Source organism: Stenotrophomonas sp. STEN046 (genome assembly GCF_056759755.1).
The window spans coordinates 1-56,387 of the sequence record NZ_JBRRDR010000019.1; the positions used below are offsets into that span (position 1 = coordinate 1).

Below are 56,387 nucleotides of genomic sequence, written 5' to 3' on the forward strand. Positions count from 1 at the left end.
GTGCAGGCCAGCCAGGCGCAGGTGCTGGCCGGTGGCAGCCTGCAGGTACAGGCGCGGTTGCTGGAAGACGGTGCCAGTGCGGCGGCGTTGCGTACACGCCGTGGCCCCCGGGCCATGCCAAGCAGGCCCTGAATCCGTCCCACAGGAATCAGCATCCCGCCACCGGCACTGGCCTTGGCCCCATGCGGCCCCATCCACACAGCATCTTGTGATGGAAACCCGCCTGATGATCCCGTTGTCGATTCTCGACCTCGCCCCGGTCTGCGAGGGCAGCGATACCACTGCCGCCTTCGCCAACATGCTCGAACTGGCCCAGCACGCCGATGCGCTGGGCTACCGCCGCTACTGGCTGGCCGAGCACCACAACATGCCCGGCATCGCCAGCGCGGCCACCGCTGTGCTGATCGGCCATGTGGCCGGTGGCACCCAGCGCATCCGCGTCGGCGCCGGCGGCATCATGCTGCCCAACCATGCGCCGCTGCAGGTCGCCGAGCAGTTCGGCACCCTGGCATCGCTGTACCCGGATCGCATCGATCTTGGGCTGGGACGCGCGCCCGGTACCGATCAGCCGACCGCCCGCGCGCTGCGGCGCTACTTCGACAGTGCCGACCAGTTCCCGCAGGACGTGCGTGAACTGCTGCACTACTTCGAGCCGGTGCAGCCGGGCCAGGCCGTGCAGGCGGTGCCCGGCGGTGGCTTGCGCGTGCCGACCTGGATTCTCGGTTCCAGCCTGTTTGGTGCACGCATGGCCGCGTCGATGGGCCTGCCCTATGCGTTCGCCTCGCACTTTGCGCCCGATGCCATGGACGAAGCACTGGCGGTGTACCGCCGCGAATTCCGGCCCTCGGCCACGCTCAAGCAACCGCACGCAATGCTGGCGCTGAACGTGGTGGCCAGTGACAGCGAGGCCGAGTCACGGCGGCTGTTCACCACCCAGCAGCAGAGCTTCGTCAACCTGCGCAGGGGGCGGCCGGGCAAGATTCCCGCGCCGATCGACGATATTGAAGCGTTCTGGGAGCCGCATGAAAAGCTGGGCGTGGAACGGGCGCTGGCCTGTACCGTGCTGGGTGATCCGCAGCAGGTGGCCGAGGGCATTGCCGCCTTTGTCGATCGCCACGCGCCGGACGAGCTGTTGCTCACCGCCAACCTGTACGACCACCGCGCGCGCCTGCGTTCGTTTGAACTGACCATGCAGGCCTGGCACGCCCGCCACGCGGGCTGAACAATTGCATCACGGCCCATAGCAGCCGGCTGGCGTCTGATGGGGGCTCCCCACTCTGGAGTCCCCACATGACCGATCCCCGTGCAGAGCACATCGCTCGATTGGCTGAGCTGATCAAGGATGTCGAGGTGGCGATGTTCACCACCACCGGCGTCGACGGCCGTCTGTACAGCCGTCCACTGGGCACCCAGCAGGTCGCCTTCGATGGTGACCTGTGGTTCGCCACCGCAGCCGATAGTCCGAAAGTGGCCGAGATCGCGCTCGACCCGCGGGTCAACGTGGCCTATGCCTCGCCATCGAAAAATACCTATGTGTCGGTGGCCGGGGTGGCCGATATCGTCGATGACCGCTCCAAGGTCGAGGAGCTGTGGTCACCGGCAATGAAGCTGTTCTTCCCCGGCGGCCCAGACGATCCCAACCTGCGCCTGATCCATGTGCGTGCCGAGACTGCCGAGTACTGGGACGGTCCCGGCACCTTGCTGGGCTCGGCGCTGAGTTTCGTGTTGTCGGCGGTGCAGGACGAGCCGGCACCGTTGGGCGACAACGGTTTCATCGATCTGCGTTGATTGCGGTAACCCGCCGGGCATGGCCCGGCGCTACCGGGCGGGGCTCAGGGGTAGCGCCCCGCCCGGCGAGCGCAGCGGCAGGCGCTCAGAACCAGCGCTGGAACAGGTCCACCGTATAGCCCACCAATTGCCCGGAACTGAAGCCGAAGAAGGCGATTGCCACCAGCGCGGCAATCCAGTTGAACAGCATCAGTGCGCCATCGCGCTCCAGCAGCGCCAATGCGAACAACAGCAGCTGGAAGCCGAACAGGTAGTTGGTGAAGGGAATGGGCAGCGACAGCAGCAGGCCCAGCAGCACCAGCAGCAGGCCACTGAAGGCGTGTGCCGGCGCGGGTGTCAGCAGCTGTGGCATGCGCGGCTTCAGCATGCGGTCGAGGCGGCGCAGCGCGCCATCGATGCGGTCCAGGAAGCGGTGCATGGTGCCGCGCCGGGGGCCGCGGCGGGCAATGAAACCGGGCAGCCAGGGCCGGCGCATGCAGAACAGCATCTGCAGCCCGATCAGGATCACCAGTGGGCCGCTGACCGCTCCGCCCAGGCCGGGTATCGGAATGAATGCCGGCAGGATCGCCACGAACAGGAACACGCCGAAGGCGCTCTGCTGCAGATCCTGCAGGATCTGTCCCAGCTTCATGTGCTGGGCGGGGTCACCGAAGGCGAACATCGCCAGCAGGGTGCGGATGCCCTCGTTGCGATACTCCGGCGCCGCGCCGGTTCCGGACTCAGGCGGTGAGCTCATCGGCCTGCTCGTCGGACAGCGTGCGCAGCAGCAGCTTGTCCACACGCGCCCCGTCCAGGTCGACCACCTCGAAGCGCCAGCCGGCCCAGTCGAAGTATTCACCGGCATGCGGGATGCGCCCGAAGAAGTGGATGCACATGCCCGCCAGCGTGTAGTAATCGCCTTCCTCGGCGTCGGGCAGGTCGTTGGTGCCGATCAGCTCGCGCAGGTCTTCGATCGGCAACGAACCGTCGACCAGCAGCGAACCGTCTTCGCGGGTCACCACCAGCGCGTCTTCGTCGGCATTTTCGGTGGCCTGCAGGCGGCCAACCACCGCACCCATCAGATCGCTGATGGTCACCAGGCCCTGGATCTCGCCGTACTCGTCCACCACCAGCGCCATCGACTGCTGTTCTTCGCGGAAAATCTCCAGCAGCTTCATCGCGTGCGTGGATTCGGAGACGTACAGCGGCTCGCGCAGCGTCTGGAACAGCGCGTTGTCACCGCGCGCCATGCGCGTGGCCAGCGACTTCAGTTCCAGTACGCCGACCACGTCCATGTCGTTGTCGCGGTACACCGGGTACCGCGAGAACTCGTGCTCGGCCATGATCTCCAGGTTCTTGTCCAGACCGCCCAGGGTGTCCAGCCAGGCGATCCGGTTGCGCGGGGTCATCAGGCTGTCGGCGGTGCGGTCGCCCAGGCGCATGACCCGGTTCATCATGTCGCGCTCGTGGCTGTCGATCACGCCGGCCTCGTGGCTCTCGGCCACCAGCATGCGGATTTCCTCTTCGGTGACCGAAGCCACCTCGTCCTTGCCCAGGCCGAACAGGCGCAGCACCAGCTGGGTGGTCTTGGACAGCAGCCAGACGAAGGGGAAGGCCAAGGTGGCCAGCCAGCTCATGGGCAGCGCGACCAGGCCGGCAATATCCTCCGAACGGGTCAGGGCCAGACGCTTGGGCACCAGTTCGCCGAAGATCAGCGTGACGAAGGTGATGAACGTCACCGCCAGCGCCTTGCCCAGGCCGCCGGCGTAGGCGAAGCCGGGCATCAGGCCCTGGATCCAGCCGCCGATGGCTTCGCCAAGTGCTTCACCGCCAAGGAAGCCGGTCAGCACGCCGATCACCGTGATGCCGATCTGCACGGTCGACAGGAAGGCTTCGGGCTTCTCCGACAGCTCAAGCGCCTTGGCGGCGCGCTTGGACGTCCCGGCCAGCTGCTTCAGGCGGCTCTTGCGCGAGGTCATGACCGACATCTCGGACATGGCGAAGAAGCCGTTCAGCAGAACCAGCGCGAAGACAATCAGGATCATTTCAAACACGGGCATCGTCCCCGGTTGGTGGCAGGGAGGGCGGGTGCTTGCGATGGCGGCTGGCGCTCAGGAACGGGGTCCGGCGCGGCGCTGGGGGATAAGGGTCGTCGTCCATAGGGTGCGCCCGGGGGCGCGCTGGCATCTTAGCAAAGGGGCGTGGCACGGTGGCAACTGCCTGTTCAGTTTTGGCGGTTGCAGCCCCCGAAACGGCGTGGGGATACCCGTGATGGTCATCTAGCCGTCATAATTCGTCCTGGTGCCGTCCTTCCCGCGACGGCTGACAGGTTTCTCAATGTTCTCTCTGCAGACCATTTTCGGTTCCGGCAAACAGTTCTACACCCTGCTTGATGAGGCTGCCGTCGCGGCCTCCGATGCCGCCAAGGCACTGCATTCGATGCTGCGCGATGCCGATCGCCAGCCGGCGCTGGACGCCTTCAAGCTTGCCCGCCTGCGCGAACGCGCCGCCTCGGACAAGATCAGCCAGGCGCTGGTGGACAGCTTCATGACCCCGATCGAGCGCGAAGACATCGAAGCGCTGGGCTCGGCGCTGTACAAGATTCCCAAGCAGATCGAGAAGTTCGCCGATCGCTATTCGCTGGCCACGACCCACCTGGAGCACATCGACTTCGCGCCGCGCGCGGCGATGCTGGAGCAGGCCGCCAGCGTGGTGGTGGAAATGGTGGCCGACCTGCGCCACATGAATCTGGACCGGATGACCGCGCTCAACGAGCGCCTGCGTTCGCTGGAGAACGAGGCGGATCGCCTGATGCTGGAGTTGTACCGCGACATCTACTCCGGTCGCCTGGACAACCTGCAGATGTTCCTGCTCAAGGAATTCTTCGAGATCCTGGAAAAAGCCATCGACCGCTGCCGCGAAGCCGGTGTGGTGGCGTACCAGATCGTTCTGAAAAACAGCTGACGGACCGGTACCGATGCTCACCCTCGTCCTGGTGGTGATCCTTGCCGCACTCGTCTTCGAGTTCATCAACGGCTTCCACGACACCGCCAACTCCATCGCTACCGTGGTGGCAACCAAAGTGCTGTCGCCCGGTTGGGCGGTGATGCTTGCCGCCTTCATGAACCTGCTCGGTGCCCTGACCGGTACCGCAGTCGCACTGACCATCGCCTCGGGCCTGCTCAACACCAACGTGGTCGATGTGACCCCGCAGGTGATCCTGTGCGCGCTGCTGGGCGGCATCATCTGGAACCTGATCACCTGGTGGAAGGGCCTGCCGTCCTCCTCCTCGCACGCACTGATCGGTGGCCTTTGCGGCGCCGGCCTGGCGGCGGCCCACAACAACTGGGACGCGCTGATCTGGTCGGAACGGCTGGGCAGCTGGGCGCAGAACAAGGGCCTGCTGTGGAAGGTGTTCGTGCCGATGATCACCTCGCCGATCGCCGGCTTCCTGCTCGGTATCGTGGTGATGCTGCTGCTGTGGGCGCTGATTGCCGGCCTGGCAAAAATCGGGGGTGTGATCGGCCGCCTGGCCCGCCCGCGCATCGTCAACGCGTTCTTCGGCAAGGCCCAGATCGCCTCGGCGGCCTACATGGGCTTTGCCCATGGCCACAACGATGCACAGAAGACCATGGGCATCATCGCCATGACCCTGATCGGCGCCGAGGCGACCGGCGCATTGAACGATCTGCCGTCCTGGCTGGCCTTCATGCACCCGGACGCACATGCCGGTGATGGCATCGCCATGTGGATCGTGCTGACCTGTGCCGTGGTGATGGCTGCCGGTACTGCGTCGGGCGGCTGGAAGATCATCAAGACCCTGGGTCACAAGATGGTCAAGCTGCACCCGATCCACGGTTTTGCCGCCGAGACCAGCTCGGCCACCGTGCTGACCGTGGCCGCCCACTTCGGCATGCCGGTCTCGACCACCCACAGCATCTCCACCGCGATCATGGGCGTGGGCTTTGCCAAGAACCCGCGTTCGCTGCGCCTGGGCGTGATCGAGCGCATCGTCTGGGCCTGGATCCTGACCATCCCCGCCGCCGGCGGTTGTGCGTACCTGATCCTGAAGCTGTTCGAGCTGTTCGGCTGGGCCTGAGTACGGCCTTCAACGCAGCAGACAAAAAGCCCGCCGGATTCCGGCGGGCTTTTTTCATGGGCAGATCGTTTTTCCATATCCATCGTGTCGACCAAGGTCGACACCTACCAGAGCAGAAACAAGGGCAGGGCCCGTTGCCAAGCAACGGCATCCGGCCCCGTGCCGACCAACGGTCGGCACCCACCAACAGCGCCCGGACACTGTCAGCGGCGGGGTGGGGTGGGTATGCAGGACCGTTGGCGCCATGGATGGCGCCATCGAGCCCCCATGGATGGGTTTACGGCGTGTCCTGCATACCCACCCCACCTCGCCAGCCCACGGAAACCCGGCTTTTGACGTTGCCGTTGCAGTGGCAGTTGCCGTCAGCGGGTGCCGGGCCGCAGGCCCGGCCGAGCCCCCTCAATTACGTTGGAACAACGCCTGCACATCCTTCCGGAACGCCGCCTGGCTGTCCGCGCGGCTGTAGAACATGTGCCCGCCCGGATAGCTGCGCACCTGCACACGATCCGGATTGCTGCCCATCGTCGGCATCTGGTCCACGGTCAGGATCGAACCCATGAACGGACACGACAGGTCATTCCAGCCGTGCACGATCAGCACCTGCAGGTGCGGATCGATCGCCACCGCCTGGCGCAGCTGGGTCACCGCACCTTCGCGCAGATCGCCATTGCGGTCCCACAGGCGGTTCACCTCGTAGTTCAGCGCCTGGTAGCGTGCATCCACCTTCCAGCCCACCTCGCGGGTCACAAAGTCCACCATCGCCGTGGTGGTCGGCGCGATGATGCTGTCCAGCAGCGGATCGTTGGCGCGTTGTTCCGGATCGTTCGGGAACGGATCGAAGGCGGTCACGTTGGAATCGTAGCGGCTGCCCAGCGTGCCCTTGTCGCGGAACACTTCGCGCAGGTAGGCCTGGGTCTCCAGGCGGCCGCCGGCGCGACGCACGAACTGCGGGTCCAGTCCGGTCAGCTCTGCCACCCGGCGCAGCATTGCTTCGGTCGCCTGCGGATCGCTGCGCCCCTTCATCAGCGCGGTTGCGTAGTCGCCACGGGTGTACTCCACCACCTCACGCATCGCCGCATCGGTCAGCTTGCCCTGGCGCTCCAGGTGCGCGGCGGCAATCGAGGGCAGCGTCTGCATCCACGCCATCGGCGAGACATCGGCGTTGTCTTCCAGGGTCGGGCTCAGGTACGGTGACACCAGCACCAGGCCGTTCATCGCCACGCCCAGGCGGGTCTGCAGGAAATGGGTGATGCGCGGGCCGCGGTAACCGCCATAGCTTTCGCCGGTCAGGTACTTGCGCGAGGCCATGCGCTGGTTGCGCAGCAGCCAGTCGTAGATCGAGCGCGAGAGGTACTCGATGTCGGCACTGGGGTTGTACAGCGCCTTCTTGGCTTCGTCGTCGCCGATACGCGCGCGGCTGAAGCCGGTCCCGACCGGGTCGATGAACACCATGTCGGTGAAATCCAGCCAGGTACCGGGGTTGTCGTGCAACCGCGCAGGTGCCGAGGCACTGTCGCCTTCCGAACCGAAGGTCACCACCTTCGGGCCGATGGCGCCCAGGTTGAGGTACACCGAGGATGCGCCGGGGCCGCCGTTGAGGGCGAAGGTCACCGGTCGATCCTTGCCCGGCATGGTGTAGGCGGTGAACACCACATCGGCGATCACCTTGCCCTGGGCATCACGCACGGGCAGCGTGCCGACGGTGGCGGTGTAGTCCAGGGTGCGGCCGGCCAGGCGCATGCTCTGGCGAGCCGATGCATCGGCCGGCAGTGGAGTGGCTTCGGTCTTTTCTTCTTTTGTTTCGGCTTTGCCGTCTGTGCCCGGGGCGGCGAGTACGCAGGCAGGGGCGACCAGCAGGCCGACGCAGAGCGCGGCAGAATGCAGCAGGAACTTCATGGCACCAGTACGGCAGCGGGAAGGGACCCCGATGCTAGAACGGGGTGCTGCGCGCCGTATGTGTCCAAAGGCATGGCCCGGCATTGCGGCCTGATCGGGTCAAGTGGGCCGGTCGGTGCGTGCGCTGTCGCCACTCAGCAGCCCGTATACCGCCGAGTCCGCCAGTTCGCCCTTGATGCGCCAGCGCTGGCGCAACAGGCCCTCGCGAAGGAAACCAAGGCGTTCAAGCACATGCGCGGAGGCAAGGTTGCGCGGATCGATCTCCGCCTCTACGCGGTGCAGTTGCAGGGTGTCGAACAGGTAGGCCAGCAGCCGCTGCAGGGCCTCGTGCATGTAGCCGTGCCCCTGCATGCCGGGTGCCAGCAGGTAGCCGATTTCCGCGCGTGCGGCATCGCGATCCAGGGCGAACACCACGCAGATGCCCAGCAGCGGGCCGTCCCGGGATTCGCGCAGCGCCAGTTTCAGCTGCGCGCCAGTGAGCTGTGCGGCCAGGTCGTCATCGATCTGCGCGCGTGCCTCGGCAGGGCGCGTCCATGCCGGGTGATTCCACCACTGCATCACGTCCGGGTCGGACTGCAGGGCAAACAGGGCCGCCGCATCGTCGCGGCGAATGGGGCTCAGCACCAGGCGTGCGCTGTGCAGCGGCAGGCCGGGAAACAGCAGCGAGTTGGCGGGCAATTCGGTCGTCCACGCAGATGAGCGCGCATTATGGACCCGCAGGGTTTGCCGATGGGGGCGTAATGGCCCCGCAGGCGCATGAAACGGCCGGCACGACCGGATAACGAGGTCAGAACCGTTTCCCGGTGGGCAACGGCTCCGACCCCGGTCGGGGATCAGGCTTCCAGCGAAGCGAGGTCGCCCTTGCTTTCCAGCCAGCCCTTGCGATCACCCGCACGCTTCTTGGCCAGCAGCATGTCCATCAGCGAGCTGGTCTGCTCGCGGTCATCCACGGTCAACTGCACCAGCCGGCGCGTGTCGGGATGGATGGTGGATTCACGCAGCTGCGGCGGATTCATTTCGCCCAGGCCCTTGAAGCGGGTCACGTTGATGGCGCCCTTGATCTTCTCGCGCTCGATCTTGTCCAGCATCGAGCGCTTTTCCTCTTCGTCCAGGGCGTAGAACACCTGCTTGCCCACATCGATACGGAACAGCGGCGGCATCGCCACGAACACGTGGCCGGCATCGACCAGCGCCGGGAAGTGCTTGAGGAACAGGGCGGTCAGCAGGGTCGCGATATGCAGTCCATCGGAGTCCGCATCGGCCAGGATCACCACCTTGCCATAGCGCAGGCCGCTGATGTCTTCCTTGCCCGGGTCGCAACCGATGGCAACGGCCAGGTTGTGCACTTCTTCCGAGGCAAGCACGCTGTTGGAGGACACTTCCCAGGTGTTGAGGATCTTGCCGCGCAGCGGCAGGATCGCCTGGAAATCCTTGTCGCGGGCCTGCTTGGCGCTGCCACCTGCGGAGTCACCCTCCACCAGGAACAGCTCGGTACGGGAAAGGTCCTGGCTGATGCAATCGGCCAGCTTGCCCGGCAGCGCAGGGCCCTGGGTGACCTTCTTGCGGACGACCAGCTTTTCGGTCTTCAGGCGGGCACTGGCGCGCTCGATGGCGATCTGCGCGATCTTCTCGCCCAGTTCGACGTTCTGGTTCAACAGCAGGCTGAACGCATCGTGCGCGGCGCCTTCGACGAAACCGGCGGCCTGGCGCGAGGACAGGCGTTCCTTGGTCTGGCCGCTGAACTGCGGGTCGGTCATCTTCAGCGACAGCACGAACGACACGCGGTCCCACACGTCTTCCGGGGCCAGCTTGACGCCGCGCGGCAGCAGATTGCGGAAGTCGCAGAATTCGCGCAGCGCTTCGGTCAGGCCAGTGCGCAGGCCGTTGGCATGGGTGCCGTGCTGTGCGGTCGGGATCAGGTTGACGTAGCTTTCCTGCACCAGCTCGCCTTCCGGCAGCCAGGCGACAGCCCAGTCGACGATCTCGGTGTCCTTCTTCAGGTTGCCCACGAACAGATCGGCCGGCAGCGACTCCCGATCACCCAGCTCCAGCTTCAGGTAATCGCGCAGGCCGTCTTCGTAGTACCAGGTGTCGACGTCGCCGGTGGCCTCGTCGGTCAGCTTGACGGTCAGGCCCGGGCACAGCACCGCCTTGGCACGCAGCAGGTGCTTGAGCGCACGCACGGCGAACTTGGGCGTGTCGAAATACTTGGGGTCGGGCCAGAAGCGCAGGCGGGTGCCGGTGTTCTTCTTGCCAACGGTGCCGACCACTTCCAGCGGCGAGGCGCGGTCGCCATTGCGGAAGGTGATGCGGTGCTCGGCACCTTCGCGCTTGATGTGGATTTCCACCAGCGTCGACAGCGCGTTGACCACGCTGACACCCACGCCATGCAGGCCGCCGGAGAAGGTGTAGTTGTTGTTGTTGAACTTGCCGCCGGCATGCAGGCGGGTCAGGATCAGCTCGACGCCCGGGATCTTCTCTTCCGGATGGATGTCCACCGGCATGCCGCGGCCGTCATCGCTGACCTCCACGCTGCCGTCCTTGAACAGGGTGATCTCGATCGAACGGGCGTGGCCGGCGAGGGCCTCGTCCACCGAGTTGTCGATCACTTCCTGCGCCAGGTGGTTCGGGCGTGCGGTGTCGGTATACATGCCGGGGCGGCGCTTGACCGGGTCAAGGCCGGACAGGACTTCAATATCGGCGGCGTTATAGCGGGCGTTCATCTGTCTTCGAAAGCTTGGAGCGACGCGCAAGTGTGCGGTCTGGCCGGTGATTTTGCACGCCTGCGGTTCAGCCTCGGCGGGCGCAAGGGGGTAAAATGACAGTCGCTGGAATCTGAACGCCGGCGCCCCTAGTTGGACCAACAGGTCCAAGCCATACCGCGAGGAGGACTCCATGAAGAAGTTGCTGACCATTGCGATCCTGGCCGCTGCCGCCGTTGCAGTGCCGCTGGTGCTGGCGCAGAACGCCGGCCAGCCGGCCCCGCAGCAGGGTGACCAGGCCGACAAGGCGCAGTCCGAGGCCGACGCCAAGGCCAAGCGCCGTGCCCAGGCCAACGCTGAAATGAAGGCCAAGGGCCAGCCGGTGCCGCAGCAGGAAGAAGAGGAAGAGGCCAGGAAGAAGAAGTAATGCTTCTGCTCCAGGCGCCTTTGCCGTAAAGGCTCTGCCCCTGAACGCCCCGCATTGCGGGGCGTTTTCTTTTGAATGGGTCGCACAAGCCCCTTGGGTTGGCGGCCATCTATCTGTAAACTATGGCTTTCCGGGAGTAAGTGCGTGTCCACCCTTTGCGAATGGGCTGGAACGGCCATGCGTGGCCTCCAGCAAAGCGGGTCGCAGGTGACGGTCGAAATGACCGGCACGGCCGCCCCGACCTCGCACGAGGGTTCCTGCCAGGCGATTGCCGCCGGCTGGACCGCCGCCTCCCTCGCTGCCGCAGCGAACCGGAAAACCCCCTTTCTGCTCCACGCCCGCCCCTCGGGCAGGCGTGGCGCTGCCGTTTTCCATTTCCAGACAGGATGCTTGCAGCCATGACTCCCTTGATTTTCGTAACCGGCGGCGTGGTGTCCTCGCTCGGTAAAGGTATTGCCGCTGCGTCACTGGCCGCGATCCTCGAAGCCCGTGGCCTGAAGGTCACGATGATGAAGCTCGACCCGTACATCAACGTCGACCCGGGCACGATGAGCCCGTTCCAACACGGTGAGGTCTATGTCACCGACGACGGCGCCGAGACCGATCTCGACCTGGGCCACTACGAACGCTTCGTGCGTACCCGCCTGAGCCGCAAGAACTCGGTCACCACCGGCCGCATCTACGAGGAAGTCATCCGCAAGGAGCGTCGCGGCGACTACCTGGGTGCCACCGTGCAGGTCATCCCGCACATCACCGACGAAATCCGCCGCTGCATGGATGAGGCCACCGAGGGCTTCGATGTGGCGCTGGTGGAGATCGGTGGCACCGTTGGCGATATCGAGTCGCTGCCGTTCCTGGAAGCCATCCGCCAGGTGCGCACCGAGCGCGGCCCGGAAAAGGCGCTGTTCATGCACCTGACGCTGGTGCCGTACATCGCGGCCGCGGGCGAACTGAAGACCAAGCCGACCCAGCACTCGGTGAAGGAGCTGCGCTCGATCGGCATCCAGCCGGACGTGCTGCTATGCCGTTCCGAGCAGCCGGTGCCCGATTCGGAGCGCCGCAAGATTGCCCAGTTCACCAACGTCTCCGAGCGCGCGGTGATCAGCGTGCCCGACGTCGACGTGCTCTATCGCATTCCGTTCGGCCTGCACGCGCAGGGCCTGGACGACATCGTCGTCAATCAGTTCAAGCTGGGCGACAAGGCCGGTCCGGCCGACCTGCACGAGTGGGAGGCCGCGGTCGATGCGACCCTGCACCCGCTGGACGAGGTCACCATCGCCGTGGTCGGCAAGTACGTCGATCACCAGGATGCCTACAAGTCGGTCGGTGAAGCGCTCAAGCACGGTGGCCTGCGCCAGCGCACCAAGGTCAAGCTGAAGTGGCTGGAAGCGCAGGACCTGGAAGGCAGCGACATGTCGGCGCTGGCTGATGTCGATGGCATCCTGGTGCCGGGTGGCTTCGGTGACCGCGGATTTGAAGGCAAAGTGCTCAGCTCGCAGTACGCGCGTGAGCAGAAGGTGCCGTACTTCGGCATCTGCTACGGCATGCAGGCCGCCGTGGTCGACTACGCGCGCAACGTGGTCGGCCTGGAAGGCGCCAACAGCACCGAGAACGACCGGCAGTCGCCGAACCCGGTGATCGGCCTGATCACCGAGTGGCGCACCGCCAGCGGCGATGTCGAGAAGCGCGACGACAAGAGTGACCTCGGCGGCACCATGCGCCTGGGCCTGCAGGAGCAGCGCCTGAAGCCGGGCACCCTGGCGCGCGAGCTGTACGGCAAGGACGTGGTGGCCGAGCGCCATCGCCACCGTTACGAGTTCAACAACCGCTATCGCACCCAGCTGGAAGATGCCGGGCTGGTGATTGCCGGCAAGTCGATGGATGACACCCTGGTGGAAGTGGTCGAGCTGCCGCGCGATGCGCACCCGTGGTTCCTGGCCTGCCAGGCGCACCCGGAATTCCTGTCCACCCCGCGCGATGGCCACCCGCTGTTCATCGGCTTCATCCGTGCCGCGCGCGAGCGCAAGGCCGGTGGCAAGCTGTTGCAGGAAGCCCGCGCCTGACTTGTCATGGGGGCCGCCGGCCCCCATCTTGCACGCTTCAACCCCTGCGCACCGGCCCCGCCGGTGCAGCGGACAACAAGGAAACGCCATGAAACTGTGTGGATTCGAGGTCGGGCTGGACCAGCCCCTGTTCCTGATCGCCGGCCCCTGCGTGATCGAGTCGATGCAGCTGCAGCTGGACACCGCTGGCAAGCTGAAGGAAGTGACCGACAGGCTCGGCGTGAACTTCATCTTCAAGTCCAGCTTCGACAAGGCCAACCGTACCTCCGGTACGGCCTTCCGTGGCCCGGGCATGGAAGAAGGCCTGAAGGTGCTGGCCGAGGTGAAGAAGCAGATTGGCGTGCCGGTGCTGACCGACGTGCATGAGTACACCCCGATGGATGAAGTAGCCTCGGTGGTGGACGTGCTGCAGACCCCGGCGTTCCTGGTCCGCCAGACCGATTTCATCCGCAAGGTGTGTGCGGCCGGCAAGCCGGTCAACATCAAGAAGGGCCAGTTCCTGGCGCCGTGGGACATGAAGCCGGTCGTGGAAAAGGCCAAGGCCACCGGCAACGAGCAGATCATGGTCTGCGAGCGCGGCGCCAGCTTCGGTTACAACAACCTGGTCAGCGACATGCGCTCGCTGGCGGTGATGCGCGATACCGGTTGCCCGGTGGTGTTCGATGCCACCCATTCGGTGCAGCTGCCGGGCGGGCAGGGCACCAGTTCCGGCGGCCAGCGCGAACATGTGCCGGTGCTGGCCCGTGCCGCGGTGGCGGTGGGTATTTCCGGCCTGTTCGCCGAAACCCATCCGGACCCGTCCAAGGCGCTGTCCGATGGCCCCAATGCATGGCCGCTGGACCAGATGGAAGCCCTGCTCGAGACCCTGATGGAGCTCGACGCGGTGACCAAGAAGCACGGCTTCTCGCGCTTCGCGTGAGGCCTGGTTCGCAGGCGGCGCTGGACTCCCAGCGTCGCCATGGCTGGCGCCGCTGGCCCTGGGGCGTGATCGCGCTGGCGCTGGCGATCCTGGCCGTGTCGGGCATTTTTGCCATCGGCATGCTGTTCGGCGCCGGAATGCGGCCCGCCAGCGCGGGCGGGCCGGTGGTCAACCTGATGCCCTTCGTCATCGCCCTGGCGGTGGCCGAGCTGCTGGCCATCAGTGGTGGATTCATTGCTGCCGCGCTGGCCTGGCGGCTGAACCGGGGGCGGGCGAGCGCCGCACTGGCGGTAGTCCTGTTGGCGCTGTGGGTCGGCATCCTGCTGCACGATCTACTCTGAGGGACCTGCTCCGATGAATACGATGGCTGTCCCTCGCCGATGGCCCTGGGGCGCGCTGTCCCTGCTGCTGTCCCTGCTGGCCTGGGCCGCACTGGCGGGCGCGCTCCTGGCGTTCGCCGCAAGCTTCGGTTCGCCCGGCGACGGCAACCATGGCATGCGGGCCATGCAGTTCTGGATACTGGGTGCGCTGGTGGTGCTGGCGCTGTCTTTCGTGGGCAGCCTGGTGGCGATGGTGCTGGCCTGGCGACGCCAGCGTGGGCAGGTGTGTGCGGCCATCGCCGGTGCCCTGCTGGTGATGCTGCTGTCATTGCTGCTGATCGTGATCGGCACCAGCCTGGGCTGATCCCGCTCAAGCATTTGGCAAGTGGCCGGTAGCCGGGGATAATCACGCGGCATTCGTTTTTGTCGCCCCCTCTCCATACAGGTAACCGGCCCGACCATGAGTACGATCCGCAGCATCCATGCCCGTGAAATCCTCGACAGCCGTGGCAACCCCACGCTGGAAGCCGAAGTCACCCTGGAGGACGGTTCGTTCGGTCGCGCCGCGGTCCCCTCCGGCGCCTCGACCGGCACCAAGGAAGCGGTGGAGCTGCGTGACGGCGACAAGACCCGTTACCTGGGCAAGGGCGTGCGCAAGGCGGTCGACAACGTCAACGGCGCCATCGCCAACGCACTGAAGGGCTTCGAGGCGACCGACCAGGCCGGCCTGGACCGTCGCCTGATCGATCTGGACGGCACCGAGAACAAGGGTCGCCTGGGCGCCAATGCGCTGCTGGGTGTTTCCATGGCCGCCGCCCACGCTGCTGCCGCCTCCAGCAAGCAGGCCCTGTGGCAGTACCTGGCCGCCAAGACTGGCGCGACGCCGTCGCTGCCGGTGCCGATGATGAACATCATCAACGGCGGCGCACATGCCGACAACAACGTCGACTTCCAGGAATTCATGGTGCTGCCGGTCGGCTTCACCTCGTTCTCCGAAGCACTGCGGGCCGGTACCGAGATCTTCCATTCGCTGAAGTCGGTGCTGAAGGGCCACGGCCTGAGCACTGCCGTGGGCGACGAAGGCGGCTTCGCGCCGGACTTCCGCAGCAACGTCGAAGCACTGGATACCATCCTGGAAGCCATCGGCAAGGCCGGTTACACCGCCGGTGAAGACGTGCTGCTCGGCCTGGACGTGGCCTCCAGCGAGTTCTTCGAGAACGGCAAGTACAACCTGGTCGGCGAGAACAAGCGCCTGACCTCCGATCAGTTCGTCGACTTCCTCGCCGACTGGGCCGCGCAGTACCCGATCATCACCATCGAAGATGGCCTGGCCGAGAATGACTGGGCGGGCTGGAAGCTGCTGACCGATCGCATCGGCAAGAAGGTGCAGCTGGTCGGCGACGATCTGTTCGTCACCAATCCGAAGATCTTCCAGGAAGGCATCGATTCGGGCACCGCCAACGCGATCCTGATCAAGGTCAACCAGATCGGCACCCTGAGCGAAACCCTGGAAGCGATCGCCATGGCCGATCGTGCCGGCTACGCGGCCGTGGTCTCGCACCGTTCGGGTGAAACCGAAGACACCACCATCGCCGACATTGCCGTTGCCACCACCGCGACCCAGATCAAGACCGGCTCGCTGTGCCGCAGCGATCGCGTGGCCAAGTACAACCAGCTGCTGCGCATCGAGGAAGCCCTCGGCGCCAGCGCGCGTTACGCTGGTCGTGACGCGTTCGTGTCGCTGAAGCGCTGAGCCGATGCGCGACTGGCGCTGGCTGCTGTTGCTGCTGGCCCTGCTGCTGGCATGGCTGCAGTACCGTTTCTGGTTCGGCCCGGGCAATTCGGGTGAAGTGATGATGCTCGAAGCCCAGGTCGCCAACCAGGAACGTGACAATGAAGGTCTGCAGCAGCGCAACGACGCGCTGGCTGCTGAAGTGAAGGACCTCAAGGAAGGCCAGTCCGCCATTGAAGAGCGTGCGCGCAGCGAACTGGGCATGATCAAGCCCGGCGAGAAGTTCTACCGCGTGGTGGAAGATGCGCAGTCGCGGCCGGCGCAGCCTGCGCCGGTCGCGGCACAGATCGGTGACCATCCGGCGGACGTGCCATGAGCGCGGCGATCTGGGTGGTGGTCCCGGCCGCCGGTCGCGGCACGCGTTTCGGCGCGCCGCTGCCCAAGCAGTACTTGCTGGCGGGCGGGCAGACCCTGCTCGCCCATACCCTGGACGCACTGCTGGCACATCCGGCCGTGGCCGGGGCGATGGTGGTGATCGGCGCGGACGATGCCGACTGGCCGGGCTGGAGCGAATGGAATGGCAAGCCGGTATTGACCTGCATCGGTGGCGCCACCCGTGCCGCCTCGGTGCTGGCCGGGTTGCAGGCGTTGCCTGACAGTGTCCGCGCCGACGAGTTCGTGCTGGTGCACGATGCGGCGCGGCCGAATCTGTCGCTGCCCGATCTTGGCCGCCTGCTGGAAGTGGGGCGTACCGATCCTGTCGGTGCCATTCTCGCCGCACCCGTGCGCGACACCCTCAAGCGCGCCGGTGACGATGGTGGCATTGATGGCACCGAGCCGCGCGAGCGCCTGTGGCGGGCATTGACCCCGCAGTTGTTCCGCCGCCACCAGCTGATCCGCGCGTTGTCCGAAGCGGCAGCTGCCGGTATCGAGGTGACCGACGATGCCATGGCCATGGAGCGCCAGGGCCAGCGCCCGCTGCTGGTGGAAGGCAGCGAGGACAACTTCAAGGTCACCACCCCGGCCGACCTCGACCGTTTCGAATTCGTACTCTCCCGCCGCGCTGGCTGATGCCCGCGTGGCCCTGCTGCAAAGGGTTGCACCCATGACCACCTCTCCGTTCCCGCCCGTCCGCATCGGCCAGGGCTATGACGTCCATGCCTTCGGTGAAGGCGACCACATCATGCTCGGCGGCGTGCACGTGCCGCACAGCTGCGGCGTGCTCGCGCACAGCGACGGCGATGTGATCCTGCATGCCCTGTGCGATGCCATGCTCGGCGCGATCGCGCTGGGTGACATCGGCCAGCATTTTCCGCCCAGCGACGAACGCTGGAAGGATGCGGACAGCAGCGAGTTCGTGCGCCACTGCGACGGCCTGCTGCGCGCGCGCGGCTGGCGCGTCGGCAACACCGACATCACGGTGATCTGCGAACGGCCCAAGGTCGGCCCGCATGCGCTGGCAATGCGCGAGCGCGTCGGCGCGCTGCTGCAGTTGCCGCTGGATGCAGTCAGCGTCAAGGCCACGACGTCCGAGAAGCTCGGCTTCACCGGCCGGGGTGAGGGTATCGCCGCGCAGGCCGTCGTGCTGCTGGTGGCCGCATGATCCCGTTGCCACTGGCGTTTGGCGAACCGCTGCTGCGCGCGCGCATCCGCACCCGCCCGGAGGACTTCCAGGTCGATGAGCTGCCCGCCTTCGAGGCCACGGGTGAAGGTGAACATCTGCTGCTGCACATCCGCAAGCGCGGCGCCAACACCCAGCATGTGGCCAAGGTACTGGCCAAATGGGCCGGCCTGCCGGAGATGGCGGTCAGCTACGCTGGCATGAAGGATCGCAATGCCGTCACCACCCAGCGCTTCAGCGTGCACCTGCCCAAGCGGATCGCCCCGGATCTTGCCGAACTGGCCAGCGACGAGATCGAAGTGATCGAGGCGACCTGGCACAACCGCAAGCTGCAACGCGGTGCGCTGGCCGGCAACCGCTTCAAGCTGGTGCTGCGCGAGGTACAGGGTGATGCTGCCGCGATCGATGAGCGCCTTCAGCAGATCGCCACGCGTGGCCTGCCGAACTGGTTCGGCGAGCAGCGCTTTGGCCGCGATGGCGGCAACGTGCCGGCTGCACTGGCAATGTTCGGTGGCCGCCGCATGCGCAAGGATCAGCGTTCGCTGCTGTTGTCGGCTGCGCGTTCGGCGTTGTTCAACCGCGTGCTGGCTGCACGGGTGGAGCAGGGCAGCTGGGACCAGCCGCTGGATGGCGAAGTGTGGATGCTGGATGGCAGCCGCAGCGTATTCGGCCCGGAGCCCTACAGCGATGTGCTGGCCGAGCGTCTGGCCCGTTTCGACATCCATCCCAGCGCGCCGTTGTGGGGCGAGGGTGAGCTGCGCAGCAGCGACGCCGCACGCGCACTGGAATATGCGGCGCTGGACGACGAGGAGTCCAAAGCGTTGCGGGTCGGCCTGGAAGAGGCGCGGCTGAAGCAGGAGCGGCGCGCGCTGCGGCTGCGTCCTGCATTGCTGCAGCATCAGTGGCTGGCCGACGATGTGCTTGAGCTGTCGTTCGCGCTGCCACCCGGTTGCTACGCCACCGCCGTGCTCCACGAACTCGGCCCGGTGGAAGATGCCTCGCAGGCGTGATCGCCGGACGGAGGAGCATCCACGCTTGGCGCGGATCCAGCGTGGCGTCGGCAACCGCCGGATCCACGCCGTGCGTACACGGGCAGTAGATCCACGCCATGCGTGGATGAAGACCGGGCAGATCCGCACCATGCGGGGATGGACAGTAGATCCACGCCATGCGTGGATGAAGACCGGGCAGATCCACGCCATGCGTGGATGGACGTTTCAGCGCCGCGCCAGCAGCACCAGCACCGCGCCAGTGCCGCCCTGGGCGGTCGGTGCCGAATGGAACGCCAGCACGTCGTTGCGCAACCGCAACAGGCGATCGACCACGTTTTTCAGCACCGGTGCGCCACCGTCGGCCTGCAGGCCCTTGCCGTGGATGATGCGCACGCAGCCGTGTTCGTGTGCGTGCGCCTCCAGCAGGAACTGGCGCAGCATTGCCTCGGCCTGGGCCGCGGTGGCGCCGTGCAGGTCCAGTTCGTCCTGCACCGAGTACTGGCCGCGCTTCAGGCGCTGGAACATGCGCGGTGGCAGGTTGTCGCGGCGATAGCTGGCAACGTCGCCCGCTTCCAGTGGCGTGCTGTCGCGCAGCAGGCGCGCGAACTCACCCGCTGCCTCGGCTTCATCGCGCTCGGCCATGCGCGCGCGCGGCTTCGGGCGCGGCGCGGCGGGTGCCGGCTCGACATCCTTGCGCAGCGGCGTCACTTCGCCGATGGCAGCACGGAACAGTGCGGCCGGGTCTTCATCTTCAGGGTGCGACATGCGCACAGGTTAAACCGCCGGTGCAGGTCTGCCTATGACCGTCCGATGTCAGCCGTGACCGCAGACAGGGTAGGACCGGCGGCCCGCTTGCGGCACAATAGTCGGCGCACTTGCGGAGTTGCCGGATCCAGGGGGGATGCCGGTCGGCTTCGCCCACGCTGCAAGGTGACGGAATCGAATTCTTGGAAAATCAAGCGGTTAAATCGAAGATGCGCATCCTGGTCAGCAATGATGATGGTGTCGACGCTGCAGGCATCCAGATGCTTGCGTCCGTGCTGCGCGAGGCGGCGCATGTGGTCACCGTGGTTGCACCGGACCGCGATCGTTCCGGGGCCAGCAATTCGCTGACCCTTGATCTGCCGATCCGGCTCAAGCGCATTGACCACTACACCGTCTCGGTGGCAGGCACGCCGACCGACTGCGTGCACCTGGCACTGACCGGCCTGCTGGAATTCGAGCCGGATATTGTCGTGTCCGGCATCAACAACGCCGCCAACCTCGGGGATGATGTGATCTATTCCGGCACCGTTTCGGCGGCGATGGAAGGTCGCTTCCTGGGCCTGCCGGCCGTGGCTGTATCGCTGGTCACCCGCAATCACGACCCGAAGCATTTCGAGACGGCTGCGCGCGCCGCGGTGGAGATCGTGGCCCGGCTCAAAGCCGATCCGTTGCCGGCCGACACCATCCTCAACGTCAACGTCCCGGACCTGCCGTGGGGCGAGGTCAAGGGCTTCGAAGTCACCCGCTTGGGCAACCGCCACCGCGCCGAAGGCTGCATCGCGCAGAAAGACCCACGCGGCAACGAGGTCTACTGGATCGGTCCGGCCGGCCGTGAGCAGGACTCCGGCCCCGGTACTGATTTCCATGCGGTGCGTACCGGCCACATTTCGATCACCCCGATCCAGGTCGACCTGACCCGCTACCAGGCGCTGGAGAAGGTCGCCAGCTGGGTGGGTGGCCTTACCGCCGCGCTGGACCAGCCGGCATGAGCCCACGCCTGCGCCTGCAGCCGGAAGCGGTTGGCATCGGCATGACCTCGCAGCGCGTGCGCGACCGCCTGGTCGACCGCTTGCGCGAGGCCGGCATCGTCGACGAGTCGACCCTGAACGCGATCAGGGTGGTGCCGCGGCATCTGTTCATCGACGAGGCGCTGGCATCGCGCGCGTACGAAGACACCGCACTGCCGATCGGCCACGGCCAGACCATTTCCCAGCCCTGGGTGGTGGCACGGATGACCGAGGCCGTGCTGCAGGTGGCGCCGAAAAGGGTCCTGGAAGTCGGTACCGGTTCCGGGTACCAGGCTGCCGTGCTCGCAGCGCTTGGCCTGGAGGTCTACACCGTCGAGCGCATTGGTGACCTGCTGCGCCAGGCGCGCAAGCGTTTCCGAGCGCTTGGCATGAACATCCGCACCAAGCATGACGATGGCCGCGTCGGCTGGGCCGAGCATGGCCCCTTCGATGCCATCGTGGTCACCGCTGCCGCGCCCGCGCTGGTCGATGCCCTGGTCGAGCAGCTTGCCGAAGGCGGCCGGCTGGTCGCCCCGGTCGGTGGACCGGGCGCACAGTCGCTGGTGCAGCTCGACCGCAATGCCGATGGCAGCATCGAACAAAGCGTGTTGGCGCCGGTCACGTTCGTGCCGTTGCTGTCTGGCATGCTGGATTGAATCCACGGAGCAGGGTTGCATGAAGATTTTCGGGCCGCTGTACGAGCGGGCGATGAAGTGGGCCGCGCACGAACGCGCGCCAACCTATCTGACGGTACTGAGCTTCTTCGAAGCCATCATCTTCCCGGTCATGCCGGAAGTGATGCTGGCGCCGATGTGCGTGGCCCAGCCCAAGCGCGGCTGGTGGTTCGCCACTCTCAGCCTGGCCGGCTCGATGGTGGGCGCGGTACTCGGTTATGCGTTGGGCCATTACGCGTTCGAACTGGTCAAGCCGGTGTTCGAGGCGCTTGGCATGCTGCCGGCGATCGAGCAGGGCATCGCTACCGTACAGGCGAAGATGGTCGAATCGCCGTGGGCGGTGTTCACCTTCCTGGTGCTGGGCGGCTTCATGCCGATCCCGATGAAGGTCTTCACGTGGGCATCGGGTATCGTCGGCGTGCCGATGCCGCAGTACCTGTTGAGCATGTTGATTGGCCGCGGCAAGCGCGTGTTCGTGCTGGCCGCGGTCATCCGTATCGGTGGTGCGCGCGCTGAAGCTGCGCTGCGCCGATGGATTGAACCGCTGGGCTGGATCGCCACCACGTTGGTGGTGGTGCTGATCGCCTGGCTTGTATGGAGGTCGAAGTTCGCATGAGTGCAGATCGTCTGAGCAAGGGAATGCGCATCGGCGCATTGGCGTTGCTGGTATCCACCCTGGCTGCCTGTGGCACTGCCACCGTGGTCCGGCCCGGCGGTGGTGGCAGTGTAAGCACGCCCAAGACCTCGGTTCCCAAACCCGGGCAGACGGTTGTCGTGCGCAAGGGCGACACCATCTATGCGCTGGCCCGCATCCACGACATCACCCCGGCCGATCTGATCGCCTGGAACAGCCTGGACAATCCGTCCACCATCTACCCGGGGCAGGTCATCCGCCTGTATCCGGCAGGTTCGGGCGGCGGACGTGCGCCGACCACGGTGGTAACCGCCCCGCGCCCCGGTGGCAGCACTACGGGTGGCGGCACTGCGCCGGTCACCGCCCCGGCGGGTCCGGTCAAGAGCAATATCGCCTGGCGCTGGCCGGCTGATGGTGCGGTGGTCGGCCGCTACGTGGCTGGTGACGCAACCAAGCAGGGCGTGGACATCGCCGGTACCAGCGGCGCGCCGGTGAGGGCCACCGCCAATGGCGTGGTGGTGTATTCCGGTGCCGGCCTGGTGGGCTATGGCGAGTTGATCATCATCAAGCACAGCGATCAGTGGCTGTCGGCTTACGGCCACAACCGCAAGCGCCTGGTCAACGAAGGGCAGAGCGTGAAGGCGGGCGAGCAGATCGCCGAGATGGGCCGTACCGGTGCGAACCGCGACATGGTCCACTTCGAGATCCGTTACAACGGCAAGCCGGTCGACCCGCAGCAGTACCTGCCGGCGAAGTGATCCGCCCGGCGGATCACCGGTAGCGCCGGGCCATGCCCGGCGTGCTTCACCCGTAGCGCCGGGCCACGCCCGGCGGGCTCAACCTTCCAGGATGAACGCGGCCGCCACCTTGCGGCCTTCGCCGGCAAGGATGTTGAAGGTGCGCGCCGCCGCCGGGTTGTTCATCACTTCCAGGCCGATGCCGCGTGACAGGCACGCCGCCATCACTACCGCCGGCGGGAACGTCTGGCGTTCTCCGGTGCCGAGCAGAATCAACGTCGGTTTCAGCGCAAGGATCGGTTCCAGATCGGCAACCTGCAGCGCCGCCACATCGGTCACCGGCCACTGTTCGACCAGCTGGTCCGGGCTGAGGAAGAAGCTGCTGCCTAGCACGCGATCATTGACCCGCGCCGAACGTCCGTCGGCAGCGCGCAGGCTGTAGGCGTAGTCGGGCAGTTCGTGGTTCAGCTGCATGGCGGTCGCCGGTCAGCCGCGCGGCAGCACGATCTGACGGTGTTCCTTGCTCGGGCGATACAGCACGGCCACGTGGCCGATGCGCTGCACCAGTGCACTTTCGGTGGCCTGCACGATCTCGGCGATCAGTGCGTCGCGGGCATCACGGTCTTCGGCAACAACCTTCACCTTGACCAGTTCGTGGCGTTCCAGCACTTCGTTCAGTTCGGTCAGGAAGGCCGGGGTGACGCCCTTGCCGCCGGTCTGCAGCAGCGCCTTCAGATCGTGGGCTTGGCCGCGCAGGAAACGGGTCTGGGAAGAGGTCAGGGCAGTGGACATGCAGAAAATACGGTTGAATGAGGCGATCAGGGTATCATGGCGACCCCATCAGCCCCTATTTACAATGGCTACCCGCAGCAAAAGCAGCCAGCGCTGGCTCAAGGAACACTTCTCCGATCCCTTCGTGAAGAAGGCCCAGGCCGAAGGCATGCGCTCGCGCGCCGCTTACAAGCTGGAAGAACTGCTCGAACGTGACCGGCTGCTGAAGCCTGGCATGGTCGTGGTCGACCTCGGCGCGGCGCCGGGCGGCTGGTCTCAGCAGGTCCGGAGACAGATGGGCGACAACGGCCGCGTGCTGGCCCTGGACATCCTTGAGATGCCGCCGCTGGCCGGCGTGGAGTTCCTTCATGGTGACTTCAGGGAAGAAACCGTCCTATCTGAATTCGAGGGAATGCTCGGCGATCAGCGCGTGGACCTTGTGCTGTCGGACATGGCCCCCAATAAAAGTGGCGTGGGCGCGGTCGACCAGCCGCGGATGATGCACCTGGCGGAGCTGGCCCTGGATTTTGCCGACAATCACCTGAAGACCGGTGGGGCATTCCTGATCAAGCTGTTCCAGGGCGAAGGCTTTGATGACTACGTGCGCGACATGCGCCGTCGTTACGAGAAGGTCTCCATCCGCAAGCCGGAAGCCTCCCGCAAGCGCTCGTCCGAGGTGTACGCCTTGGGTCAGGGAAAACGCGCCCACATGAAGTAAGCTCGCAACGTAAGCTCGACCCCAACGCAACACCGCACTGAGAGGAACACCGGAGCCAATGAGGATGAACGACTTGACCAAGAACCTCCTGCTATGGGTGGTCGTCGCCGTCGTGCTGATGGTGGTCTTCCAGAGCTTCTCGCCCAAGACCTCCGGGGCCGGCGCGCAGGGCGCGTCGTACTCGCAGTTCCTGGACCAGGTGGACACCGGCAACGTGCAGAAGGTCGCCTTCGGCGGCGATACGCGCGGTGGTACCAGCCAGATCACCTACACCACCCGCGGTGGGCAATCGTCCACCATCACCGCGCCGTTCGATCGCGACCTGATCAACGTGCTGCGCACCAAGAATGTGGAAATCGTTCAGGAAGAGCCGTCCAGCGGCATCTCCCTGGGCGCGATCCTGATGAACTTCCTGCCGGTCATCCTGATCATCGGCTTCTGGCTGTTCATCATGCGCCAGATGCAGGGCGGTGGCGGCGGTGCCAAGGGCGCGATGTCCTTCGGCAAGTCGCGGGCCAAGCTGCAGGGCGAGGACCAGATCAAGGTCACCTTTGCCGATGTGGCCGGCTGCGACGAGGCCAAGGAAGAAGTCGGCGAGCTGGTCGATTTCCTGCGTGACCCCTCCAAGTTCACCAAACTGGGCGGCAAGATTCCGCGCGGCGTGCTGATGGTCGGCCCGCCGGGTACCGGCAAGACGCTGCTGGCCAAGGCCATCGCCGGCGAAGCCAAGGTGCCGTTCTTCTCGATCTCCGGCTCTGACTTCGTCGAAATGTTCGTCGGCGTCGGCGCCAGCCGCGTCCGCGACATGTTCGAGCAGGCCAAGAAGCACGCGCCGTGCATCATCTTCATCGACGAAATCGACGCCGTCGGTCGTCACCGTGGTGCCGGCCTGGGTGGCGGTCATGACGAGCGCGAGCAGACCCTGAACCAGCTGCTGGTCGAGATGGACGGTTTCGAGGGTGGCGAAGGCGTGATCGTCATCGCCGCGACCAACCGTCCGGACGTGCTGGATCCGGCGCTGCTGCGCCCGGGCCGTTTCGACCGCCAGGTCGTGGTTGGCCTGCCGGACGTCAAGGGTCGCGAGCACATCCTGAAGGTGCACATGCGCAAGCTGCCGCTGGCCGACGATGTCGAGCCGATGGTGATCGCGCGTGGTACCCCGGGCTTCTCCGGTGCCGACCTGGCCAACCTCTGCAACGAGGCGGCCCTGTTCGCCGCACGCGGTAACGAGAAGGAGGTCCGCATGGATCACTTCGACCGTGCCCGCGACAAGATCCTGATGGGTGCCGAGCGCCGTTCGATGGCCATGAGCGAGGAGGAGAAGACCCTCACCGCCTACCACGAAGCCGGCCATGCCATCGTGGGACGCCTGGTGCCCGAGCATGACCCGGTCTACAAGGTCACCATCATTCCGCGCGGCCGTGCGCTGGGTGTGACCATGTACCTGCCGGAAGGCGACAAGTACTCGATGAACCGCGTGGCGATCAAGTCGCAGCTGTGCTCGCTGTACGGCGGTCGCGTCGCCGAAGAGCTGATCTTCGGTGCCGACAAGGTCACCACCGGCGCTTCCAACGATATCGAACGTGCCACCAAGATGGCCCGCAACATGGTCACCAAGTGGGGCCTGTCCGACCAGCTCGGCCCGATCGCCTATGGCGAAGAGGATGACGAGGTGTTCCTGGGCCGTTCGGTCACCCAGCACAAGAGCGTGTCCAACGACACCGCGCGCCGCATCGACGAGGAAGTGCGCAACATCCTCGACGAGGCCTACGCGCGTACCACCGAGCTGATGACGGCCAACCTGGACAAGCTGCACACCATGTCGCAGCTGCTGCTGCAGTACGAAACCATCGATGCGCCGCAGATCGACGCCGTCATGGAGGGCCGCGACCCGCCGCCGCCGATGGGCTGGAACAAGTCCAACAAGGACGGTGGCAACAACGACAAGGGCGGCGACGCCCGTCCGTTGCCGCCGATCGCAGGTCCGGCCGAGTCGCACTGACGGTCTGCTGCACGCATCATCAGACGAGGCCGGGGCAACCCGGCTTCGTTGTTTCCGGGCCCTGGCCCACCCTGACGTCAGCCTTCTGCTGGAGCCCGCATGTCCATCCCCCCGCCGCAACCGATTTCCCACACCGCTGAAATGGTCATTGCCACCGTGGTCGGCGTCGCCGTCGGCCTGACCGTGGACAACCTGCTGCTGGGCTGCGGCGTCGGCATCGCGGTGGGCATCCTGCTGAGCATCATCAAGACCCTGTACGTGGACCGGAAGCGCCGCCGGCAGCGGTAAGGGGTTTTCGGCAGGGCTGCGCCCTGCACCTGCCGAGGCAACGTCAACGTCAACGTCAGAAGCGGGCTTTCCGTGGGTTGGCGGGGCGGTGTGGGTGGGCAGGACACGCCGTAAACCCATCCCTGGGGGCTCGTAGGCGCCATCCATGGCGCCTGCGGTCCTGCCCACCCACACCGGCCCACCTCTGACAGATTCCGTGTGCTGTTGGTAGGTGTCGACCTTGGTCGACACATCTGTCAGATGTCGAAATAGATCTGGGTCAGATCCGACAGCTCGCGACGAACTGTCGAAGGCGGAGTGGGTCCGGTTGCGGGGGTATCCGCGGCATGGATGCCGCGGCTAAGCCCCCATGGATGGGTTTACGGCGTCCCCCGCAACCGGACCCACCCCGCCAACCCACGGAAAGCCCGCTTCTGACGTTGACGTGGACGTGGCTTCGGCGGGTGCAGGGCGCAGCCCTGCCGAACTAAACTAAGCGCCGTTGCCCGCAGGAATGCCCATGTTCGATCTCTCCCCCCAGCTCGACTGCGCCGGCCGCATCCTGCGCCTGGACCGTGCCCGGGTCATGGGCATCGTCAATGTCACCCCGGATTCGTTTTCCGATGGCGGTGCCCACGACACCACCGATGCGGCGGTCGCCCACGGCCTGAAGCTGGTGGAAGAGGGCGCCGACGTGCTTGATATCGGGGGTGAATCCACCCGGCCTGGCGCGGCACCGGTGTCGATCGAAGAGGAACTGCGCCGTGTGCTGCCGGTCATCGAGCAGCTGGCTGCCAGCACGTCGGTGCCGATCAGCATCGATACCTTCAAGCCGGAGGTGATGCGCGCGGCCGTAGCGGCCGGTGCCGGCATGATCAACGACATTTTCGGCCTGCGCCAGGACGGTGCACTGGAGGCCGCTGCCGACACCGGTGTGCCGGTGGTGCTGATGCACATGCAGGGTGAGCCGGGCGACATGCAGGCCGATCCGCACTACGACGATGTGGTCGCCGATGTACACCGGTTCCTGGTGCAGCGTCTGTTCGCTGCGGAGATGGCGGGAATCGCGAAGAAGAACCTGCTGATCGACCTCGGCTTCGGGTTCGGCAAGACCACGGCGCACAACATGACGCTGCTGGCCCGTTCCGAGCGCTTCCTGGAACTGGGCGTGCCGATGCTGGCCGGCCTGTCGCGCAAGCGCAGCCTCGGCGAGTTGACCGGGCGCGCGGCGCCGGCAGAGCGCGTGGCTGCCTCGGTGGCCGCACACCTCATCGCCGTGCAGCGTGGCGCACGCATCGTGCGCGTGCACGACGTTGCCGCAACGGTCGATGCGCTGAAGGTGTGGCAGGCGGTCGATGAAGTACCTGCGGTGCGGGTGGATGCCAAGCCTTCGATCCGCTGGCCGGACGAAGACTGATGGCAATCGACGGGCGTCCGCTGGCGATCGCCGTGATGGGACCGACCGCCAGTGGCAAGACGGCCACGGCGATCGCGCTGGCACGGCAACTCAATGGCGAAATCGTCAGTGTCGACTCGGCGCTGGTCTATCGCGGACTGGATATCGGCTCAGCCAAGCCCGATGCGACCGAGCGCGCCCAGGCGGAGCACCACCTGCTGGATCTGCGTGATCCCTGGCAGACCTATTCGGCAGCCGAGTTTGCCGCCGACGCCGGGCGCGTAGTGGCCGATATCGTGGCGCGTGGCAAGACGCCGATCCTGGCAGGCGGCACCGGCCTGTATTTCCGGGCCTTGCTGCAGGGCCTGTCGCCGATGCCGGAAGCCGACCCGGGCATGCGCGCAGTGCTGACCGCCGAGGCCGCCGAGCGTGGCTGGGGAGCGCTGCATGCCGAGCTGGCCATGGTGGATCCAGCTGCTGCGGCACGCATCCATGCCACCGACCCGCAGCGGATCCAGCGGGCGCTGGAGGTCTACCGCCTGACCGGCACACCGATCAGTGAATGGCAGCGCCGGCCAGGCGTGGCCCCGCTGCCGGTGCGTACGCTGAAGCTGATCCTGGCCCCCCGCGACCGGGCGGTGCTGCACCAGCGCATTGAAGCCCGTTTCGACCTCATGCTGTCCCATGGCTTCCTCGATGAGGTGCGTGGCCTGCGCGCATTGCCGGAAATGGCCGCCGTGGCCGCGCCGTTGGACCTGCCGGCGGTGCGTGCGGTGGGTTATCGCCAGGCCTGGGAATACCTGGACGGCGAAGGGGACGCGGCGCGTTTCCGTGACAAGGCGATCTTCGCCACCCGCCAGCTGGCCAAGCGCCAGCTGACCTGGCTGCGCGGCGAGCTTGATGCGCGCTGGTTCGACCCCCATATCGACCATGAGCGCCTGGCTGCTGCGGTGTCGACTTTCGTTGCACGCTGAACCGATGCTGGCCGTGTACCATCATGGGCCGGCAAGCGGCTCGGGGGCCGTGGCAACCGCCGGTTACCAATAAGAACAATAAACAGGAGTGTGCAATGTCCAAGGGGCAATCGCTGCAGGATCCTTTCCTGAACGCACTGCGGCGCGAACGCGTGCCGGTTTCGGTGTACCTGGTCAACGGGATCAAGCTGCAGGGCACGATCGAGTCGTTCGATCAATTCGTGGTGCTGCTGCGCAATACCGTCAGCCAGATGGTCTACAAGCACGCCATTTCCACCGTGGTGCCGGCGCGCAACGTGAAGGTCGGGCCGGGTGGTGGCTATGTGCAATCAGGTGAGGATGGTCAGGCGGGTGATGAAGCAGACGAGTAATTCTGGAGCGGTGAATGTTTGACCGTTCAAAAAAGGGCGAACATGCCCTGCTGATCCAGCCGCATTTCGGCAAACTGGAAGAAGATGTGCTGGAAGAGTTCGGTGATCTGGCCCGCTCGGCAGGGGCCAGCATTGCTGCGACCATCACCGCGCGCCTGGACCGTCCCAACCCGTCAACCCTGATCGGTAGCGGCAAGCTGGATGAGATCAAGGCAGCGGCTGACGCCAGTGGTGCCGACCTGATCCTGGTCAACCACGCGCTGAGCCCGGGCCAGGAACGCAATCTGGAACGTTTCCTGGAGCGCCGGGTGATCGACCGTACCGGGCTGATCCTGGACATCTTCGCCCAGCGTGCGCACAGCCATGAAGGCAAGCTGCAGGTCGAGCTGGCCCAGTTGCGCCACCTGGCGACGCGCCTTGTGCGCGGTTGGACCCACCTGGAGCGCCAGCGCGGTGGTTCGATCGGCCTGCGCGGCCCGGGTGAAACCCAGCTGGAAACCGATCGCCGCCTGCTGCAGAAGCGGGTAGAGCAGCTGCAGAAGCGGCTGGAAAAGGTTGAGGTGCAGCGCACCCAGATGCGTCGCGCGCGCGTGCGCAGCGAGTTGCCGCGTGTCGCGCTGGTGGGATACACCAATGCCGGCAAGTCGACGCTGTTCAACGCGATGACGGGCGCCGAAGCCTATGCGGCCGACCAGCTGTTTGCCACCCTGGACCCGACGGTGCGCCGCATCGCCGTGCCTGGCGGCAACGTGGTGCTGGCCGATACCGTGGGATTCGTGCGCGACCTGCCGCATGACCTTGTCGCGGCCTTCCGCTCGACGCTGTCTGAAGCGCGCGAAGCCGATTTCCTGCTGCACGTGGTCGATGCGGCCGATCCGCACCGTGAGGAGCGCATTGCCCAGGTGGACGAGGTGCTGACCGCTGTGGGTGCCGGCGACCTGCCGCAGCTGCTGGTGTTCAACAAGATCGATCGCATCGACGGCGCCGACGTGCGCCACGATGGCCAGGATGGCGTGCCCGATGAATCGCGGCGCGAGCGGGTGTGGATTTCCGCACGCGACGGGCAGGGCATGGAACTGCTTCAGGCCGTGCTCGGCAAGCGGTTGGGCCTGCAGCACGTCACCGGCGAACTGCGCCTGCCGCCCAGTGCCGGCCGGCTGCGCGCGCGCCTGCACCAGCTGGAAGTGGTTCGCAGTGAGCAGACCGACGAGGAAGGCTGGCTGTTGCAGGTCGATCTTCCGATCGCCGAGGCCGAGAAGCTCGCAGCCGGCGTTGACGGCGATCCGATCCGCGCACTGTTGCCGGAGAAGCTGCCGGAGTGGTGAGCCTGCGCCGGGCCGCACCCGGCGCAAGCGCGACACGACCGGTCAACTGCGGTACAACGTGCAGGTTCTTCCCCCACCGCGATTCCGATGTCCTTTCCGACCGACGCCGATCTCCACGCCCAGGCCTCCGCACTGGGCCAGCGCCTGCAGCAGGCATCGCTGCAGCTGGTAACCGCTGAGAGCTGCAGTGGTGGGTGGATCGCCAAGTGCATGACCGATATCGCCGGTTCCTCGGCATTCTTCGACTGCGGCATGGTGGTCTACAGCTACGAGGCCAAGCAGCGCCTGCTGGGCGTGCGTGCGCAGACGCTGGAACAGTACGGCGCGGTCAGCCGCGAAACCGTGCTGGAGATGGTATCCGGTGCGCTGGTCAACTCCGGTGCTGGCATCGCCGTGGCAGTGACCGGTATCGCCGGTCCCGGCGGCGGCAGCCCGGACAAGCCGGTCGGCAGTGTCTGGGTCGGCTGGAAACGCCGTGGCGGCTATGCCCGTGCTGAATTGTTCCAGTTCGATGGCGACCGCGAAGCCATCCGCCGGCAAACCGTGGCGGCGGCATTGCGCGGTATCGATGCCCAGCTGTGACATGCTGCCCCGGCGACCAACCGGAGTAGGCAACGATGTGGGAGACGCTGGGCACCGTCCGTGACCTCGGCCGGCTGCAGGAAATCGCCGCTGTCCTGATCCGCTACGGCTTCGGCGACGTGGTCCGCCGCATCGGCCTCGCCACCGTGCTTGAGCGCGCCGGCCGCCTGCTGCACTGGAACGAAGAGCGGCAGGAAATGCTGCGGATGACCGCGCCGGTACGCGTGCGCAGTGCCCTGCAGGACCTCGGCCCCACCTTCGTGAAGCTTGGCCAGGTGCTGGCGACCCGTGTCGACCTGCTGTCGCCGGAGTGGATTGCCGAACTGTCCGAACTTCAGAACGCAGTGCCAGCGCTGCCGTACGAGAAGATCCGCGAACAGCTGGAAAGCGACCTGGGGGCGTTGCCCTCGCAGGTGTTCGCCTTCCTGGATGAAACCCCGATGGCGGCTGCGTCGTTGGCGCAGGCCCATCGTGCCCGCTTGCATGATGGACGGGAGGTGGTGCTGAAGGTACGTCGCCCCGGCATCCGTGACGTGGTTGAAGCCGACCTGCGCCTGCTGGCGCGGTTGGCCGAGATCGTGGAGGCCCGCCTGCCGGATCTGCGCCGCTATCGCCCCGCCGAAGTGGTGCAGCAGTTCACGGTATCGCTGCGTCGCGAGCTCGATTTCGCCGCCGAGTGCCGCAATGCCGAGCGCATCGCGCGCAATTTCGAGGGGCGTGACGACATCCTGATCCCGGCCGTGCACTGGCAGTGGACCTGCGAGAGCCTGAACGTGCAGGACTTCGTGGACGGCATTGCCGGGCGCGATCTGGCCGGTGTCGATGCCGCTGGCCTCGACCGTCGTGAACTGGCGCGACGGGGTGCCGACATCGTGCTGAAGATGGTGCTGGAGGACGGCAGCTTCCATGCCGACCCGCACCCCGGCAACATCATCTATCTGCGTGATGGCCGTATCGGCGTGATTGACTTCGGCATGGTCGGTGCGCTGTCGGAAATGCGTCGTTTCCAGGTAGCACAGCTGCTGCACGGCCTGGTCGAACAGGACCCGCAGGGAGTGGCCGATGTGCTGTTGGACTGGGCCGGTGGTGTCGAGGTGGACGAGAACCGCCTGCAGCACGACATCAGCCAGTTCGTCGATCAGTACCGGGGCGTGCCGCTGAAAGACCTGCGCATCGGCCTGATGCTGGGCGACATCACCCAGCTGCTGCGCAGCTACAGCCTGACCCTGCCGGCGGACCTGGCCTTGATGATCAAGGCGTTCCTTACCCTGGAGGGCATGGGTCGGCAGCTGGACCCGGATTTCGACATGGCCAGTGCCGCACGCCCGTTCCTGGAGCGGGTGGTGCTGCAGCGTTACGCGCCGCGGGCACTGCTCAAACGCGGCCGGCGCAGCCTGCTGGGCCTGGTCGATTTCGCAGGCGAACTGCCGCGTGATCTGCGCAAGCTGGTGCAGGCCGCTCGCCGCGGGCGGCTGCAGCTGAAGGTGGAAACCAGCGCGTTGCAGGGCTTTGGCGATCAGGTCAATCGCGCCGCCAATCGCCTGGTCATGGGCATCGTGACCGCCGCGCTGATCATCGGCTCGTCGATCGTGATGCACAGCGTAGGCGGGGTCTCCAGCCGATGGCTGCTGGCGCTGGGCGTCTGCGGTTTCATCGGCGCCGGCTTCTGTGGCGTGTGGATCCTGTTTTCGATCTGGCGCAGCGGCAAGCACACCTAGCGCAGCGATTCTGGTAGCGCCGGGACCTGCCCGGCGACGATTGCCGAGCATGGCCCGGCACTGCGGATGTTGCCGTTGCCGGCGCCGGCACTTGCAGATCCAGATGTTAGTAGTAATACTACTAACCATGGACCTGACCGACACCCAGCAGGCGATCCTGCAGTTGATCGCCGAGCGTATCGAGAGCGAAGGCGCACCGCCGTCGCAGACTGAAATCGCACGTGCCTTCGGCTTCAAGGGCGTACGTGCGGCGCAGTACCACCTGGAGGCATTGGAGCAGGCTGGGGCGATCCGTCGCATTCCCGGCCAGGCCCGCGGCATCCGGCTTGTGCAGGCGCCATCGGTGGAAAAGCTGGCCGAACCGGGCCTGCCCGACAGTGTCCTGCGGCTGCCGATCCTGGGTCGGGTCGCGGCAGGCCTGCCCATCGGCGCCGACATCGGCTCGGATGATTTCGTGGTGCTGGACCGGGTGTTCTTCTCGCCGGCACCGGATTACCTGCTGAAGGTGCAGGGCGACTCGATGATCGACGAGGGCATCTTCGACGGTGACCTGATTGGTGTACATCGCACCCGTGATGCCCATTCCGGGCAGATCGTGGTCGCGCGCATCGACGACGAGATCACCGTCAAGCTGCTGAAGATCGCCAAGGATCGTATCCGCCTGCTCCCGCGCAACCCTGATTACAAGCCGATCGATGTCCTGCCAGACCAGGATTTCTCGATCGAAGGCCTCTACTGTGGCCTGCTTCGCCCGAATCGGTGATCGATTCACCCTGTAGTTCCCGCGGTCTTTTGTGGCGATTCTCTGGTTCTGCTGAGGTTGGTACGGATGTCCGATAATTTTTTTCCGAACGCCGGGCAGAATCTCAGCCTGTGCGATACGCCAGCCTTAAAGTGAACCCATGGCCAAGAAGACTTCCAAAGACAGCACCTCCAACGACGTGACCTCTGCAAGGACCAATCCGATGGACGAGAACAAGAAGCGCGCCCTCGCTGCAGCTCTGGGCCAGATCGAAAAGCAGTTCGGCAAGGGTTCGGTGATGCGCATGGGCGACCGCGTGGTCGAGCCTGTCGAGGCGATCCCGACCGGTTCTCTGATGCTCGACATCGCATTGGGCATCGGGGGCCTGCCCAAGGGCCGCGTGGTGGAGATCTACGGCCCGGAATCCTCGGGCAAGACCACCTTGACCCTGCAGGCCATCGCCGAATGCCAGAAGCTGGGTGGCACCGCAGCCTTCATCGACGCCGAGCATGCACTGGACCCGATCTACGCCGGCAAGCTGGGCGTGAACGTTGACGATCTGCTGCTGTCGCAGCCGGATACCGGTGAGCAGGCGCTGGAAATCGCCGACATGCTGGTCCGTTCCGGTTCGGTGGACATCCTGGTGGTCGATTCGGTGGCCGCACTGACCCCGAAGGCTGAAATCGAAGGCGAGATGGGTGACCAGCTTCCCGGCCTGCAGGCTCGTCTGATGAGCCAGGCGCTGCGTAAGCTGACCGGCAACATCAAGCGTTCCAACACGCTGGTGGTGTTCATCAACCAGCTGCGCATGAAGATCGGTGTGATGATGCCGGGCCAGAGCCCGGAAGTGACCACCGGCGGCAATGCGCTGAAGTTCTACGCCTCGGTGCGCCTGGACATCCGCCGTATCGGCGCGATCAAGAAGGGTGACGAGATCATCGGCAACCAGACCAAGATCAAGGTCGTCAAGAACAAGCTGGCGCCGCCGTTCAAGCAGGTCATCACCGAGATTCTGTACGGCGAGGGCATCAGCCGCGAAGGCGAACTGATCGACATGGGCGTGGAGGCCAAGCTGGTCGAGAAGGCCGGCGCCTGGTACAGCTACGGCGAAGAGCGTATCGGCCAGGGCAAGGACAACGCTCGTGGCTATCTGCGCGACAACCCCCAGGTTGCTGCCAAGCTCGAAGCCGAGCTGCGTGAGAAGTTCCAGCCGACCGAAGCCACCCGTGAGGAAGGCGACGACGAAGGCGACGACGAGTAAGAGCTTGCTGTGGGGCAGGGTGGCGCCGTCAGTGACGCCGCCCTGTCCTGCAGATTCGTTTTCCCCGACGGGGGACGCGCCATGGACGGCGCATTTGATTGAAGGCGAGCATGCACGATTCCGACGCTCCGACGCCCGGCCGCAAGCGCCGTGTACGTGAACAGACGCCCGTCCAGCGCGCCTTGGGGCTGCTGGTGCGGCGCGAACATTCGCGCAAGGAGCTGACCCGTAAGCTGACCTCCCGCGGTATTGAAGGTGAGGCGGCACAGGCCGCGGTGGACAAGCTGACCGAAGCCGGTTGGCAGGACGACACCCGTTTTGCCGAGAATCTGGTGCGCATGCGGGCCAATACCGGTTACGGGCCCATCCATGTACGTGCCGAACTGGGTACGCATGGATTGGACAGTGAGCAGATTGCCGCTGCCATGGATACCTTCGAAGGGGACTGGACGGACAATGCCCGGGATCTGGTCCGCCGCCGCTTCGGCGAGGCCGGGCCGCAGGACCTGCAACAGCGCCGCAAAGCGGCCGATCTGTTGGCGCGGCGGGGCTTTGACGGCGACAGCATCCGCCGCGCGACCCGCTACGACCCGGATGACTGAGACTGGCGGCGTCGGGCCTGATACCCTTTGAGGTTTCGGCGGTCCGTCATGACCCCGGCCATTGCGGCCGGTGGCGCGGGCCCCGGCCCGCAGACTGCCAGCCCCCATGAACGCATCCGCCAAATTCACCACCTCCCAGATCCGCAGCGACTTCCTTGAATTCTTCAAGGGCAAAGGCCACACCATCGTGCCGTCGGCACCGCTGGTGCCTGGCAACGATCCGACCCTGCTGTTCACCAACTCCGGCATGGTGCAGTTCAAGGACGTGTTCCTCGGCGCGGAAAAGCGCAGCTACGTGCGCGCGGCCGACGTGCAGCGCTGCCTGCGTGCCGGCGGCAAGCACAACGACCTGGACCAGGTGGGTTACACCGCCCGTCACCACACCTTCTTCGAAATGCTGGGCAACTGGTCCTTCGGTGACTACTTCAAGAAGGACGCGATCGCCTGGGCGTGGGAGCTGCTGACCCAGGTCTGGAAGCTGCCGGCCGAGCGCCTGCTGGTGACCGTGTACCAGACCGACGACGAGGCTTACGCGCTGTGGCGCGACATGATCGGTATCCCCGAAGAGCGCATCGTGCGCATCGGCGACAACAAGGGTGCACCGTTCGCTTCGGACAATTTCTGGCAGATGGCCGATACCGGTCCCTGCGGCCCGTGCACGGAAATCTTCTATGACCACGGCGACCATATCGCCGGCGGCCCCCCGGGCTCCCCGGACGAAGACGGCGACCGTTTCATCGAAATCTGGAACCTGGTCTTCATGCAGTTCGATCGCCAGCCCGACGGCACGCTGATGCCGCTGCCGGCTCCGTGCGTGGACACGGGCATGGGCCTGGAGCGCCTGGCGGCGATCCTGCAGCACGTGCATACCAACTATGAGATCGACCTGTTCCAGGCGCTGATCCGCAAGGCCTCCGAGCTGACCGGCATGGCCGACCTGGAGAACAAGTCGTTGCGCGTGATCGCCGATCACATCCGTGCCTGTTCGTTCCTGATCGTCGATGGCGTGCTGCCGTCCAATGAGGGCCGCGGCTACGTGCTGCGCCGGATCATCCGCCGCGCCCTGCGCCATGGCTGGATGCTGGGCGTGCGCCAGCCGTTCTTCAGCAAGCTGGTGCCGACCCTGGTCGAGCAGATGGGCGAGGCCTACCCGGAACTGCCGGCCCAGCGCGATACCGTGCTGCGTGCACTGCAGGCCGAAGAAGAGCGTTTCGCGCAGACGCTGGATTCGGGCATGAAGATCTTCGACGACGTTGCCGCGAAGGTGAGCAACGGCGTGATCCCCGGTGTTGACGCTTTCCGCCTGTATGACACCTACGGCTTCCCGTTGGATCTGACCCAGGACATCGCCCGCGAGCGCAATCTGACCGTGGATATCGACGGCTTCGACGCCGCCATGAAGGAGCAGCGCGAGACTGGCCGTGCCGCCGGCAAGTTCGGTGGCGGCGTGACGCTTCCGGCCGAACTGGTGGCGACCCTGAGCCCGACCCGGTTCCTGGGCTATGACCGTCTGCAGGCCGATGGCCTGACTGTACTGGCCGTGCTCAAGGACGGTCGTCCGGTGCAGGCGGCTGATGCCGGCGACGCGGTCATCGTGATCACCAACCAGACGCCGTTCTACGCCGAATCCGGCGGCCAGGTCGGCGATACCGGCGTGCTCACCGGCAACGGCGTGCGCCTGGTCGTGGAAGACACCCAGAAGTTCGCAGGCCAGTTCCACGGTCATGTCGGCACGCTGGCCGAAGGCAGCCTGAAGGTCGGCGACGTGCTGGCCGGCCAGGTCGACGGTGAGCGCCGCGGTGCCACCATCCTCAACCACTCGGCCACCCACCTGCTGCATGCCGCCCTGCGCGAAGTGCTGGGCACCCACGTGCAGCAGAAGGGCTCGCTGGTGGCGCCGGACCGCCTGCGTTTCGACTTCTCGCACTTCCAGCCGATCAGCGCGGAAGAGCTGGCGGTGATCGAGCGCAAGGTCAACCAGCAGGTGCGAGCCAACAACGCTGCCGAAGTGCACAACATGGGCATGCAGGAGGCGCTGGACTTCGGTGCCATGGCCCTGTTCGGCGAAAAGTACGGCGAGCATGTGCGCGTGCTGAAGATGGGTGACTACTCCACCGAGCTGTGCGGTGGCACCCACGTCAACCGTACCGGCGACATCGGCCTGTTCAAGATCACCTCCGAAGGTGGTGTCTCGGCAGGCGTGCGCCGGATCGAGGCCGTCACCGGCCAGGGCGCGCTGGACTACGTGGATGCCGAAGAGGCCCGCCTGGCCGAAGCCGCCGAGCTGCTGGGCGGCAGCGCTGCCGATGTGGTCGAGAAGATCCGCGCCCTTGGCCAGCGCCAGAAGCAGCTGGAGCGCGAGCTGGAGGCCGTGAAGGCCAAGGTCGCCGCCGGCGCCACCGCGGACCTGTCCAGCCAGGCCGTCGAGGTGGCTGGCGTGAAGGTCCTGGCCGTGCGGCTGGAAGGCTTCGATGCCAAGGCCCTGCGTGACGCCATGGACCGCCTGAAGCAGCAGCTGGGCAACGCTGTGATCGTGCTGGCAGGCACCCAGGACGGCAAGGCAGCCCTGGTCGCGGGCGTGAACGGCAGTGCAATGGGCAAGGTCAAGGCCGGGGAACTGTTGTCCCATATCGCCGGTCAGATCGGGGGCAAGGGCGGCGGACGCCCGGACCTCGCCCAGGGTGGTGGCGAGGACGGGCCCGCCCTTGCCACCGCGCTGGCTGCGGTCGTCGAATGGGTCAGCCCCCGCCTGTGATGAATCCCCGCCGTCCCCCTCCTTGTAGGAGCGGGACGGCTGACGGTAACATTGCGAATCTTTTCCCTTTGTCGTGGGCGCGCTTCTTGACGGAGCGTCAAGCCGGTGGGGGATACCCTTCCACACGGTTCCATGGAGACTTACAAAAATGTTGATCCTGACTCGCCGCGTCGGCGAAACCCTGATGATCGGTGACTCGGTGAGCGTCACCGTGCTTGGCGTCAAGGGTAACCAGGTGCGTATCGGCATCACTGCGCCGAAGGACGTCGCTGTGCATCGCGAAGAGATCTACCAGCGCATCCAGCGTGGTGATGAAGCCGGCAGCACCGGTGGTGAAAATTCTGCGGAATAAAGCTTTACCTTCGCGCGTGATTAACGTTATGATTCACGCCCCGCTGAGGTGCATCGCACCAGACGCGGAGAAAACCCCGGAGCGATGCCCGAGCGGCTGAAGGGGCTCCCCTGCTAAGGGAGTATAGGGTCAAAAGCTCTATCGAGGGTTCGAATCCCTCTCGCTCCGCCAGATACAAGAAGCGCCTGCAGATCATCGATCTGCAGGCGTTTTTCTTTTCAGGCGTTGCTCAAAGCCTCACGGTTACGCCAACCTGGAAGCCACGCCCCGGCAGCGGTGCGATGTACTTCAGCGGTGAGTTGTGCGGGCGCGCTTCCTGGTTGAGCAGGTTGCTGCCATTGACGAATACCTCCACGCCGGCGATATGGGCATTACGCACCGGCAGTGCACGGCTGACCTGCAGGTCGACCAGGTTGAAGGCATCCAGCGGCACTTCTTCGCTGACATTGCGGCCGAGATATTTCTGGGTGTCGTAGTAGGTGCTCGACAGCTGCGCTTTCCAGCCTTCGCGCTGCCACTGCAGGCTGGCGCCGTAGCGGTTGGTCGGCATGTTCGGCAGATACTGGCCGTCGTTGTGCGCGCGCAGCGAATCAGGATGGTCCGCTTCGTTCTTCACCAGATCGGCGAAGGCGGAGAGGTTCAACGCGCCGTAGCGGCCGAGGTCAAGCGCCTGCGAAGCATCGATCTCAAACCCCTTCACCGTGGTGTCGGTCTGCTTCCAGTACTTCAGTGGCAGGCGGTTGGCAGTCTGCAGGCCGGAATAGCCGAGGTAGAGATAGTTCTGGTAGCGCATCCGATAGGCCGTGGCCGACAGTTCGAAACCGCCGAGATGGAACAGCCCGGTCAGCTCCAGGTTCTTCGCGCGCTCCGGTTCCAGGTTCTGGTTGCCTTCTTCCTGGGTCATCACCGAGTAGTGCGCGTTGCTCGCGTACAGCTCATTGATCTCGGGTGCGCGTTGCGAGGACGAATAGCGCACCTTGGCGGCGAACATCGGCCCCAGCTCGACATACGAACCGACGCTGTAGCTGTTGAGCCGGTAGGCGCGGTCCTCAAGTTTCGTGTTGGCGGCGTTGCGCGCGGTCTTGAAGCGGCTGGGCTGCAGAGCGTGGTCGACGCGTTCGTGGCGGACACCGGCATCGAGCGCGGCCCAGCCGAAGTCCAGCGTTTCCTTCAGGAATACCGCATTGCTGCGGGTTTCCACGTCGGGCAGGTAGCGCTGCGCGCCACTGCCGGTGACGTCACGCGACTGATGACTCAGGCCAAGCTGGCCACTGAGCGGACCCAGCCGCTTGTGCGCCAGCAGCAGCTCGGCCTGCATGCTCTGGAAATCGTAATCGTTGGCCTTTGCAGCGCCCAGGCGCTCGCCCGAGGTGTTGTCCAGCGTTGAAACGCGCAGCTCGGCACGTTCGAGGTACGGCAGCGGATCACGCAGCAGCGCTTCCAGCGCATAGCGCTGCTGCTTGATCACCACGCCCACCGGCAGGCCGTCGGAAGGGCTCGAGCCGAACGACAGGTTCTGCATCGAGAAGCCCGGCACGCCGTACTCGCTGTCCTTGGCGTCGATGCTGACGCCGACGTATCCGCGGTCGAAGAAATACGTGGAACCGAGCGCGACCTGCGAACTGCGCGAGTAGCTGTTGCCCAAGCGGTGATGGTAGTCGGGCGTCACATCATTGTTGATCTTCTTCTGCACGTACGGGGACGTGCCCGCGACATAGGCCGGGTTGGCTGGATTCACATAGGTACGTCGTTGCCAGACCGAGGTCGGGTTGTTGGTATAGAACGAGAAATCGCCGTCGGCCCAATCCGGGTTCTCGGTCATGAACTGGTCGATGTAGGGCTGCGAGGCCTTGTTGTAGACCTGCTGGACCCGAGCTTCCTTCTGGCAGCTGTCAGCCAGCGCACTGTTGACACCGCCAGTGGCCGGGAACAGTTGGGTGTTGCAGACGCCGGCCTTGCTGTTGCCGGGAATGTCGTAGTGCGAGATCCGCTGCCGCGATACCTGCAGGTTGGTGGAGATGTTGCGCTGGTTGTTGAAATTCATGCGGAAGCCCTGCGCGTCGGCCGCATTGAAGCCCTTGCGCAGGACCAGTTCCATCGATTGATCCTTGTCCTCCATCGTGCGCGAGACCAGGCCCGAATCGATGTCGACGCTGCCGCCGATGGCATTGCCGCCGTAGCGCACGGTGTCGGAGGACTTGTTGACGGTGACGCTGCGTACGAACAGCGGATCGAACGGAATGCTGATGTCGCCGCTGATCGCGTTCATGCCGAGGATGGACTGGCCGTCCTGCAGGATCTGCACGCGGTTGCCACTGAGGCTGCGGATGACCGGGGCGCCGGCGTTGGGTCCGAAGGCGCTGTTCTGCACACCAGACACGTGCTCGAGCATGCCGCCGAGGGTGCGGTTCTGGGCGAGGCTGTTGTCGACGGTGACCCGGCTGTCGATGCGGGACGGTTGCGTCGCCTCGACCTGCAGGGTGGGCAGCGTGGGCTCGTCCGCACCGTACGCGGTGTGGACGACCAGCAGGATGGCGGCGGCAAGCAGGTGGCGACGCATGACATACTCCGTGAAGATGGAGTGAAATGTTATAACGTAACGTCTTTGCGGCGCAATGTGCTGCCAGCGGCGTTTCCCTTGCCAGCGGTACCAGCAGCGCGCAGCATCGGTGCGCTGCACCCACGACGCACGCCGCCGCATCCTCTCCACTCGAACGGAGCATCGTATGAAGCTGTTGCCTGTCGCGTTGTTGACCGCATTGTTGCTGCCGGCGTGGCCGCTGCTGGCGGCCGATGCCACACCGTCACCGCTGCTGGGCCGCTGGGCGCTGGATATCGCAACCTCGGCGTTGCCGCAGGCGCAGCGCCCGCAACGGGTCGAGCTGGAGTTCCGCGATGCCGGGGGTGGCCGCTGGAGTTCGCACGTGGACATCGTGCTGCACGATGGCAAGACCATGACATCCAATGGCACGCTGGCCCTGGATGGCACGCCGGGTCCGCTGTCGGGCAGCTATGGCGCCGACAGGGCCAACCTGAAGCTGCCCGCTCCCAATACGCTGGTGATGCAGCTGGTTGACCATGGCGCGCCGGCGTCGACGCGTATCTACACCGTGGCCGCCGACCATTCGACACTGACCGAAACCAAGGCGTTCTACAGCCACGACGGAACGCCGATCCTGCAGACCAATCTGTTCAAGCGCATGCCCTAGCGCCGCCGGCACCGCGCCCGCGGATCGTTGATCCGCAGGCAGGGGGCCGTGGCCTTATACGGCGGACGGATCCTGTTTGCCGGTGTCGATGCCGTACCTGTCGATCGCGTACTGCATCCGCGAGCGCTCGATGCGACCTTCGTCGGCCAGTGCCTTCAGTGCGGCCAGCACGATGAAGTGGCGGTCCACCTCGAAGAAGGCGCGCAGCGATTCGCGTGTATCCGAGCGGCCGAAGCCGTCGGTGCCAAGTGCGATGAAACGACGGTCGCCGACGAAGGGACGGATCTGGTCAGCGACGATCTTCATGTAGTCGGTCGCCACCACCACCGGGCCGTCGTGGCCATGCAGGCACTGCTGCACGTACGGTACGCGGGGTTCCTCTGCCGGATGCAGCAGGTTCCAGCGCTCGGCGGCTAGCCCATCGCGGCGCAGTTCGGTCAGGCTGGTGGCGCTCCACACCTCGCTGGCGATGCCGAAGTCCTGCTGCAGCAGCTCGGCCGCCGCCTGTACCTCACGCAGGATCGCACCGCTGCCCATCAGCTGCACGCGTGGGCGGGTGACGTCGGCGGCGAGAGGATGCAGCAGGTACAGGCCCTTCAGGATGCCGGCCTCGGCGCCCTCGGGCAGGGCGGGGTGCGGGTAGTTCTCGTTGAGCAGGGTGATGTAGTAGTAGATGTCCTGCTGGTCCACGTACATCCGGCGCAGACCGTCGTGGATGATCACCGCCAGTTCGAAGTTGTAGGTCGGGTCGTAGGACACGCAGCTGGGAATCACCGACGACAGCACATGGCTGTGGCCGTCGTCATGCTGCAGGCCTTCGCCCATCAGCGTGGTACGGCCGGACGTCGCGCCGAGCAGGAAACCGCGGGTGCGCGCATCGGCGGCAGCCCAGGCCAGGTCACCCACGCGCTGCAGGCCGAACATCGAATAGAAGATGTAGAACGGGATCGTGGCCAGGCCGTGGTTGCTGTAGGCGGTGCCGGCCGCGATCCATGAGCAGATCGCGCCGGATTCGTTGATGCCTTCCTGCAGGATCTGGCCGTCCTTGGCCTCCTTGTAGTAACTCAGCTGGCCAGCATCCTGCGGGGTATACAACTGGCCGAGGTAGGAGTGGATGCCGATCTGGCGGAACAGGCCCTCCATGCCGAAGGTGCGCGACTCGTCCGGTACGATCGGGATCACCCGCTGGCCCAGCTCCGGGTCCTTGAGCAGGGTGGTGAGGATGCGAACGAAGCCCATGGTGGTGGACTGGCCGCGATCGCCGCTGCCCTGCAGCTGCGTGTTGAAGCTGGACAAGGGCGGCAGCGGCAGTGGATCGACCCTGGCCAGGCGCGCGGGCAGCTGTCCACCCTGGATGCGGCGGCGCTCGGCGAAGTAGGTCGCCTCGGCGCTGCCCGGCTGCGGACGCAGGTATGGCATTTCCTCCAGCTGTTCATCGCTGACTGGCAGGTCGAAGCGATCGCGGAACGCGCGCACTGCATCGGCGCTCATCTTCTTCAGCTGATGGTTGATGTTCTGTCCTTCGCCCGCCTCGCCCATGCCAAAGCCCTTCACGGTCTTGGCCAGTACTACGGTCGGCCGGCCGCAGGTGTTCACCGCCTGCTGGTAGGCGGCATACACCTTCTGCGGATCGTGGCCGCCGCGTGCCAGTGCCCAGATGTCGTCGTCGCTGAGGTGCGCGACCAGCTCCAGCAGTTGCGGATAACGGCCGAAGAAGTGCTCGCGCACGTAGGCGCCGCTCTGCGACTTGAAGGTCTGGTAGTCGCCGTCCACGCATTCCATCATGCGCTGGCGCAGCAGGCCACTGTGGTCGCGGGCCAGCAGGTCATCCCAGCCGCCACCCCAGATCAGCTTGATCACGTTCCAGCCGGCGGCGCGGAAGGTGCCTTCCAGTTCCTGGATGACCTTGGCGTTGCCACGCACCGGGCCGTCCAGGCGCTGCAGGTTGCAGTTGACCACGAACACCAGGTTGTCCAGGCGCTCGCGGCCGGCCAGCGAGATCGCCGCCAACGATTCGGGCTGATCCATTTCACCATCGCCGAGGAAGGCCCAGACCTTGCGGCCCTGGTGTTCCTTCAGGCCGCGGTATTCCAGGTAGCGCATGTAGCGGGCCTGGTAGGCGGCGGTCAGCGGGCCCAGCCCCATCGACACGGTGGGGAACTGCCAGAACTCCGGCATCAAGCGCGGGTGCGGATACGAGGACAGGCCTTCGCGGCCCGCTTCGCGGCGGAAGTTGTCCATCCGTGCCGGATCGATGCGGCCTTCGACGTACGCGCGGCCGTAGATGCCTGGCGCGGAGTGGCCCTGGATGTAGACCATGTCGCCGTCGAAGGTATCGGTGCGGCCCCGGAAAAAGTGGTCGAAGCCTACGTCGTACAGCACTGCCGCCGACTGGTAGGTGGCGATGTGGCCACCGACGTTGGAGTGCTTGCCGGCGCGCAGCACCATCACCATCGCATTCCAGCGGATCATCGCGTTCAGTCGCCGCTCGATGGCCAGGTCACCCGGATAGGCCGGCTGGCGTTCGGGCGGGATGGTGTTGACGTAGGCGGTCCAGGCGCGGGTATGCAGGTCACCGTGCTGCTGCGCGTCGAGGTCGCTGAGCTGGTCGATCAGGTAGTGTGCGCGGGGCCGGCCACCGGCCTGCATCACCGCCTCCAGCGATTCACGCCACTCCTGCGTTTCCAGCGGATCGGTATCGAAGGGGATGAGGGCTTGGTTCATGGCTGTCTCCAGAGGGCGTGGGCCGGACCTCTGCCTGGGCGACAACACCGGCAGGGCGCACAGCACTGGAGCGGGGTCGCAACGGCAGCGCCGTGACGCGAAGGCGACCGTGACGGTCACCGGGGAGATCAGCGTAGGCGGCGCGCCGCGGCTTCGATAGGCGGGCACGGCTTGGGTCTCTGGCAAGCAGCGGTTGGCGCTGCGAGCATGCGCGGCCGGGGCGGCAGGTGGCTTGACCGGGCACGCCCCCCTGCACGGCCGAGCGATGCCCGGCGGCGCTTTTTTCAGGATGCATCCGGGCGTGGGCCCGGTTCTGCCGCTGATCGCTCAATCGTGATCGAAACGGAGCGGTTCGCTGCCCATCGCCGGATCGCTGGTACCGGGCCGGCCATCCTCGGCGCGCCCAGCCAGCCGTTGCCGGGCGTTGCCGGCCTGCAGCCGCAGGTCGTACCAGCCGGCAGTGGGGCCGGCGTCCCAGGCCACAACGGTCTCGGCACGTGCCGGCAATGACAGTTCACGTTCGGGCATGTGGCCATCGTAGGCACCGGGCGCGATCTGCAGTGCCTGCGCGGTATCGCCCGGGTTGCGCAGCAGCAGGCGCAGTCGTCCGTCGCTGCGTTCCACCCGTGCCTGCAGCGGCAGCGGTGCACGGGTGCTGCCCTGGAAGTGCCGATGGAAGCCGTTCGGCCCCAGCACCCAGAGATCGTAGTGGCCCTGCGCGTCCACTGGCCAACGGTCCTGCAGCGGTGTGCCTGGCAGCACGGTGTAGCGGCGCGGGATGGCATCCAGCCGCAGGCGGTCATAGACATGCAGGACCGCCGCGGCGCCTTCGCAGGACAGCTGCAGGGTGATGCCGTCGCCGTCGACCGTGCTGGCCTGCACGTGCGGGCGATAGGGCAATGGTCGTGCCGGCCGTACCCCCGCCTCCTGGCGTGCCGCCTGCAGGCTCTCCGGCAGGGCAGGCACCGTACGGCCCGGCAGGGCGGCGGCGCGGGCGGCGATGGCGGTGACATCCGGCAGCGCCTTGGCGAATGGGCGCGTGTCACGCTGGGCGAAGTCGAAGGCGTCGACAAGGTCGCCACAGACCGCACGCCGCCAGGGCGAGATGTCCGGGGCGGCCACGCCGAAGCGACGTTCAATCAGCCGCAGTACCGAGGTGTGGTCGTAGACATGCGAATCGACCCAACCGCCGCGGCTCCATGGCGAGATCACGTACAGCGGCACGCGCGGGCCAAGCCCATAGGGGCGTCCGCGCAGCTCGGCGGCATCGTATTTCTCGTCGCCCGGTGCCGGGTGCAGGTGGTACTCGCCGCCGGTGCTGATCGCGGACGCGCCAGCCCAGCCCTGGCCGAGCGGCGAGGGCGGCGCCGGTGGTGGCACATGGTCGAAAAAGCCATCGTTCTCATCGAACATCAGCAGCAGCGCCGTGCGGCTCCAGACGTCCGGGTCTGCGGTCAGCGCATCGAGCACGCGCGCGGTATAGGCCGCACCCTGCGCGGGGCTGGATGGGCCGGGATGCTCGCTGCCGGCAGCATCGGCGATGATGAAGCTGACCTGTGGCAGCCGCCCGCTGATCGCATCGTCGCGCAGTTGTGCCAGGCCACGGGTGCTGACACCGCGCTCGCGCAGGTGCTGGTCATGCCCCGGCTCGCCGCGATAGGCCTGGCGGAAGGTCTCGAAGCCGGCCAGCGGGTTGTCGGTGAAGTTGTCAGCCATGTCCTGGTAGATCTGCCAGGACACGCCGGCCTGCTGCAGGCGTTCAACGTAGCTGGCCCAGCGGTACGAGTCCGGATGGCCCCCGTGCTCGGGGAAATTGTCGTGCGAATTGGCGATGACCGGCCCGCCCGCGCGTGCCGCGGCATCGTTGTGACCGGTCCACAGGAACACGCGATTGGGATTGGTGCCGGCCTGCATGGCGCAGTGGTAGGCATCGCAGATCGTGAACGCATCGGCGAGAGCGAACTGGAACGGCATGTCGCTGCGCTGGAAATAGCCCATCGAATGGTTCTGCTTGGCCTTCGGCCACTGCGCCATGCGTCCGTGGTCCCAGGCCTGCTGCGCGTCGGGCCAGGTGTGCGGCGTACCTTCCACCCGCATGTAGCCGAAGTGCGCGGCGGTATCCAGCGGGAACGGCGCAATGGCCCGGCTGCCACTGGCGTCTGGCTGCAGCCACACGCTGCGCGCCGCATCGGCCCCAGCCAGGGGCGATGCGGGAACCACGAAACGATCACCGAAGCCACGTACCCCGGGCAGGGTGCCGAAGTAGTGGTCGAATGAGCGGTTCTCCTGCATGAACACCACGATGTGCTGCAGGTCCTGCAGGCTGCGGGTGTGCGCAGCGGGGGCGATCGCTGCTGCCCGGGCGATGCTGGGCAGCAGTGGCGAAAGGCCGGCGGCAACGCCGGCCTGCAACAGTCGGCGTCGGCCGGGATCGGTCACAGGGTCACACTCACAAGTCCACGCGGAAGGAGATGCCGACGGTGCGCGGGGCGCCGATGAAGGCGTTGTCACGCCCGTCCACACCTGCAAGATAGCGCTTGTTGGTCAGGTTGCTCACCACCAGGTTGGCACCCATGCCCTTCAGGCGCGGTGACAGGCCCTGCAGGTCGAAGCCGAGGTTGGCATTGAACACGGTGGCCGAGGGCAGTTTGTTGACGTTGGCCGCATCCAGGTAGCGCGTGCCCAGGTAACGGCCGGACAGGCCAAAGTTCCAGTTCTCGCCCTGCCAGTCGGCTGACACCACCAGGATCTGCTCGGGCTGGCCGATCACCTTGGCGCCGTCGACGATGCCCAGCTGCGCGTCGCGCGCATCATTGCCGCTGCCCAGGTATTTGGAACGGTTGTAGGTGTAGGCACTGTTGATCCGCCAACCGTTGTCCCAGCCGTAGCCGAAGGCCGCTTCCAGGCCGTTGCTCTCCACGCCGCCGAAATTCTCGTAGACGCCATCGGTTTCGCCCAGGTAGTCGATGCCGCTGACCAGGCCCGCGGGCAGGTAGACGATGCGGTTGTCGAACTTGATGTTGTACAGCGTCACCGAAGCCGTCAGCGGCCAGCGGCTGATGCGCATGCCCAGCTCGATGTTGTCGGCGGTTTCCGGTTCCACGTTGCGGAAGCGCTGCGGATCGGTTTCGCCGAGAACGCCGGAGGGAATGGCGGCGAAGTTCTGCGAGTAGCCGGCAAACAGCTCCATGCCTTCCACGCCCGGCGCCCAGGTGAAGCCGGTGGACAGCAGCGGATCGGACTTCGAATCGGACTTCACGCTTTCGCTGGCGCCGATCACACGGCGGCGCGATTGGTCGACGAAGAACTGCTTGACGCCCACGCGCGCGCTGAACGGGCCGAAACGGGCCACGTCCTCGACGTAGTACATCTGCTCGTCGACCTTGTACTTGTCCTCGAACTGGACCCAGTACGGTTGGTGGTCGAAGGCAATGCTCTGGCCCACGTTCAGCAGGCGATGCCAGTCGCGTCGCGCCGAACGGTCGAGCTTCTCCACCCACAGGCCACCACGCACGGTGTTGTCGATGCTGCCGAAGGTCTGGCGCCATTCGACATCGGCGGTGACGCCAACGCGGTCGTTGTCATAGTGCGTGTGGCGATACGACTGCGCACCCTGCACGTTGCCTGCATAGCAGTTGGGGTCGTACTCGGCAGTGAAGCCCAATCGCGGCGTGCAGCTGGCCAGGCGCTGCGCGCTGCTGCCATCGGGATTGACGAAATAGATCTGGCCGCGGTTGCTGCCACCGTAGACGGTCTTGCCGCCGAGATACTCCGATTGCGGGCGGCCGGCGCCGTCGTCGCTGACATCGGCAAGGTAGGGCGGCAACCAGTCGCCGCGGCCCTGCATGCGATGGCCGTAGGCGGCCATCGAGGCCTTGAATCCATTGCCGCCGTCGAAGGCCGCACGCAGGTAACCGAAGGTGTTCTCGCGCAGTGCGCGCGAACCCGAGCGATAGTTCTGGTCCAGGTAGGGGACGCCGGTCAGCGTACCGACCAGGGCATCGTGATCGGGATCGGTGGCAAAGCCCTTGGGCGAGACGCTGGTGTATTCGGGTTCGTCGGCATCGTTGTAGGACAGGTAACCGGTCAGCGTCCAGCGGTCCAGTTCGGTGATGAACTTGGCGGCGATGTGATCGTTGCTGGTGTGCCCGGTGCCATCGATCCAGTCATGCACGCGTGCCGACGAGGCGCTGATCCAGGCGCGGGTGTGGCCACCGAGAAGCCCGGTGTCGTAGCGCACGTAGTACTTGCGGGCGTCGTTGTCGCCGGCACCGACCACCATGCGCAGGCGGCTGTCCTGCAGCGGGTCGCTGGTGAGGAAGTTCAGGGTGCCGCCGAGCGCCTCGTTCGAGCGCGAGGAGATATCGGCCGTGCCCTGGCTGACTTCCACCGTTTCCAGGTCCAGGGTGTCGATGTAGCGGTTGGCCAGCGAGCCGCCGCCGTAACCCGAGCCGCCATTGGGCAGGCCGTCGATGGTGGTACCGATCTGCTGCGTATCGCGGTTGGTGACAAAGCCGCGCATGCTGATCTGCGTACCCCACACCGAGGAACCGGTGGCGTCTGCCTCGCTGACCACCACCCCGGGCACTTCGTTGAGCGCGCCGTTGACACTGCTCAGCACGGTCTGGCGCTTCAGTGTTTCCTGGCTCACCGACGTCTTGGCATAGCTGGTGGCCTGGCCGATCACCTGTACCTGGTCGAGGGTGCGGGCATCGGCGCTGCGCGTATCGGCGGCCTCGCCCTGCGGTGCTTCGGCCAAGGCGTCCAGTGCGGGGGCGATCAGCAGGGCAAGCAGCGAGACACGGGGAAAGCGCGCAATCGTTCGCATCGAAACCGGACCTTCAGGAGAGGAAAGTCCGGCAGTGTCGGCAGTGCCGATGACATGGCGGTGACGCGCAGATGCAGGTCGTGTGTTGCGTGATGACCGGCACTGTTGGCCGCAATGCTCAGTAGCGCGCGTCCTTCGGTTTGGGGTCGCGTGGCCAGTCCTTGGCCTTGCCGGCGAAATCCGGGCGTGGCTGGTTGATGAAGTAGCTGGCGATGTCCACCGCATCCTGGTCGGGCATCACCTGCTGGCCCAGTGGCGGTTCACGGCTCGCAGCTGGCGGCATGTTGTGCTTGACGAAGCCGGCCGCCTTGTACAGCCGTGCCATGCCGGCACCGATGTTGAAGCTGCGCTCGCCCCACAACGGCGGGAACGCGATATCACCGCTGGCATCGCGCCGGCCTTCACCGTTGTCGCCGTGGCAGGCAGCGCACTGGGCGGCATACAGCGCCTGTCCGCGCACCGGGTCCGGGGTCAATGTGCTGTCGATCGGGCCTTCACTGGGCGCAGCCACGCGCGCCCCGTCAGGTACCGGCCGGCTCAGCCATGCCATGTATTCCAGCATCGCGCGCATCTCCGGCGCGTCCTTGGCCAGCGGTTTGCCGTTCATCGATCGCTGCAGGCAGCCGTTGATGCGTTCGGTCAGGCCGATCTCCTTGCCTGGGCGCGGCATGTAACGCGGGTAGCTGCCACCCCCGGTGTTGAGATAATGATTGCCGAACGGGCGCTTGCCCTCGGCCATGTGGCAGGAGTTGCAGTTCAGATCGTTGCCGACGTTGTCCGGCAGCAGCCGCGCGGTTTCGTTGAGCAGGCGCCGGCCGTACATCACCGAATCGGCATTGCCGAGGCTGGCGATTTCCTCGGCGCTGGGCAGGTGGTACTGGCCCACGACCTGTCCATGCGCGTCGAGGATATCGAGTGTCTGAGCGGAAGCAGCGTCCAGATCGGGATGCAGGTGCGCGTACGCCAGCATGCCGGCACCGGCCATCAGCACTGCCACGACGGTGGTCGTCAGCAGCCAACGCGGGTGTTTCTTCGAACGCCTCATCGCACGGCCTCCTGCGGAACGCTGTGCACCGGTTTGTCACGGACCACCCGGCGCATGCGTGCCACCTCCACTTCAGACACTGCGCTGGCCTGGTTGCCCCAACTGCTGCGGATGAAGGTGAGAATGTCGGCCAGCTGCGCGTTGGGCAGCTGCTCGAAGCCGGGCATGGTGAACGCCATGCGGTCATGTGCGGTATGCGGTGTGCGCCCGCCGATCAATGTGACCTGCACCAGCGAACTGGGATCGTCGGCAAACACGATCGAGTTGCCGGCCAGGGCAGGGTAGATCCGTGGCATGCCACGGCCATCGGCGCGGTGGCAGGCCTGGCAGTGTTCGGCGTAGGCCAGCGATCCAGCGACCCGGTAGTCGCCACTGCGCAGTGCGGCGGTGGTGGTGTCGCTGCCGGGCGTCCACTGTGCGCTGCGGCCTTCGCGTGCCGGCAACTGCTTCAGGTAGCGCGCCATCGCCAGCAGATCGGCGTCGCTCAGGTACTGCGTGCTGTGTTCGACCACATCGGCCATGCCGCCGAAGGCTGCGGAGCGATCGGTTCGCCCGGTGCGCAGGAAATCGACGATCTCGCCTTCGCTCCAGCTGGCCAGGCCGGTGGCTTCGCTGCGCAGGTTCTTCGCATACCAGCCCTCCAGCACCGAGCCGGACAGGAACTGGCGGCTGCCATCATCGGCCATCGCTTTTTCCTGGAAGGCCAGCCCGCGCGGGGTATGGCACGCACCGCAGTGGGCCAGGCCTTCGACCAGCTCGGCGCCCCGTTGCTGCCCCGCATCCAGCGCCGGATCGGCCACGAAACTGCGCGGGCGGGCAAACAGCAGCTGCCACCAGGCCAATGGCCAACGCATGTTTGCCGGCCAGGGGATGGTGCTGTCTGCGTTGTCCTGCCTGACCGGTTCCACCGCGCCCATGAAATAGGCGTACAGCGCTTTGATCTCCGCATCGCTGGCGATCACGTAGGAGGCATAGGGCATGGCCGGATACAGCGGCTGGCCATCGTGGCGGATGCCACGCCGCACCGCGCGCTCGAAATCGGCGTACTCGTATGCACCGATGCCGGTGCCGGGATCGGGGGTGATGTTGGTCGAATACAGCGTGCCCATCGGCGTCTGCATGCCGAGACCACCGGCGAACGGCTTGCCGCCCGGCGCGGTGTGGCAGGCCGCGCAATCGGCCGCGCGGGACAGGTACTGCCCCTGCGCGATCAGCGCCGGGTCGTGGATGTCGACCTGGGCCGGCTGCCGGGGAGCGAACCAGTACGGGGTACTGCGGGCGATGCCGTAGGCGGCGGCCAGGGCGGCGGCCAGGGCAATGGCGAGCTTGAACGAGGTACGCATGCGCGCACTGTGCGCAAACACACCGGCGTGTTCATTGATCCGGATCAATGCCGAGGTCGATCGCGCCATTGTGACAAACTGAATCGATCCTGCGCTGTCATCAACCCGTCATGTGGTTGCGATAGATGGGCGCCGAGGCGGCCGCTAATCTGCGGCGTTGTCGCATATCCCCCTTGAATGCCCATGAAGCGCGTGCTGCTGCTTTTGCTGGCGTGCGCCGGCCTGTGGCTGGCTGCATGCTCGTCTTCGATGACTGCCTTGTCCACCTCGCTCAGCGATCGCCTGATCGCGCCAGGTGGCGTGTCGACCCTGCTTGACCAGCCGCGTATCGCCGCGGCCATCGCCGAACTGCCCAACCGTCATGGCTTCGCCCCGGGGCGCGACGGTGTGCCGATCTTCTGGCGCGCGTTCGATCCCGGCGACTACGGCGCGCGCTATCGCTACCTGCCCCAGCGCCACGAAAACGGACGGCCGCTGGATACCGGCCTGAGCCTGGCGTTGCCGCAACCTTTCCGTGCGCAGGCACCGCGTGGCACGGTGGTGCTGTTGCACGGCTGGATGATGAACGGCGATTCGATGCTGCCGTGGTCGTTGCAGCTGGCCGGATCCGGTTACCGCGTGGTCACCCTCGACCTGCGCAACCATGGCCAATCCGGCGCCGGTCCTTCCGGCTACGGCACCTATGAATCGGACGATGTGGTGGATGTCATTGCCGAGCTGCGCGCACGCGGTGAAGTGACCGGCCCGCTGTACCTGTTCGGAGTTTCCTATGGTGCGGCAACCGCGCTGTTCACCGCCGACAAGCTGGGCGACCAGGTGGCCGGCGTGGTGGCGATGGAATCGTTCGCCAACGCCGGCGTGGCGATCCGCACGATGATTCCGCACCTGATGGCACTGCAGCCGGAGGGCCTGAAGGCGCAGGCGGTGGCTTCGTACGCGCGTTGGCGTTATGGCAGTCAGGACATCAACCAGGTGGTTGCCGCGGCCAGCCGTCGCATCGATGTGGACCTGGACAAGGTGGACGTCGCCCGCGCGCTGGCCGATACCCGCGCCTGCGTGCTGCTGCTGCACGGGCAGGGCGACCAGCACATTCCGGTCAGCCAGGGGCGTGCGCTGGCGCAGGCCAATCCGCGTGCGCACTACATCGAAATGCGCGGCGAAGACCACATCACCCTGCCACTGCGGCTTGATCTGCTGGCCGGCGTGGTCGATGACTGGATGGCGCGCGACGAACACCACCCGAAGGCCGCCTGCCCGGCGCCGCAGCTGCCCGCGCAGGCGGCATGGCTGGCGCACAGCTGAAGAGGGAGACGAAGCGGATCAAGTCGTTTCAGGCACAAACGGTTTGATCCGCTCCGTCCCTTTTTGTCATGGCAGGCGTCGAGCCAGTGCGCGCGCCGAGGCCGCTACGCCCAGCAGCAGCACCGCCACGCACAGGAAGGCCGAACCCAGGCTGGTGGCATGGGCGAGGGCGCCGATGGCGGCCGGTCCGGCGAGGATGCCGGCATAGCCGAGCGTGGTTACCGCGGTGATGGCGATGCTCTCCGGCATCGCACGCTGCTGGCCGGCCATCGAGAACAGGGCCGGCACGATGTTGGCGCACCCCAGGCCGACCAGCACATAGCCGGCCAGCGCCACCGCGAAGGACGGCACCAGCGTGGCCAGTGCGAAACCGGCGGCCGCCGTGATGCCGCCCAGGACGATGGTGCGGGTGCGGCCAAGACGCTCGACGATGCCATCGCCGAACAGGCGCATCGCGGTCATCGCCAGGGTGAATACCGCAAAGCCGGCACCAGCCTGGTCACGCGGCACCTGCCGTACTTCGGCCAGGAACACGGCGCTCCAGTCCAGCATCGAGCCTTCAGCCAGGAACACCACGAAGGCCAGCACGCTGATGAACAGCACCACGCCGTGCGGCATGGCCAGCATCGGCCCGTCGTGCAGGATGCGCTGCGGGCGCCAGTGGGGGGCCGACAGCAGCGCGACCAGCAGCATCGCCGCTACAGCGATCAGCGACGCCAACCACAGCGGCATGCCCAGTATCAGCAGGCCGGTCATGCAGCCGGCCCCCACGAAACCCCCGATGCTGTAGAACGCGTGGAAACCGGACATCATCGGGCGACCGGCGTCGCGTTCGACAGCCACCGCCTGCATGTTCATCGTGCAGTCCATGGCGCCCACGCCGGCACCGAACACGAACAGCGTCGCCCCCAGTGCCAGCGGGGTGGGCGCCAACGCAAGCAGGGGCAGGCTGAGCAGAATCAGCGCCGTGGTGATGACCATCAAACGGCGGGCGCCCAGACGTCCGGTCAACGCCCCTGCCAGCGGCATCGCCAGCAGTGAACCCAGGCCCAGGCAGAGCAGCAGCCCGCCGAGGCTGGCATCGGACAGCCCGGCTTCTACCTTGGCGTAAGGCACCATCGGTGCCCACGCAGCGGTGGCGAAACCGGGAATGAAGAAGGCGGCGCGGGTGGCATGCTGCTGGGCACGTGGAGATGAAGGCGTCATGCGCGAAGGAGACTCCAGGAATTCATTGCCATGAAAACGTTTTCATGGGTGTTGGGCAAGTGCCATGGGCGACATCCAGCGGCGAATACGAATGCAGCGTCCTGCAGTTGCCGGTGATCAATCACCGCGCTGGATTCGGCGCCCAAGCCTCACCGCCGATTAACGCTGCCTGCGCAGAGTAGCCACACGGTCGGTATCCCGCCGCACCGTTGCCGGAGATCAGCGCATGAGCAGTACACCGACCATCCTCCTCGTCCATGGATTCTGGGACGGGGCCGCACACTGGGCCAAGGTGATTCTGGAGCTGCACCGCAAGGGCCACGACCAGGTGAAGGCGGTGGAGTTGCCGCTGACTTCGCTGGTCAACGATGCAGAGCGCACGCGCCGGATGATCCGGCAGATCGAGGGTCCGGTGCTGCGGTCGGTCATTCGTATGGCGGCGCGGTGATCACCGAGGCCGGCAACGAGCCCAATGTGCAGGGGCTGGTCTACATCGCCGCGTTCGCGCCGGACAAGGGCGAAAGCGCCGGCGGCATTACCCAGCAGCATCTTCCCGAAGCCGCCCCCAATTTGGTCCCCGACAGCGACGGCTACCTGTGGCTGCGCGCGGACAAGTTCCACGAAAGCTTCTGCCAGGATCTCAGTGCCGAGGAGGGCTGGGTGATGGCGGTGACCCAGAAGGCTCCCTTGGCCAGCACCTTCGGTGATGCCATCAGTGAACCGGCATGGAGGCAGAAACCCAGCTGGTACCAGCTTTCCAGCCATGACCGGATGATCGCGCCGCAGAACCAGAAGGCGATGGCCGCGCGCCTGCAGCCCAAGCGCCTGCTTGAGCTGGACGCCAGCCATGCCTCGTTGGCATCAAGGCCAGCCGAGGTCGCTGGCCTGATCCTGGAGGCCGCAGCCGCAGCCGCCGTCGGCTGAGCCTGCGCCAGTGGGGCGCACGACAGCATGCGCGCGGGAGAGTAAACTCCTGCGCCTGCGGCCCCCGGCCGCCATCGTCCGCTTCCCTCCAGCCGCCGCCAGAGGATCCCACCGCTTCGTGGAGGTCCCGTCGTGCCTGTGTCTTTCCGTTTCCCGCTTCCCCGTCGTCGCCCCCTGGCGTCCGCGCTTGCCCATGGCCTGTTGCTGGCCACGTTCGTCGCCAGCGGCACCGCCGCCGCGCAATCCACCCGTGCTGATGATGCAGAGGGCAAGGCCGCGTCGCAGACCCTGCAGACCGTGCAGGTCACCGCCAACCAGCTGGGTACCATCACCGAAGGCAGCGGCGCCTACACGCCGGGCACCATTGCTACGGCCACCCGCCTGGTGCTGACGCCGCGGCAGACGCCGCAGACCATCAGTGTGATCACCCGCGCGCAGATGGACGATTTCGGTCTGAACGGCATCGACGATGTGATGCGGGTGACCCCCGGCATCAGCATCGTCACCTACGACAGTGAGCGTACCGAGTACTACGCACGGGGTTTTGCCGTGCAGAACTTCCAGTACGACGGCATCCCGATGTCGCGCGACTCGGCCTACTCGGCAGGCAACACGCTCAGCGATACCGCGATCTACGATCGCATCGAAGTATTGAAGGGCGCGACCGGCCTGCTGACCGGCATGGGCGATCCGGGCGCGACCATCAACCTGGTGCGCAAGAAGCCGGGCGGGGAATTTGCCGGCAGTGCGACGCTCGGCGTTGGCCGCTGGGACGACTATCGTGCCGAGGTCGACGTGGGTGGGCCGCTGACTGCGGATGGTCGCGTGCGCGGCCGTGCCGTCGGTGCCTGGCAGGACAAGCATTCCAATCTCGATATCTACCAGCGCACCAGCAAGGTGGGGTATGCCGTGCTGGAAGCCGATCTTGGCGAGCGCACCCTGCTGACCGTGGGCGGTGATGTGCTGGACAGTGATCCGAAGGGCTCGACCTGGGGCGGCATTCCGCTGCTGGACAGCCAGGGCAACTTCAACGACATGCCACGCTCGTTCAACAACGGCACCCGCTGGAGTGGCTGGCGGCAGTACACACGCACCGGCTTTGCCACGCTGGAACATACCTTCGACAACGACTGGGTGGCCAAGCTGCAGCTCAACCACCAGGTCAACGGTTACGACGCCGCGCTGGCCGGCGCGGCCGGTGGCAACCCCGACCCGATGACGGGTGAGGGCGTGTCGCTGTGGCTGGGCAAGTATGTCGGCAGGACCGTCAGCAACGCAGCCGATTTCTACCTGAGCGGGAACTTCGGCCTGTTCGGGCGCCAGCATGAGCTGGTGGTGGGCGGCAGTGCTTCGCGCAAGCGCTGGACCAACACCGGCTACTCGCCGCAGCCCGGCTACCCGACAGCCGTTGCCGACTACTACAGCTGGAAGGGCGACATTCCCGAGCCGGAGTGGCAGCGTGGCTATGGCAACAATGAAGTCACCCGCGAGAACGGCCTGTACGTGGTCGGCCGCTTCGACGTGGCCGATCCATTGAAAGTGATCGTCGGTAGCCGCCTGGCCAGCTATCGCTCGCCGGAAACGCGCGAAACAGGTGTGTTCGTACCCTATGCCG

51 protein-coding genes and 1 tRNA gene (1 of these 52 running past the window's edge) are annotated in these 56,387 nt (G+C 65.9%); 37 read left to right on the forward strand and 15 right to left on the reverse strand.

The genetic code is table 11. The features are described 5' to 3' along the window. Positions 1-226 precede the first annotated feature (226 nt). Positions 227-1,222 carry an LLM class flavin-dependent oxidoreductase gene (locus ACVOLJ_RS10835; protein WP_475278185.1) on the forward strand — a complete coding sequence of 332 codons (996 nt, stop codon included), beginning with the start codon at positions 227-229 and terminating at the stop codon, positions 1,220-1,222. Positions 1,223-1,290: 68 nt separating this feature from the next. After that, positions 1,291-1,788: a pyridoxamine 5'-phosphate oxidase family protein gene (locus ACVOLJ_RS10840; RefSeq protein WP_475278079.1), complete on the forward strand. Its 498-nt coding sequence runs from the start codon at positions 1,291-1,293 to the stop codon at positions 1,786-1,788. An 85-nt stretch (positions 1,789-1,873) separates the two neighbouring features. Here ACVOLJ_RS10840 and ACVOLJ_RS10845 read toward each other — a convergent pair whose 3' ends face one another. Continuing rightward, on the reverse strand, positions 1,874-2,524 hold the full coding sequence (locus tag ACVOLJ_RS10845; protein ID WP_475278080.1) for an exopolysaccharide biosynthesis protein: 651 nt from the start codon (positions 2,522-2,524) through the stop codon (positions 1,874-1,876). Next, a complete protein-coding gene (locus tag ACVOLJ_RS10850; RefSeq protein WP_475278081.1) occupies positions 2,508-3,812 on the reverse strand; it encodes a hemolysin family protein in 1,305 nt (434 codons plus the stop codon). The genes ACVOLJ_RS10845 and ACVOLJ_RS10850 overlap by 17 nt, the downstream gene beginning before the upstream one ends. A 292-nt stretch (positions 3,813-4,104) precedes the next feature. On the opposite strand from ACVOLJ_RS10850, the gene ACVOLJ_RS10855 reads away from it, so the two are divergent. Together ACVOLJ_RS10855 and ACVOLJ_RS10860 are read left to right on the forward strand one after the other, a co-directional pair. After that, positions 4,105-4,731 (forward strand): DUF47 domain-containing protein, encoded by a 627-nt coding sequence (locus ACVOLJ_RS10855; protein WP_475278082.1) that lies wholly within the window; start codon positions 4,105-4,107, stop codon positions 4,729-4,731. Between the two features lie 13 nt (positions 4,732-4,744). After that, on the forward strand, positions 4,745-5,866 hold the full coding sequence (locus ACVOLJ_RS10860) for an inorganic phosphate transporter (protein ID WP_475278083.1): 1,122 nt from the start codon (positions 4,745-4,747) through the stop codon (positions 5,864-5,866). 399 nt (positions 5,867-6,265) lie between these two features. On the opposite strand, the gene ACVOLJ_RS10865 is transcribed toward ACVOLJ_RS10860, so the two are convergent. The 3 genes from ACVOLJ_RS10865 to parE form a co-directional block, all read right to left on the reverse strand. Beyond that, positions 6,266-7,762, reverse strand: coding sequence for a S10 family peptidase (locus tag ACVOLJ_RS10865; protein ID WP_481564107.1), 1,497 nt, complete (start codon positions 7,760-7,762; stop codon positions 6,266-6,268). Positions 7,763-7,861: 99 nt separating this feature from the next. Beyond that, positions 7,862-8,440: a GNAT family N-acetyltransferase gene (locus ACVOLJ_RS10870; protein ID WP_481564108.1), complete on the reverse strand. Its 579-nt coding sequence runs from the start codon at positions 8,438-8,440 to the stop codon at positions 7,862-7,864. Positions 8,441-8,595: 155 nt separating this feature from the next. Next, positions 8,596-10,485: a DNA topoisomerase IV subunit B gene (gene parE / locus ACVOLJ_RS10875; protein ID WP_475278086.1), complete on the reverse strand. Its 1,890-nt coding sequence runs from the start codon at positions 10,483-10,485 to the stop codon at positions 8,596-8,598. A gap of 172 nt (positions 10,486-10,657) precedes the next feature. Between parE and ACVOLJ_RS10880 the strand changes: the two genes are divergently transcribed. From ACVOLJ_RS10880 to truD, 10 genes are all read left to right on the forward strand, one after another. After that, complete coding sequence (locus ACVOLJ_RS10880; protein ID WP_475278087.1) at positions 10,658-10,891, forward strand: hypothetical protein; 234 nt, start codon at positions 10,658-10,660, stop codon at positions 10,889-10,891. 398 nt (positions 10,892-11,289) lie between these two features. Next, complete coding sequence (locus ACVOLJ_RS10885) at positions 11,290-12,954, forward strand: CTP synthase (RefSeq protein ID WP_475278088.1); 1,665 nt, start codon at positions 11,290-11,292, stop codon at positions 12,952-12,954. A gap of 88 nt (positions 12,955-13,042) precedes the next feature. Further along, positions 13,043-13,873 carry a 3-deoxy-8-phosphooctulonate synthase gene (gene kdsA, locus ACVOLJ_RS10890; RefSeq protein ID WP_265953504.1) on the forward strand — a complete coding sequence of 277 codons (831 nt, stop codon included), beginning with the start codon at positions 13,043-13,045 and terminating at the stop codon, positions 13,871-13,873. 65 nt (positions 13,874-13,938) lie between these two features. Next, on the forward strand, positions 13,939-14,214 hold the full coding sequence (locus ACVOLJ_RS10895; RefSeq protein ID WP_481564109.1) for a hypothetical protein: 276 nt from the start codon (positions 13,939-13,941) through the stop codon (positions 14,212-14,214). 13 nt (positions 14,215-14,227) lie between these two features. Next, the gene (locus ACVOLJ_RS10900) at positions 14,228-14,557 is read left to right on the forward strand and encodes a hypothetical protein (RefSeq protein WP_481564110.1); all 330 of its coding nucleotides are present in this window, start codon (positions 14,228-14,230) and stop codon (positions 14,555-14,557) included. A gap of 96 nt (positions 14,558-14,653) precedes the next feature. Continuing rightward, on the forward strand, positions 14,654-15,946 hold the full coding sequence (eno, locus tag ACVOLJ_RS10905; RefSeq protein WP_475278091.1) for a phosphopyruvate hydratase: 1,293 nt from the start codon (positions 14,654-14,656) through the stop codon (positions 15,944-15,946). A gap of 4 nt (positions 15,947-15,950) precedes the next feature. After that, complete coding sequence (gene ftsB / locus ACVOLJ_RS10910; protein ID WP_475278092.1) at positions 15,951-16,301, forward strand: cell division protein FtsB; 351 nt, start codon at positions 15,951-15,953, stop codon at positions 16,299-16,301. Continuing rightward, on the forward strand, positions 16,298-16,996 hold the full coding sequence (gene ispD / locus ACVOLJ_RS10915) for a 2-C-methyl-D-erythritol 4-phosphate cytidylyltransferase (protein WP_481564111.1): 699 nt from the start codon (positions 16,298-16,300) through the stop codon (positions 16,994-16,996). Before ftsB ends, ispD begins: the two co-directional genes overlap by 4 nt. A gap of 34 nt (positions 16,997-17,030) precedes the next feature. Beyond that, complete coding sequence (gene ispF / locus ACVOLJ_RS10920) at positions 17,031-17,528, forward strand: 2-C-methyl-D-erythritol 2,4-cyclodiphosphate synthase (protein ID WP_481564112.1); 498 nt, start codon at positions 17,031-17,033, stop codon at positions 17,526-17,528. Beyond that, on the forward strand, positions 17,525-18,556 hold the full coding sequence (gene truD / locus ACVOLJ_RS10925) for a tRNA pseudouridine(13) synthase TruD (protein ID WP_481564113.1): 1,032 nt from the start codon (positions 17,525-17,527) through the stop codon (positions 18,554-18,556). The genes ispF and truD overlap by 4 nt, the downstream gene beginning before the upstream one ends. Positions 18,557-18,763: 207 nt before the next feature. On the opposite strand, the gene ACVOLJ_RS10930 is transcribed toward truD, so the two are convergent. Beyond that, on the reverse strand, positions 18,764-19,303 hold the full coding sequence (locus ACVOLJ_RS10930; protein WP_475278096.1) for a Smr/MutS family protein: 540 nt from the start codon (positions 19,301-19,303) through the stop codon (positions 18,764-18,766). Positions 19,304-19,512: 209 nt separating this feature from the next. On the opposite strand from ACVOLJ_RS10930, the gene surE reads away from it, so the two are divergent. The 4 genes from surE to ACVOLJ_RS10950 are packed head-to-tail and all read left to right on the forward strand — an operon-like array spanning position 19,513 to position 22,376. After that, positions 19,513-20,292, forward strand: coding sequence for a 5'/3'-nucleotidase SurE (gene surE / locus ACVOLJ_RS10935; protein WP_481564114.1), 780 nt, complete (start codon positions 19,513-19,515; stop codon positions 20,290-20,292). Beyond that, positions 20,289-20,966, forward strand: coding sequence for a protein-L-isoaspartate(D-aspartate) O-methyltransferase (locus ACVOLJ_RS10940; RefSeq protein WP_481564115.1), 678 nt, complete (start codon positions 20,289-20,291; stop codon positions 20,964-20,966). The genes surE and ACVOLJ_RS10940 overlap by 4 nt, the downstream gene beginning before the upstream one ends. Before the next feature lie 19 nt (positions 20,967-20,985). Continuing rightward, positions 20,986-21,600, forward strand: a complete 615-nt coding sequence (locus ACVOLJ_RS10945) for a YqaA family protein (RefSeq protein WP_475278099.1) — start codon at positions 20,986-20,988, stop codon at positions 21,598-21,600. Further along, positions 21,579-22,376, forward strand: coding sequence for a peptidoglycan DD-metalloendopeptidase family protein (locus ACVOLJ_RS10950; protein ID WP_481564116.1), 798 nt, complete (start codon positions 21,579-21,581; stop codon positions 22,374-22,376). Before ACVOLJ_RS10945 ends, ACVOLJ_RS10950 begins: the two co-directional genes overlap by 22 nt. A gap of 78 nt (positions 22,377-22,454) precedes the next feature. On the opposite strand, the gene ACVOLJ_RS10955 is transcribed toward ACVOLJ_RS10950, so the two are convergent. Both ACVOLJ_RS10955 and yhbY read right to left on the reverse strand, forming a co-directional pair. Next, on the reverse strand, positions 22,455-22,829 hold the full coding sequence (locus tag ACVOLJ_RS10955; RefSeq protein WP_475278101.1) for an Mth938-like domain-containing protein: 375 nt from the start codon (positions 22,827-22,829) through the stop codon (positions 22,455-22,457). A gap of 12 nt (positions 22,830-22,841) precedes the next feature. After that, a complete protein-coding gene (yhbY, locus tag ACVOLJ_RS10960; RefSeq protein WP_475278102.1) occupies positions 22,842-23,147 on the reverse strand; it encodes a ribosome assembly RNA-binding protein YhbY in 306 nt (101 codons plus the stop codon). 64 nt (positions 23,148-23,211) lie between these two features. Between yhbY and rlmE the strand changes: the two genes are divergently transcribed. The 15 genes from rlmE (at position 23,212) to ACVOLJ_RS11035 (ending at position 38,362) form a co-directional block, all read left to right on the forward strand. Then, positions 23,212-23,844 carry a 23S rRNA (uridine(2552)-2'-O)-methyltransferase RlmE gene (gene rlmE, locus ACVOLJ_RS10965; protein ID WP_475278103.1) on the forward strand — a complete coding sequence of 211 codons (633 nt, stop codon included), beginning with the start codon at positions 23,212-23,214 and terminating at the stop codon, positions 23,842-23,844. A 64-nt stretch (positions 23,845-23,908) separates the two neighbouring features. After that, a complete protein-coding gene (gene ftsH, locus ACVOLJ_RS10970) occupies positions 23,909-25,846 on the forward strand; it encodes an ATP-dependent zinc metalloprotease FtsH (protein ID WP_475278104.1) in 1,938 nt (645 codons plus the stop codon). A gap of 99 nt (positions 25,847-25,945) precedes the next feature. Next, entirely contained in the window at positions 25,946-26,134 is a 189-nt protein-coding gene (locus tag ACVOLJ_RS10975) for a hypothetical protein (protein ID WP_475278105.1), read from the forward strand. Positions 26,135-26,633: 499 nt separating this feature from the next. Next, the gene (folP, locus tag ACVOLJ_RS10980; RefSeq protein WP_481564117.1) at positions 26,634-27,530 is read left to right on the forward strand and encodes a dihydropteroate synthase; all 897 of its coding nucleotides are present in this window, start codon (positions 26,634-26,636) and stop codon (positions 27,528-27,530) included. Beyond that, complete coding sequence (miaA, locus tag ACVOLJ_RS10985) at positions 27,530-28,483, forward strand: tRNA (adenosine(37)-N6)-dimethylallyltransferase MiaA (RefSeq protein ID WP_481564118.1); 954 nt, start codon at positions 27,530-27,532, stop codon at positions 28,481-28,483. Before folP ends, miaA begins: the two co-directional genes overlap by 1 nt. A 95-nt stretch (positions 28,484-28,578) precedes the next feature. Continuing rightward, positions 28,579-28,854 carry an RNA chaperone Hfq gene (gene hfq, locus ACVOLJ_RS10990; RefSeq protein WP_025878916.1) on the forward strand — a complete coding sequence of 92 codons (276 nt, stop codon included), beginning with the start codon at positions 28,579-28,581 and terminating at the stop codon, positions 28,852-28,854. A gap of 14 nt (positions 28,855-28,868) precedes the next feature. Further along, positions 28,869-30,179 carry a ribosome rescue GTPase HflX gene (hflX, locus tag ACVOLJ_RS10995; protein WP_475278108.1) on the forward strand — a complete coding sequence of 437 codons (1,311 nt, stop codon included), beginning with the start codon at positions 28,869-28,871 and terminating at the stop codon, positions 30,177-30,179. Positions 30,180-30,266: 87 nt separating this feature from the next. Next, the gene (locus ACVOLJ_RS11000; RefSeq protein ID WP_475278109.1) at positions 30,267-30,761 is read left to right on the forward strand and encodes a CinA family protein; all 495 of its coding nucleotides are present in this window, start codon (positions 30,267-30,269) and stop codon (positions 30,759-30,761) included. A gap of 35 nt (positions 30,762-30,796) precedes the next feature. After that, positions 30,797-32,479 (forward strand): 2-polyprenylphenol 6-hydroxylase, encoded by a 1,683-nt coding sequence (ubiB, locus tag ACVOLJ_RS11005; RefSeq protein ID WP_481564119.1) that lies wholly within the window; start codon positions 30,797-30,799, stop codon positions 32,477-32,479. A gap of 127 nt (positions 32,480-32,606) precedes the next feature. Next, positions 32,607-33,242, forward strand: coding sequence for a transcriptional repressor LexA (lexA, locus tag ACVOLJ_RS11010; protein ID WP_481564120.1), 636 nt, complete (start codon positions 32,607-32,609; stop codon positions 33,240-33,242). A 202-nt stretch (positions 33,243-33,444) separates the two neighbouring features. Continuing rightward, positions 33,445-34,482: a recombinase RecA gene (gene recA / locus ACVOLJ_RS11015; RefSeq protein ID WP_475278186.1), complete on the forward strand. Its 1,038-nt coding sequence runs from the start codon at positions 33,445-33,447 to the stop codon at positions 34,480-34,482. 110 nt (positions 34,483-34,592) lie between these two features. After that, positions 34,593-35,084 carry a recombination regulator RecX gene (gene recX, locus ACVOLJ_RS11020; protein WP_481564121.1) on the forward strand — a complete coding sequence of 164 codons (492 nt, stop codon included), beginning with the start codon at positions 34,593-34,595 and terminating at the stop codon, positions 35,082-35,084. 106 nt (positions 35,085-35,190) lie between these two features. After that, positions 35,191-37,839, forward strand: a complete 2,649-nt coding sequence (gene alaS, locus ACVOLJ_RS11025; RefSeq protein WP_481564122.1) for an alanine--tRNA ligase — start codon at positions 35,191-35,193, stop codon at positions 37,837-37,839. Between the two features lie 148 nt (positions 37,840-37,987). After that, a complete protein-coding gene (gene csrA / locus ACVOLJ_RS11030) occupies positions 37,988-38,191 on the forward strand; it encodes a carbon storage regulator CsrA (protein WP_025878924.1) in 204 nt (67 codons plus the stop codon). 78 nt (positions 38,192-38,269) lie between these two features. Further along, positions 38,270-38,362: transfer RNA gene (locus ACVOLJ_RS11035), tRNA-Ser, on the forward strand. Between the two features lie 58 nt (positions 38,363-38,420). Here ACVOLJ_RS11035 and ACVOLJ_RS11040 read toward each other — a convergent pair. Next, positions 38,421-40,751, reverse strand: coding sequence for a TonB-dependent receptor (locus ACVOLJ_RS11040; RefSeq protein WP_481564123.1), 2,331 nt, complete (start codon positions 40,749-40,751; stop codon positions 38,421-38,423). Positions 40,752-40,917: 166 nt separating this feature from the next. Between ACVOLJ_RS11040 and ACVOLJ_RS11045 the strand changes: the two genes are divergently transcribed. Then, positions 40,918-41,400 carry a LuxR family transcriptional regulator gene (locus tag ACVOLJ_RS11045; protein WP_481564124.1) on the forward strand — a complete coding sequence of 161 codons (483 nt, stop codon included), beginning with the start codon at positions 40,918-40,920 and terminating at the stop codon, positions 41,398-41,400. Positions 41,401-41,454: 54 nt separating this feature from the next. Here the strand turns inward: ACVOLJ_RS11045 and aceE are convergent, their stop codons facing one another. The 5 genes from aceE to ACVOLJ_RS11070 form a co-directional block, all read right to left on the reverse strand. Continuing rightward, positions 41,455-44,124, reverse strand: coding sequence for a pyruvate dehydrogenase (acetyl-transferring), homodimeric type (gene aceE, locus ACVOLJ_RS11050; RefSeq protein WP_475278116.1), 2,670 nt, complete (start codon positions 44,122-44,124; stop codon positions 41,455-41,457). A gap of 327 nt (positions 44,125-44,451) precedes the next feature. Then, a complete protein-coding gene (locus ACVOLJ_RS11055) occupies positions 44,452-46,563 on the reverse strand; it encodes a phosphocholine-specific phospholipase C (RefSeq protein ID WP_481564125.1) in 2,112 nt (703 codons plus the stop codon). Positions 46,564-46,573: 10 nt separating this feature from the next. Beyond that, a complete protein-coding gene (locus tag ACVOLJ_RS11060) occupies positions 46,574-48,952 on the reverse strand; it encodes a TonB-dependent receptor (RefSeq protein WP_481564126.1) in 2,379 nt (792 codons plus the stop codon). 118 nt (positions 48,953-49,070) lie between these two features. Then, entirely contained in the window at positions 49,071-49,997 is a 927-nt protein-coding gene (locus ACVOLJ_RS11065; RefSeq protein WP_481564127.1) for a c-type cytochrome, read from the reverse strand. After that, positions 49,994-51,340: a c-type cytochrome gene (locus tag ACVOLJ_RS11070; protein WP_481564138.1), complete on the reverse strand. Its 1,347-nt coding sequence runs from the start codon at positions 51,338-51,340 to the stop codon at positions 49,994-49,996. The genes ACVOLJ_RS11065 and ACVOLJ_RS11070 overlap by 4 nt, the downstream gene beginning before the upstream one ends. 183 nt (positions 51,341-51,523) lie before the next feature. On the opposite strand from ACVOLJ_RS11070, the gene ACVOLJ_RS11075 reads away from it, so the two are divergent. Next, positions 51,524-52,642, forward strand: a complete 1,119-nt coding sequence (locus ACVOLJ_RS11075) for an alpha/beta fold hydrolase (RefSeq protein ID WP_475278120.1) — start codon at positions 51,524-51,526, stop codon at positions 52,640-52,642. A gap of 66 nt (positions 52,643-52,708) precedes the next feature. On the opposite strand, the gene ACVOLJ_RS11080 is transcribed toward ACVOLJ_RS11075, so the two are convergent. Beyond that, positions 52,709-53,848: an MFS transporter gene (locus tag ACVOLJ_RS11080; RefSeq protein WP_481564128.1), complete on the reverse strand. Its 1,140-nt coding sequence runs from the start codon at positions 53,846-53,848 to the stop codon at positions 52,709-52,711. Positions 53,849-54,130: 282 nt separating this feature from the next. Between ACVOLJ_RS11080 and ACVOLJ_RS11085 the strand changes: the two genes are divergently transcribed. Continuing rightward, positions 54,131-54,772: an alpha/beta hydrolase gene (locus tag ACVOLJ_RS11085; protein WP_481564139.1), complete on the forward strand. Its 642-nt coding sequence runs from the start codon at positions 54,131-54,133 to the stop codon at positions 54,770-54,772. A gap of 132 nt (positions 54,773-54,904) precedes the next feature. Next, positions 54,905-56,387: the 5' portion of a TonB-dependent siderophore receptor gene (locus ACVOLJ_RS11090; protein ID WP_475278123.1), read on the forward strand. Its footprint extends 707 nt past the window's final position; only the first 1,483 of its 2,190 coding nucleotides appear in the window; the start codon lies at positions 54,905-54,907; its stop codon lies beyond the right edge, outside the window.

What these genes read in the sequence shown, in the direction of transcription:
- ACVOLJ_RS10835 (WP_475278185.1), top strand. Translation starts at nt 227, where the DNA reads ATGATCCCGTTGTCGATTCTCGACCTCGCCCCGGTCTGCGAGGGCAGC.
- ACVOLJ_RS10840 (WP_475278079.1), top strand. Translation starts at nt 1,291, where the DNA reads ATGACCGATCCCCGTGCAGAGCACATCGCTCGATTGGCTGAGCTGATC.
- ACVOLJ_RS10845 (WP_475278080.1), bottom strand. Translation starts at nt 2,524, where the DNA reads ATGAGCTCACCGCCTGAGTCCGGAACCGGCGCGGCGCCGGAGTATCGC.
- ACVOLJ_RS10850 (WP_475278081.1), bottom strand. Translation starts at nt 3,812, where the DNA reads ATGATCCTGATTGTCTTCGCGCTGGTTCTGCTGAACGGCTTCTTCGCC.
- ACVOLJ_RS10855 (WP_475278082.1), top strand. Translation starts at nt 4,105, where the DNA reads ATGTTCTCTCTGCAGACCATTTTCGGTTCCGGCAAACAGTTCTACACC.
- ACVOLJ_RS10860 (WP_475278083.1), top strand. Translation starts at nt 4,745, where the DNA reads ATGCTCACCCTCGTCCTGGTGGTGATCCTTGCCGCACTCGTCTTCGAG.
- ACVOLJ_RS10865 (WP_481564107.1), bottom strand. Translation starts at nt 7,762, where the DNA reads ATGAAGTTCCTGCTGCATTCTGCCGCGCTCTGCGTCGGCCTGCTGGTC.
- parE (WP_475278086.1), bottom strand. Translation starts at nt 10,485, where the DNA reads ATGAACGCCCGCTATAACGCCGCCGATATTGAAGTCCTGTCCGGCCTT.
- ACVOLJ_RS10880 (WP_475278087.1), top strand. Translation starts at nt 10,658, where the DNA reads ATGAAGAAGTTGCTGACCATTGCGATCCTGGCCGCTGCCGCCGTTGCA.
- ACVOLJ_RS10885 (WP_475278088.1), top strand. Translation starts at nt 11,290, where the DNA reads ATGACTCCCTTGATTTTCGTAACCGGCGGCGTGGTGTCCTCGCTCGGT.
- kdsA (WP_265953504.1), top strand. Translation starts at nt 13,043, where the DNA reads ATGAAACTGTGTGGATTCGAGGTCGGGCTGGACCAGCCCCTGTTCCTG.
- ACVOLJ_RS10900 (WP_481564110.1), top strand. Translation starts at nt 14,228, where the DNA reads ATGAATACGATGGCTGTCCCTCGCCGATGGCCCTGGGGCGCGCTGTCC.
- eno (WP_475278091.1), top strand. Translation starts at nt 14,654, where the DNA reads ATGAGTACGATCCGCAGCATCCATGCCCGTGAAATCCTCGACAGCCGT.
- ftsB (WP_475278092.1), top strand. Translation starts at nt 15,951, where the DNA reads ATGCGCGACTGGCGCTGGCTGCTGTTGCTGCTGGCCCTGCTGCTGGCA.
- ispD (WP_481564111.1), top strand. Translation starts at nt 16,298, where the DNA reads ATGAGCGCGGCGATCTGGGTGGTGGTCCCGGCCGCCGGTCGCGGCACG.
- ispF (WP_481564112.1), top strand. Translation starts at nt 17,031, where the DNA reads ATGACCACCTCTCCGTTCCCGCCCGTCCGCATCGGCCAGGGCTATGAC.
- truD (WP_481564113.1), top strand. Translation starts at nt 17,525, where the DNA reads ATGATCCCGTTGCCACTGGCGTTTGGCGAACCGCTGCTGCGCGCGCGC.
- ACVOLJ_RS10930 (WP_475278096.1), bottom strand. Translation starts at nt 19,303, where the DNA reads ATGTCGCACCCTGAAGATGAAGACCCGGCCGCACTGTTCCGTGCTGCC.
- surE (WP_481564114.1), top strand. Translation starts at nt 19,513, where the DNA reads ATGCGCATCCTGGTCAGCAATGATGATGGTGTCGACGCTGCAGGCATC.
- ACVOLJ_RS10940 (WP_481564115.1), top strand. Translation starts at nt 20,289, where the DNA reads ATGAGCCCACGCCTGCGCCTGCAGCCGGAAGCGGTTGGCATCGGCATG.
- ACVOLJ_RS10945 (WP_475278099.1), top strand. Translation starts at nt 20,986, where the DNA reads ATGAAGATTTTCGGGCCGCTGTACGAGCGGGCGATGAAGTGGGCCGCG.
- ACVOLJ_RS10950 (WP_481564116.1), top strand. Translation starts at nt 21,579, where the DNA reads ATGGAGGTCGAAGTTCGCATGAGTGCAGATCGTCTGAGCAAGGGAATG.
- ACVOLJ_RS10955 (WP_475278101.1), bottom strand. Translation starts at nt 22,829, where the DNA reads ATGCAGCTGAACCACGAACTGCCCGACTACGCCTACAGCCTGCGCGCT.
- yhbY (WP_475278102.1), bottom strand. Translation starts at nt 23,147, where the DNA reads ATGTCCACTGCCCTGACCTCTTCCCAGACCCGTTTCCTGCGCGGCCAA.
- rlmE (WP_475278103.1), top strand. Translation starts at nt 23,212, where the DNA reads ATGGCTACCCGCAGCAAAAGCAGCCAGCGCTGGCTCAAGGAACACTTC.
- ftsH (WP_475278104.1), top strand. Translation starts at nt 23,909, where the DNA reads ATGAACGACTTGACCAAGAACCTCCTGCTATGGGTGGTCGTCGCCGTC.
- ACVOLJ_RS10975 (WP_475278105.1), top strand. Translation starts at nt 25,946, where the DNA reads ATGTCCATCCCCCCGCCGCAACCGATTTCCCACACCGCTGAAATGGTC.
- folP (WP_481564117.1), top strand. Translation starts at nt 26,634, where the DNA reads ATGTTCGATCTCTCCCCCCAGCTCGACTGCGCCGGCCGCATCCTGCGC.
- miaA (WP_481564118.1), top strand. Translation starts at nt 27,530, where the DNA reads ATGGCAATCGACGGGCGTCCGCTGGCGATCGCCGTGATGGGACCGACC.
- hfq (WP_025878916.1), top strand. Translation starts at nt 28,579, where the DNA reads ATGTCCAAGGGGCAATCGCTGCAGGATCCTTTCCTGAACGCACTGCGG.
- hflX (WP_475278108.1), top strand. Translation starts at nt 28,869, where the DNA reads ATGTTTGACCGTTCAAAAAAGGGCGAACATGCCCTGCTGATCCAGCCG.
- ACVOLJ_RS11000 (WP_475278109.1), top strand. Translation starts at nt 30,267, where the DNA reads ATGTCCTTTCCGACCGACGCCGATCTCCACGCCCAGGCCTCCGCACTG.
- ubiB (WP_481564119.1), top strand. Translation starts at nt 30,797, where the DNA reads ATGTGGGAGACGCTGGGCACCGTCCGTGACCTCGGCCGGCTGCAGGAA.
- lexA (WP_481564120.1), top strand. Translation starts at nt 32,607, where the DNA reads ATGGACCTGACCGACACCCAGCAGGCGATCCTGCAGTTGATCGCCGAG.
- recA (WP_475278186.1), top strand. Translation starts at nt 33,445, where the DNA reads ATGGACGAGAACAAGAAGCGCGCCCTCGCTGCAGCTCTGGGCCAGATC.
- recX (WP_481564121.1), top strand. Translation starts at nt 34,593, where the DNA reads ATGCACGATTCCGACGCTCCGACGCCCGGCCGCAAGCGCCGTGTACGT.
- alaS (WP_481564122.1), top strand. Translation starts at nt 35,191, where the DNA reads ATGAACGCATCCGCCAAATTCACCACCTCCCAGATCCGCAGCGACTTC.
- csrA (WP_025878924.1), top strand. Translation starts at nt 37,988, where the DNA reads ATGTTGATCCTGACTCGCCGCGTCGGCGAAACCCTGATGATCGGTGAC.
- ACVOLJ_RS11040 (WP_481564123.1), bottom strand. Translation starts at nt 40,751, where the DNA reads ATGCGTCGCCACCTGCTTGCCGCCGCCATCCTGCTGGTCGTCCACACC.
- ACVOLJ_RS11045 (WP_481564124.1), top strand. Translation starts at nt 40,918, where the DNA reads ATGAAGCTGTTGCCTGTCGCGTTGTTGACCGCATTGTTGCTGCCGGCG.
- aceE (WP_475278116.1), bottom strand. Translation starts at nt 44,124, where the DNA reads ATGAACCAAGCCCTCATCCCCTTCGATACCGATCCGCTGGAAACGCAG.
- ACVOLJ_RS11060 (WP_481564126.1), bottom strand. Translation starts at nt 48,952, where the DNA reads ATGCGAACGATTGCGCGCTTTCCCCGTGTCTCGCTGCTTGCCCTGCTG.
- ACVOLJ_RS11065 (WP_481564127.1), bottom strand. Translation starts at nt 49,997, where the DNA reads ATGAGGCGTTCGAAGAAACACCCGCGTTGGCTGCTGACGACCACCGTC.
- ACVOLJ_RS11070 (WP_481564138.1), bottom strand. Translation starts at nt 51,340, where the DNA reads ATGCGTACCTCGTTCAAGCTCGCCATTGCCCTGGCCGCCGCCCTGGCC.
- ACVOLJ_RS11075 (WP_475278120.1), top strand. Translation starts at nt 51,524, where the DNA reads ATGAAGCGCGTGCTGCTGCTTTTGCTGGCGTGCGCCGGCCTGTGGCTG.
- ACVOLJ_RS11080 (WP_481564128.1), bottom strand. Translation starts at nt 53,848, where the DNA reads ATGACGCCTTCATCTCCACGTGCCCAGCAGCATGCCACCCGCGCCGCC.